Source organism: Desulfoluna spongiiphila (assembly GCF_900101345.1).
Taxonomy (GTDB): Bacteria; Desulfobacterota; Desulfobacteria; order Desulfobacterales; family Desulfolunaceae; genus Desulfoluna; species Desulfoluna spongiiphila.
In genome coordinates this window covers 1-57,334 of sequence record NZ_FMUX01000021.1, presented here as the reverse complement: position 1 = coordinate 57,334, position 57,334 = coordinate 1, and the positions used below count along the sequence as shown (strand labels likewise).

54 protein-coding genes (1 of these 54 cut by a window edge) are annotated in these 57,334 nt (G+C 56.7%); 24 read left to right on the top strand and 30 right to left on the bottom strand.

Going from position 1 to position 57,334, the window contains the following annotated elements; genetic code table 11:
* On the bottom strand, window positions 1-1,682 hold the 5' portion of the coding sequence (locus tag BLQ12_RS21900; RefSeq protein ID WP_092214140.1) for a [Fe-Fe] hydrogenase large subunit C-terminal domain-containing protein. It extends 256 nt beyond the left edge of the window; 1,682 of the gene's 1,938 nt are visible here — the first part of the coding sequence; the start codon lies at window positions 1,680-1,682; its stop codon lies off the left edge, out of view.
* Between the two features lie 251 nt (window positions 1,683-1,933).
* Here BLQ12_RS21900 and BLQ12_RS21895 point away from each other — a divergent pair, with 251 nt between their 5' ends.
* From BLQ12_RS21895 to BLQ12_RS21880, 4 genes are all read left to right on the top strand, one after another.
* On the top strand, window positions 1,934-2,791 hold the full coding sequence (locus BLQ12_RS21895; protein ID WP_092214138.1) for a rhomboid family intramembrane serine protease: 858 nt from the start codon (window positions 1,934-1,936) through the stop codon (window positions 2,789-2,791).
* A complete protein-coding gene (locus BLQ12_RS21890; RefSeq protein ID WP_092214137.1) occupies window positions 2,788-3,615 on the top strand; it encodes an endonuclease/exonuclease/phosphatase family protein in 828 nt (275 codons plus the stop codon). The genes BLQ12_RS21895 and BLQ12_RS21890 overlap by 4 nt, the downstream gene beginning before the upstream one ends.
* A 106-nt stretch (window positions 3,616-3,721) precedes the next feature.
* On the top strand, window positions 3,722-4,270 hold the full coding sequence (locus BLQ12_RS21885; protein ID WP_175470001.1) for a YceD family protein: 549 nt from the start codon (window positions 3,722-3,724) through the stop codon (window positions 4,268-4,270).
* A 3-nt stretch (window positions 4,271-4,273) separates the two neighbouring features.
* Entirely contained in the window at window positions 4,274-4,846 is a 573-nt protein-coding gene (locus BLQ12_RS21880) for a hypothetical protein (RefSeq protein WP_092214134.1), read from the top strand.
* Window positions 4,847-4,930: 84 nt separating this feature from the next.
* On the opposite strand, the gene BLQ12_RS21875 is transcribed toward BLQ12_RS21880, so the two are convergent.
* The 4 genes from BLQ12_RS21875 to BLQ12_RS21860 all read right to left on the bottom strand — a co-directional run bounded on the left by BLQ12_RS21875 (window position 4,931) and on the right by BLQ12_RS21860 (window position 6,843).
* Window positions 4,931-5,833 (bottom strand): TIGR01777 family oxidoreductase, encoded by a 903-nt coding sequence (locus BLQ12_RS21875; RefSeq protein ID WP_092214133.1) that lies wholly within the window; start codon window positions 5,831-5,833, stop codon window positions 4,931-4,933.
* 194 nt (window positions 5,834-6,027) lie between these two features.
* Window positions 6,028-6,222, bottom strand: a complete 195-nt coding sequence (locus BLQ12_RS21870; protein WP_092214131.1) for a ferredoxin — start codon at window positions 6,220-6,222, stop codon at window positions 6,028-6,030.
* A 194-nt stretch (window positions 6,223-6,416) separates the two neighbouring features.
* Window positions 6,417-6,617: a hypothetical protein gene (locus tag BLQ12_RS21865; RefSeq protein WP_092214128.1), complete on the bottom strand. Its 201-nt coding sequence runs from the start codon at window positions 6,615-6,617 to the stop codon at window positions 6,417-6,419.
* Entirely contained in the window at window positions 6,610-6,843 is a 234-nt protein-coding gene (locus BLQ12_RS21860) for a hypothetical protein (protein ID WP_092214125.1), read from the bottom strand. Before BLQ12_RS21860 ends, BLQ12_RS21865 begins: the two co-directional genes overlap by 8 nt.
* Before the next feature lie 566 nt (window positions 6,844-7,409).
* Here BLQ12_RS21860 and BLQ12_RS21855 point away from each other — a divergent pair.
* Together BLQ12_RS21855 and BLQ12_RS21850 are read left to right on the top strand one after the other, a co-directional pair.
* Complete coding sequence (locus tag BLQ12_RS21855; protein WP_175469999.1) at window positions 7,410-8,855, top strand: aspartate aminotransferase family protein; 1,446 nt, start codon at window positions 7,410-7,412, stop codon at window positions 8,853-8,855.
* Window positions 8,856-8,858: 3 nt separating this feature from the next.
* A complete protein-coding gene (locus tag BLQ12_RS21850; protein WP_092214120.1) occupies window positions 8,859-10,100 on the top strand; it encodes a class-III pyridoxal-phosphate-dependent aminotransferase in 1,242 nt (413 codons plus the stop codon).
* A gap of 7 nt (window positions 10,101-10,107) precedes the next feature.
* Here BLQ12_RS21850 and lgt read toward each other — a convergent pair whose 3' ends face one another.
* From lgt to radA, 5 genes are all read right to left on the bottom strand, one after another.
* Window positions 10,108-10,899: a prolipoprotein diacylglyceryl transferase gene (gene lgt, locus BLQ12_RS21845; RefSeq protein ID WP_092214254.1), complete on the bottom strand. Its 792-nt coding sequence runs from the start codon at window positions 10,897-10,899 to the stop codon at window positions 10,108-10,110.
* Window positions 10,900-11,189: 290 nt separating this feature from the next.
* Window positions 11,190-11,519, bottom strand: coding sequence for a YebG family protein (locus BLQ12_RS21840; RefSeq protein WP_092214118.1), 330 nt, complete (start codon window positions 11,517-11,519; stop codon window positions 11,190-11,192).
* A 241-nt stretch (window positions 11,520-11,760) separates the two neighbouring features.
* Window positions 11,761-12,495: a YebC/PmpR family DNA-binding transcriptional regulator gene (locus BLQ12_RS21835; protein ID WP_092214116.1), complete on the bottom strand. Its 735-nt coding sequence runs from the start codon at window positions 12,493-12,495 to the stop codon at window positions 11,761-11,763.
* 129 nt (window positions 12,496-12,624) lie between these two features.
* On the bottom strand, window positions 12,625-13,251 hold the full coding sequence (locus tag BLQ12_RS21830) for an RlmE family RNA methyltransferase (protein WP_092214113.1): 627 nt from the start codon (window positions 13,249-13,251) through the stop codon (window positions 12,625-12,627).
* A gap of 270 nt (window positions 13,252-13,521) precedes the next feature.
* Complete coding sequence (gene radA, locus BLQ12_RS21825; RefSeq protein ID WP_092214111.1) at window positions 13,522-14,892, bottom strand: DNA repair protein RadA; 1,371 nt, start codon at window positions 14,890-14,892, stop codon at window positions 13,522-13,524.
* Window positions 14,893-14,968: 76 nt separating this feature from the next.
* Here radA and BLQ12_RS21820 point away from each other — a divergent pair, with 76 nt between their 5' ends.
* The 3 genes from BLQ12_RS21820 to BLQ12_RS21810 are packed head-to-tail and all read left to right on the top strand — an operon-like array spanning window position 14,969 to window position 16,906.
* Window positions 14,969-15,787 carry a histidinol-phosphatase gene (locus BLQ12_RS21820; RefSeq protein ID WP_092214109.1) on the top strand — a complete coding sequence of 273 codons (819 nt, stop codon included), beginning with the start codon at window positions 14,969-14,971 and terminating at the stop codon, window positions 15,785-15,787.
* Entirely contained in the window at window positions 15,784-16,659 is an 876-nt protein-coding gene (locus BLQ12_RS21815) for a lytic murein transglycosylase (RefSeq protein WP_092214106.1), read from the top strand. Before BLQ12_RS21820 ends, BLQ12_RS21815 begins: the two co-directional genes overlap by 4 nt.
* A 28-nt stretch (window positions 16,660-16,687) precedes the next feature.
* Window positions 16,688-16,906 (top strand): PLDc N-terminal domain-containing protein, encoded by a 219-nt coding sequence (locus BLQ12_RS21810; protein WP_092214103.1) that lies wholly within the window; start codon window positions 16,688-16,690, stop codon window positions 16,904-16,906.
* A 239-nt stretch (window positions 16,907-17,145) separates the two neighbouring features.
* Here BLQ12_RS21810 and BLQ12_RS21805 read toward each other — a convergent pair whose 3' ends face one another.
* The 5 genes from BLQ12_RS21805 to yedF form a co-directional block, all read right to left on the bottom strand.
* Complete coding sequence (locus BLQ12_RS21805; protein WP_092214101.1) at window positions 17,146-18,414, bottom strand: radical SAM protein; 1,269 nt, start codon at window positions 18,412-18,414, stop codon at window positions 17,146-17,148.
* A gap of 154 nt (window positions 18,415-18,568) precedes the next feature.
* A complete protein-coding gene (locus BLQ12_RS21800; protein ID WP_092214098.1) occupies window positions 18,569-18,817 on the bottom strand; it encodes an FmdB family zinc ribbon protein in 249 nt (82 codons plus the stop codon).
* Window positions 18,818-18,941: 124 nt separating this feature from the next.
* Window positions 18,942-20,648, bottom strand: a complete 1,707-nt coding sequence (recN, locus tag BLQ12_RS21795) for a DNA repair protein RecN (RefSeq protein WP_092214096.1) — start codon at window positions 20,646-20,648, stop codon at window positions 18,942-18,944.
* Between the two features lie 191 nt (window positions 20,649-20,839).
* A complete protein-coding gene (locus BLQ12_RS21790) occupies window positions 20,840-21,193 on the bottom strand; it encodes an Hpt domain-containing protein (RefSeq protein WP_092214094.1) in 354 nt (117 codons plus the stop codon).
* Window positions 21,194-21,397: 204 nt separating this feature from the next.
* Window positions 21,398-21,991 (bottom strand): sulfurtransferase-like selenium metabolism protein YedF, encoded by a 594-nt coding sequence (yedF, locus tag BLQ12_RS21785; protein WP_092214093.1) that lies wholly within the window; start codon window positions 21,989-21,991, stop codon window positions 21,398-21,400.
* Window positions 21,992-22,440: 449 nt separating this feature from the next.
* Here yedF and BLQ12_RS21780 point away from each other — a divergent pair, with 449 nt between their 5' ends.
* Both BLQ12_RS21780 and BLQ12_RS21775 read left to right on the top strand, forming a co-directional pair.
* Window positions 22,441-23,379 carry a tetratricopeptide repeat protein gene (locus BLQ12_RS21780; RefSeq protein WP_092214091.1) on the top strand — a complete coding sequence of 313 codons (939 nt, stop codon included), beginning with the start codon at window positions 22,441-22,443 and terminating at the stop codon, window positions 23,377-23,379.
* 46 nt (window positions 23,380-23,425) lie between these two features.
* On the top strand, window positions 23,426-24,604 hold the full coding sequence (locus BLQ12_RS21775; protein ID WP_092214089.1) for a TraB/GumN family protein: 1,179 nt from the start codon (window positions 23,426-23,428) through the stop codon (window positions 24,602-24,604).
* A gap of 702 nt (window positions 24,605-25,306) precedes the next feature.
* Here the strand turns inward: BLQ12_RS21775 and purN are convergent.
* Entirely contained in the window at window positions 25,307-26,062 is a 756-nt protein-coding gene (purN, locus tag BLQ12_RS21770) for a phosphoribosylglycinamide formyltransferase (RefSeq protein ID WP_254782095.1), read from the bottom strand.
* 199 nt (window positions 26,063-26,261) lie between these two features.
* Between purN and BLQ12_RS21765 the strand changes: the two genes are divergently transcribed.
* From BLQ12_RS21765 to parC, 7 genes are all read left to right on the top strand, one after another.
* On the top strand, window positions 26,262-27,473 hold the full coding sequence (locus tag BLQ12_RS21765) for an EAL and HDOD domain-containing protein (RefSeq protein ID WP_092214085.1): 1,212 nt from the start codon (window positions 26,262-26,264) through the stop codon (window positions 27,471-27,473).
* Window positions 27,474-27,845: 372 nt separating this feature from the next.
* Entirely contained in the window at window positions 27,846-28,172 is a 327-nt protein-coding gene (gene trxA / locus BLQ12_RS21760; protein ID WP_092214083.1) for a thioredoxin, read from the top strand.
* A 192-nt stretch (window positions 28,173-28,364) separates the two neighbouring features.
* Entirely contained in the window at window positions 28,365-29,285 is a 921-nt protein-coding gene (gene trxB / locus BLQ12_RS21755) for a thioredoxin-disulfide reductase (protein WP_092214081.1), read from the top strand.
* Between the two features lie 3 nt (window positions 29,286-29,288).
* Window positions 29,289-29,957, top strand: coding sequence for an outer membrane protein assembly factor BamD (locus BLQ12_RS21750; protein ID WP_092214079.1), 669 nt, complete (start codon window positions 29,289-29,291; stop codon window positions 29,955-29,957).
* Window positions 29,958-30,235: 278 nt separating this feature from the next.
* Entirely contained in the window at window positions 30,236-30,430 is a 195-nt protein-coding gene (gene rpmB / locus BLQ12_RS21745; RefSeq protein ID WP_092214253.1) for a 50S ribosomal protein L28, read from the top strand.
* Between the two features lie 516 nt (window positions 30,431-30,946).
* A complete protein-coding gene (gene parE / locus BLQ12_RS21740) occupies window positions 30,947-32,860 on the top strand; it encodes a DNA topoisomerase IV subunit B (protein ID WP_302846799.1) in 1,914 nt (637 codons plus the stop codon).
* 328 nt (window positions 32,861-33,188) lie between these two features.
* On the top strand, window positions 33,189-35,465 hold the full coding sequence (gene parC, locus BLQ12_RS21735) for a DNA topoisomerase IV subunit A (RefSeq protein WP_092214077.1): 2,277 nt from the start codon (window positions 33,189-33,191) through the stop codon (window positions 35,463-35,465).
* Between the two features lie 531 nt (window positions 35,466-35,996).
* Here the strand turns inward: parC and BLQ12_RS21730 are convergent.
* Entirely contained in the window at window positions 35,997-36,893 is an 897-nt protein-coding gene (locus tag BLQ12_RS21730; protein WP_092214074.1) for a DMT family transporter, read from the bottom strand.
* A gap of 429 nt (window positions 36,894-37,322) precedes the next feature.
* On the opposite strand from BLQ12_RS21730, the gene BLQ12_RS21725 reads away from it, so the two are divergent.
* From BLQ12_RS21725 to BLQ12_RS21715, 3 genes are all read left to right on the top strand, one after another.
* Window positions 37,323-39,530 carry a DUF4388 domain-containing protein gene (locus tag BLQ12_RS21725; protein WP_092214072.1) on the top strand — a complete coding sequence of 736 codons (2,208 nt, stop codon included), beginning with the start codon at window positions 37,323-37,325 and terminating at the stop codon, window positions 39,528-39,530.
* A 161-nt stretch (window positions 39,531-39,691) separates the two neighbouring features.
* Window positions 39,692-39,994: a DUF8180 domain-containing protein gene (locus tag BLQ12_RS21720; protein WP_092214069.1), complete on the top strand. Its 303-nt coding sequence runs from the start codon at window positions 39,692-39,694 to the stop codon at window positions 39,992-39,994.
* Entirely contained in the window at window positions 39,991-40,845 is an 855-nt protein-coding gene (locus BLQ12_RS21715) for a 50S ribosomal protein L11 methyltransferase (protein WP_092214068.1), read from the top strand. Before BLQ12_RS21720 ends, BLQ12_RS21715 begins: the two co-directional genes overlap by 4 nt.
* On the opposite strand, the gene BLQ12_RS21710 is transcribed toward BLQ12_RS21715, so the two are convergent.
* On the bottom strand, window positions 40,827-42,506 hold the full coding sequence (locus tag BLQ12_RS21710; RefSeq protein WP_092214066.1) for a PAS domain-containing sensor histidine kinase: 1,680 nt from the start codon (window positions 42,504-42,506) through the stop codon (window positions 40,827-40,829). The two genes, BLQ12_RS21715 and BLQ12_RS21710, sit on opposite strands and share 19 nt — an antisense overlap.
* A gap of 709 nt (window positions 42,507-43,215) precedes the next feature.
* Here BLQ12_RS21710 and BLQ12_RS21705 point away from each other — a divergent pair.
* The 3 genes from BLQ12_RS21705 to BLQ12_RS21695 all read left to right on the top strand — a co-directional run bounded on the left by BLQ12_RS21705 (window position 43,216) and on the right by BLQ12_RS21695 (window position 45,247).
* Entirely contained in the window at window positions 43,216-44,094 is an 879-nt protein-coding gene (locus tag BLQ12_RS21705) for a hypothetical protein (RefSeq protein ID WP_217640376.1), read from the top strand.
* 74 nt (window positions 44,095-44,168) lie between these two features.
* The gene (locus BLQ12_RS21700; RefSeq protein WP_092214064.1) at window positions 44,169-44,624 is read left to right on the top strand and encodes a MarR family winged helix-turn-helix transcriptional regulator; all 456 of its coding nucleotides are present in this window, start codon (window positions 44,169-44,171) and stop codon (window positions 44,622-44,624) included.
* Window positions 44,621-45,247 carry a type 1 glutamine amidotransferase family protein gene (locus BLQ12_RS21695; protein ID WP_092214062.1) on the top strand — a complete coding sequence of 209 codons (627 nt, stop codon included), beginning with the start codon at window positions 44,621-44,623 and terminating at the stop codon, window positions 45,245-45,247. The genes BLQ12_RS21700 and BLQ12_RS21695 overlap by 4 nt, the downstream gene beginning before the upstream one ends.
* Window positions 45,248-45,482: 235 nt before the next feature.
* On the opposite strand, the gene BLQ12_RS21690 is transcribed toward BLQ12_RS21695, so the two are convergent.
* The 12 genes from BLQ12_RS21690 to BLQ12_RS21635 form a co-directional block, all read right to left on the bottom strand.
* Window positions 45,483-46,421, bottom strand: coding sequence for a cyclase family protein (locus tag BLQ12_RS21690; RefSeq protein WP_092214061.1), 939 nt, complete (start codon window positions 46,419-46,421; stop codon window positions 45,483-45,485).
* 402 nt (window positions 46,422-46,823) lie between these two features.
* Complete coding sequence (locus tag BLQ12_RS21685; protein ID WP_092214059.1) at window positions 46,824-47,591, bottom strand: outer membrane protein; 768 nt, start codon at window positions 47,589-47,591, stop codon at window positions 46,824-46,826.
* Window positions 47,592-48,187: 596 nt separating this feature from the next.
* A complete protein-coding gene (locus BLQ12_RS21680) occupies window positions 48,188-48,742 on the bottom strand; it encodes a hypothetical protein (RefSeq protein ID WP_092214057.1) in 555 nt (184 codons plus the stop codon).
* Between the two features lie 290 nt (window positions 48,743-49,032).
* Window positions 49,033-49,563 carry a TonB C-terminal domain-containing protein gene (locus tag BLQ12_RS21675; RefSeq protein WP_175469998.1) on the bottom strand — a complete coding sequence of 177 codons (531 nt, stop codon included), beginning with the start codon at window positions 49,561-49,563 and terminating at the stop codon, window positions 49,033-49,035.
* A gap of 131 nt (window positions 49,564-49,694) precedes the next feature.
* Window positions 49,695-50,042 (bottom strand): response regulator, encoded by a 348-nt coding sequence (locus BLQ12_RS21670; protein ID WP_092214053.1) that lies wholly within the window; start codon window positions 50,040-50,042, stop codon window positions 49,695-49,697.
* Between the two features lie 428 nt (window positions 50,043-50,470).
* Window positions 50,471-50,791, bottom strand: coding sequence for a hypothetical protein (locus tag BLQ12_RS21665; RefSeq protein WP_092214051.1), 321 nt, complete (start codon window positions 50,789-50,791; stop codon window positions 50,471-50,473).
* Window positions 50,792-51,114: 323 nt separating this feature from the next.
* A complete protein-coding gene (locus BLQ12_RS21660; protein WP_139164066.1) occupies window positions 51,115-51,663 on the bottom strand; it encodes a hypothetical protein in 549 nt (182 codons plus the stop codon).
* Window positions 51,664-51,829: 166 nt separating this feature from the next.
* The gene (locus tag BLQ12_RS21655; protein ID WP_092214046.1) at window positions 51,830-52,177 is read right to left on the bottom strand and encodes a TIGR04076 family protein; all 348 of its coding nucleotides are present in this window, start codon (window positions 52,175-52,177) and stop codon (window positions 51,830-51,832) included.
* A 636-nt stretch (window positions 52,178-52,813) separates the two neighbouring features.
* Window positions 52,814-53,740: a transposase gene (locus BLQ12_RS21650; RefSeq protein ID WP_092214044.1), complete on the bottom strand. Its 927-nt coding sequence runs from the start codon at window positions 53,738-53,740 to the stop codon at window positions 52,814-52,816.
* 564 nt (window positions 53,741-54,304) lie between these two features.
* A complete protein-coding gene (locus BLQ12_RS21645) occupies window positions 54,305-55,249 on the bottom strand; it encodes a zinc ribbon domain-containing protein (RefSeq protein WP_092214042.1) in 945 nt (314 codons plus the stop codon).
* 90 nt (window positions 55,250-55,339) lie between these two features.
* Window positions 55,340-56,434, bottom strand: a complete 1,095-nt coding sequence (locus tag BLQ12_RS21640) for a hypothetical protein (RefSeq protein ID WP_092214040.1) — start codon at window positions 56,432-56,434, stop codon at window positions 55,340-55,342.
* Between the two features lie 30 nt (window positions 56,435-56,464).
* Window positions 56,465-57,334: HNH endonuclease (locus BLQ12_RS21635; RefSeq protein ID WP_217640375.1), on the bottom strand; the 870-nt coding region annotated here is incomplete at its 5' end.

Below are 57,334 nucleotides of genomic sequence, written 5' to 3'. Positions count from 1 at the left end.
AGGCCCTTGACCTCCATGGCCACCACGTCAAAGCCCTTGCCGGCCTCTCCGGCACGGGCGGCTTCGATCTTGGCGTTCAGGGCCAGCAGGGAGAGGTTGTCCACGGTGTCGTTGATAAACTGCAGGACGTCGGGGATCTCAAGGCTTGCGGCCTGCAGCCCGCTGAAGGCCTCCCCGGAGCCGTCGACGTTTCGAGACGCCTCCTCAGCCACGGCCTTGCTCTCCTGAACATCCCGCGAAATCTCGGCAATGCTGCTGTTGAGTTCATCGATATTTCCGGAGATCCTCTGCATGTTGCTTGACAAATCCCGGGTGGACTGATCGATGGAGGCGATCTCTTCGTCCTGCATGGCCCGGGCATTGATGCGGTCGATGAGCTTCCGGTTCTCGTCCATGATGTAGTGGGCGCAATTTTCCGCCTTGTTGATGCCGTTAAAGATGGCCACGGCCATGCTCTCGCAGGAGTTGTAGCCACACGCCGAGCAATTGTACAGGTCTGCCGCCGAGTGCTTGCCCATGTCGCCATAAACAGCAGACAGCTGGGTTTTCGAAGGGATCCGGATCTTGTTGTCAGCGCTGCGGTCGGTATACCTCCGGGTATACAGGCCGGGCTCCCAGTACTCGGCCAGGAGTTTCTCCAGGCTCCTTCTTGTCCGCGCCTCGGCTCGCGGCCCCGACTTTCGGTGGCCTGCCTGCATCTCCCGATTGCGCTTTTCGACCTCATGCTCCAGGCGGTCCGGGGACTGCTTCCGGTCCGGGGTCGCCGTGCCCCCGTTGCAGCCGTGTTCGCAGTTCAGGCAATCCACCAACCGCGGAGCCACCCCCTCTTTGACGCTTTGCTTTAAGGTCTTCAGGTACGGGTAGACCACGGAAGGCCCTTCGATCTTCCGGGCGTGGACGGCCGCTCCGCCTTCCCAGCGCTCCACCGTGCGAAGGAGGCCCCCGGGACTGGAAAAGAGCACGGCCCGCTCCGCAGGCGGGTTGGAAAAATCCACCGGCGTAAAATCTTCCAGGCGAATGCCTTCCCGCTCAAAATAATCAGAGAGCTCACTCATGGTGACGTTGTAGTCCCCCATGCCCACCTCCAGGTACTCGCGCTTTTTGGCAAGGCAGGGAGAGATCACGACAATTTTATGGTCTTTCCAGGCGGGGTAGAAGCGCTTGATCATCTTCATCACGTGAAGCATGGGGCTGTCCGCCGGTGCGAGGTGGGAAATCAGCTCCGGGGCATAAAGTTCGATGTAATTCACAATGGCGGGGCAGGGCTGGGCGATGACGCACGGGGGGTTCTTCTCCTTCATGTGCGCCAGGTAACTTTTGACGGTCAGCTCCGCCCCGAAGCTCACGTCAAACACCGCAGACACGCCCCGGGACGTAAGCCAGCCGTTTACATGGAGGTACCGCCCCGGAAAGGCGCACGCCACGGCAGGCGCCACCACGGCCACCATCTTTTCCCGGCCCAGGTCACGCAAAAAGGCGGGGGTATCATCCAAAACGGTTCGGGCGTTGTGCGTGCAGACTCGGACACACTCTCCGCAGCCGATGCACATGGAATGATCCACAACCACCCCGTCCCCGGAGGCATCGTTACAGAACTTCACCGGGCAGGAGGCAATGCAGACATAGCAGTTGACACATTTCTCCTGATCAACAGAGAGCACTTCAGCAAGGGATGATCCCATTTTTATAAACTCCTTAATTCAGCTTTTCAGGACAGACCCCTTTTATTCATTGAAGAATATCAGCAAAACCGCCGCCAAAGATTCAACAGAGCCCCCCGTGATCTTTACAGTGTATACCTTCATTAACGGCTGAATTCAGGCAGCTCTTGAGAACATTTTCCTTTTCTTGGAGACCGGAAGGTTACCGCCGGGCTCGTTCTGTGGTAAAAAAAAGCATCAACCCGTCCATTTACCCACACACGGAAAGACCCATGGAACCTCTGCTGACTCACCTGACACGCCAAAGGGCCCGGGACATCGGACTGCTCCTGACCACCGAAGGGATCGCCCACCGTATCGATGCCGAACAGGGGCGCCTGACCCTTCTCGTGGCCCCGGAGGATGCCCTGCGCTGCGAGGCCCTCATCGCCACCTACGACGCGGAGAACCGACCGCGCCCCGAACGGGCGTGGGCCCTGGCCCCTTCCTGGTCCGGGTTTTTCGCCGCCGGGGTGATCCTGGTCATCTTTCTCAAAACAGGCCCCCTCACCGGCTTTGAAGAACCGGTAAAGCTCTATGCGGCCTCCTCATCCCGGATCCTGTCCGGGGAATGGTACCGCACCCTCACCGCCCTGTTCCTCCATTCGGGGTGGCCCCACCTGCTGGGCAACATGGCGGGCCTGATCATTTTTTCCACCGGGGTGTTTCAGATCTGCGGAGACGGGGTGGGCTGGTTTCTCCTGCTGGCCGCAGCGGCCCTGGCCAACGCGGTGAACGCCATCTGGTTTGCCGGCATGGGGCACATCTCCTTCGGTGCCTCCACCCTGGTCTTTGCCTCTGCGGGCCTTCTGGCATCGGGCGGCACCCTCAAGCGCCTGCTTTCCGATGCCCCGCCCTGGCGGGCCCTGATGCCCTTCGGGGCGGGCCTGGCCATCCTCGCCTTTACCGGCGTGGGCCCGGGATCCGATGTGTCCGGTCACCTGCTGGGCTTCGGCTTCGGCTTAGGGGCCGGGGTGCTCCCCGGGCTGGTCCCTGAAAAACAGGGCCCCCTCCTTCAGGCGGGGGGCCTTGTCGCCTCGGCCCTGGCCTGCAGCCTCGCCTTCTATCTCGGCCAGGGGGGTGCGCTGTGATCAAACGGATGATCCCCCTTGTCACCATGCTCGTTTTGCTTTCCTCCTGCACCCTGCTTCAGGATATCCAGGAGGCGGCACCCTATCCCGACGGCCGGGCCGCGCTGGCCCCGAATTTTACGGTGATCACCTGGAACGTGGCCAAGGGAAACGAGAGCTCCGACGAAGAGGTGACCGAGGTGCTGAAAACCCTCAGCGACAGCCACACCTCCGCTGTCATCGCCTTGCAGGAAGCAACAGGAAAGATGCTCGACCTGCCCGGCCGGGGCGCCCACTTTGCCCGGAGTTTTCGCTGGTGGTGGGGCGATACCGACTCGGGGGTGGCCCTCATCGCCCCTGTGGCTCCCCTTACCGCCCGGCCCATCACGGTGAAAAAACGCGAGCTGGGATTTGCCACCCCCAAGATGGGGCTGGCGGCCGTCTACCCCCTGTCGGGAAACGACGGCACGCCGCACAGGATCCTGATGATCACCCTCCACGGCCTCAACTTTGAGATCTCCGCCCGGGGGCTTGCCGCCCAGATGGCAGCCATCCGCGAGGTGGTTTCGGCCTTCAGGGGACCGGCCGTGGTGTGCGGGGATTTCAACACCTGGAGCACCCGGCGCATTGCCGTGGTCACCGAGGCCCTCCCCGGCTTCACCGAGGCCCCCGTGCAGGGCGGTCGCCCCGGCACGTCACGGCTGGTGGCCCTCATCGGAGGCAACAGCAAGCTGGCCATCGACCGCATTTTTTACCGTGGTCTCCACCTTGAAGGCCCGGCAACGGCCGTGCCCACGACCCTGTCGGACCATGTGCCCGTCATGGCCCGGTTCACCCTGCCATGACATTTACAACAGGGCGGCTTTCTGCTCTAATGGGCCAGTGCACCGGCTGCCTTCAATGGGGCAGCCCTTCTCAACCATCAACAGCCTGCCACACATGGAGATCATCATGATCCTCAATATATCCGTTCTCTCTGACCATTGGAGCGAGTTCTCCGCCAGCGAGCCCGCCACCCGGTATCCCGTTCTTTCCGATCTGGAAAGCAAGGGGGACATTCGATTCACGAGCCCCCTTGCCATCGCCCTTTCGGCGCGCTCCTCAGGGGGCCAGGTGGAAGTCAAGGGCACTGTCTCCGTCACAGTGGAGCAACCCTGCGGTCGATGCCTGGAGCCCTTTATCGAGGCCCTGACCGCCGAGGTCGACCTGCGCTTCGAGGAAGAAGGCGTCCAGGCATACGAGACCATGGTCACAGACGAGGTGGAACTCACGGAAGAGGCCCTGACCCGGGAGACCTTCAGCGGAGATTCCATCGACCTCACCGCCAACATCCAGGATGAGGTAATCATGACCCTTCCCCAGAACCCGACCTGCAACACAGATTGCAAAGGGCTCTGCCGGGAGTGCGGAAAAAACCTCAACCAGGGAGCGTGCGGGTGCGATATCGCCACCGGGCACCCCGCCTTTGCAAAACTCAAAGTCCTGAAAGGGGGAAAGTAGCCCATGTCGCAACTCCAGGGTTTCTCCGACTACAAAAAAGAGCACTATGACTTCTCCTGCTTCAACGCCCTTGAGACCAGCGGGGAGCCCACACGGTTCCTCCTGCACGGCGGAAAATCCCTGACCGGGTCCATCACCCGCCAGACCCCCTACGACATCTACGTCGGGGGCGAAGAGGGCGAAACCCTGGTTCCCAAGGTGGAGGTCAAGTGCCACTTTCCGGCCTCTTCGGACGAGGTCCTCACCAAGCTCATAAAAATGGACAAAAAAGTCAAAACCCTGGAGCTGGGTCCCATCCACGCCCCGGCCCACCGTTACTTCATCAAAAACAAAACCCTTTACCCCCTCATCAAGGAGAGGCAGGTCATGATCCTCACCCTCCTGGAGGGAGAGGTGGTCAAAGGGCTTGTGGAGAATTTTTCACGCTATGATATTGAAATGCGGATGAAAGGCGGGGTGGCGATTACGGTCCTTCGCCATGCGGTCTACGACATGAGGGACAAAAAGGGGCGCTGCTACCTGAAGAGTTTTCAGAAACAGGCCAGGGACTGGCAGCGCAGCGAGCTGTTTGCCTGACCCCGAACGGCCGGGTGACAACAGTGACGTGTTGTTACAAATCGATGCTGTGGGAAATATCCGGGCTGAGACAACGTCCCCGGGTTATCCCTCCAGGATGTTTTTAAGGGCTCCTTCGAGGGAGGGGTAGGCAAAGGCAAAGCCCCACGAAGAGAGCTTTTCCGGGACCACGCGCTGGCTGGCGATGATCTCGTCCCCCAGCTCGCCCATGGCCATACGGAGGGCAAACAGAGGAACGGAAAAGGGGGCGGGTCGCCCCAGGGCCCCTGCCAGGGCCTTGGAAAAATCCCTGTTCCTCACCACATAGGGGGCACAAAAGTTCACCGGGCCCTCGGCGCTGTCCCGAGCCATCAAAAACAGAAGGGCGGCCACCAAGTCGTCCATGTGGATCCATGGAAACCACTGGTCTCCGCCGGCAAGGGGACCTCCCAGGCCAAGTTTGTACGGGGTCAGCATGGCATCCAGAGCGCCCCCGCCCATGCCGAGAACACCTCCGAACCGCATGATCACCACACGTCCGCCCTTTTTCGACGCGGTCAGGGCCTCTGCTTCCCATCGGCGGCTCACCTCGGCGAGGAACCCCTCACCACCGGCAGCGTCCTCTGCCAGCAGCGTATCCCCTCGGTTTCCGTAGTACCCCACGGCCGAAGCGCTGAAAAGGTCTGTCTTTCCACCCGGTGTCATGGCGCTCACCACGTGTTCGGTGGTCAGCAGGCGACTGTTCACGATCTGCTCTTTTTTCTCTTTGTTCCAGCGGGTGAAGATGCTGCGTCCGGCAAGATTGATCACGGCGTCACTGCGTGACACCTCCTCCTGCCAGGGCCCTGCGGCGGTGGTGTCACAGGCCAGGGCGAGGAACCTCTCCCGTCCCTGATGCGGAGAGTTGCCGCTGCGTCCGGTCACCGTCACCTCGTGCCCTTCATCCAGCAGGCGCCCGGCCACGGCCGTCCCTACAAACCCGGTCCCCCCTGTGATCAGAACCTTCATGCATCGCCTCCCGTGGGTTTCGTTGTGGTTAAAGACTCCCCGAAAAACAATCCGTCAGCACGCCGACAACAGGTGGGTGCCGCCCCCGGGAAACACCCCCACCGTAAAACCGGTGACGGTGCTTCCGAGGCACGGGCCCCCTTTCCGACCACTGGCCGGAGGGGAGCACCATGGCATACGCCGCCGTGGCGGCATCAACCTTCCCAGGTAATGCAATCGGCGGGGCAGGCATCCATGGCTTCTTCGATCAGGCCCACATCCCCTCCCTCGGGCTGGGCCACCAGCGCCTTACCGGCGTCGTCGTCAAATTCAAATACATCCGGGGCAATTTCCACACAGGCCTCGCATCCCATGCACTCCTCTTCATCAATCACGACTCGCTTTCCCATTCTCTCCTCCTGGTTGATAGTAAACAGCTGCTGATTTTAGATACCGGGAACCCAGACGCAGCACATCCCCCGTAAAACGGCGGCATGCCTGCCCGGAAAAGGGGCGTGACCGGTTCCCGAATCCTTTCCGGGACGGCCGCACCCCGCCTGGACAGGCGGGCATCGTTCCGAGTCCCCTGCCGGTTGAGATGCACTCACGCCAGGGTAACAGCCCACCCTGTTCGATAGCGTTTGCTGCATCGGGGACAGATAAGAATAACCTCAGCACGGGGTGCCTTGAGGACAGAAAACGACACATGGAAGCCGTCTTCATACCCGCAGGCGGGACACCGCCTGAGCTCTTTCTCCACGTGGATAAATTCCGGGACATCGGCCCCGGTGGGGTCGTCACTCATCGATCGGTGCCGGGTTGCAGACATCTTTTTCGCTGACGGCACTTCTTCCGCAATCGCTGCAGAAGAACTTGAACTCCAGCACCTGGGGCTTGCAGACGTGTTTTTCATTGGCCACCTGCTTGCCGCAATGCTCACAGGCATAGATCTGGCCCACTTCCGTGGGATCACAGAGGTGGCCCTTCTCCATGGTCACCTTGCCGCAGGTTTTGCATTCATAGGATGTCATGATCGGCTCCTTTCCCTTGCTCTGACGAGTCAGGGTGTCTGAAACATGGTATCAGACGATGGCGCCTTTTGCCCCGGGAAAGACCCCCATGGGACGGGGAACGCGGGCATGGCACAGATCGTCATGGGTTGCCGCATACACACCGTTTGAAGAAAAAAAACACAGAGCCACGCCATCCTATGTCGATTGCGATCGGTAAGATCGGAAAAAGTAGAATCAACTCCGTGGGATAACGTGTTTTTAGACTGTTTAAATCTGCACGAATCCCATGGAGATGTCAACACCGGGTTCCCCGGTCCGACACCGGCGCGTCCCTTTTCGGGGACACGAAAAAAATACGCAGCTTCTCCATATTATTCCGTGGCTTACCGATGATTCCCTTGACTATCGCACCCGAACTAGCAAATAGTATTGTGATATACGGGAGATGTACCCGGTGGACGCACCGCAGGGCAAGCGGCGCACGAGCTGAAAAACCACCCCCCACCGCCCCATCGTCCCCCCTTGGCCTGTTTGCAACACCCCGACCCCTGACGTTTATCCACGGCGATTCAGCTGGAGGTGACATGCACAAACGTTTCAAGGAGGCCCCCGCACCGGGGCCCGGTACCCCGGAGGTCCCGCCCTTAGAGCCCGGCGAAAAGCGGGCCATCGTCAAGCGATTTTCAACGCATCTCAACAAAGGCCAGATACGCTACCTCAGGGCCGGCCACCTGGACATCCTGGAACGCAGGAGACGTGCCCTGGGCTTCACAGACCCCGAGACCGGCCGTGCCATGATCGACTGCTTCACATCGGCCGGCTGCTTCAACGTGGGACGCGGCAACCCCGCCATCCGAAACGCCCTTGTCGAGGCCCTATCGAGCTGCGACATGGGAAGCTGCCACCTCCTCTCCGAGGCAAAAATCCGCTTTGCCAGGCAGCTGGTGTCCCGGGCCCCCGAGGGGCTCACCCACCTCTTTTTTGCCGCCGGGGGCGGGGAAGCCGTGGACTGCGCCCTGAAACTGGCCTTAGGCGCCACCGGCCGACCCGGGATCATCTCCACCTGGAAAGCCTACCACGGCCACACCGGCCTTGCCCTCTCGGCCAACGGCAAAGCCCACTACCGAAAGCACTTCGAGCCCCTCATGCCGGGTGTACGCTTTGCCCCCTTCAATGACCTCGACGCCATACGAAAGATGGCCGGGCCGGACACGGCCGCCGTCATCATCGAACCCGTGCAGGGCGAAGCGGGCATTCATGTGGCGGATCAGGCGTATATTCAAGGGCTCAGGGAGCTGTGCGACGAGCTGGGGATCTTCCTGATATTCGATGAGGTCCAGACGGGCTTCGGCCGGACCGGGGCTCTTTTTGCCGCGGAACACTACGGGGTGTCCCCCGATATCCTGGCCACGGCCAAATCCATGGGCGGGGGTCTCTTTCCCAACGGGGCCGTGCTCTACGCCATGCGAAAGGAGGTGACACGTTTCCTGGACGCCTGGCCGGCCTTTCACCTCTCCTACAGCGGAGGCAGCGACATCGGCTGCCGGGTCTCCATGGCCGTCCTGGAGGAGATCGACCGGCTCGGCCTCTGTGACAACGCCAGGGAAAGGGGGGATCAGTTCAGGCAGGCCTTGGAGGAGATCCGGGCGGAGAACCCCGGAATCATCCGGGAGGTGCGGGGCATCGGCCTCATGGTGGGCATCGAGTACCTCCATGAGTTCATGGGCCCCATGATGTCCAACGCCCTGGCTGAAGGCGGGGTCTTTGCCGCATACTCCGGCAACGCCCCCCAGGTCATGCGGTTCATGCTGCCCCTCACCGTGAGCCAGGAAGAGATCGAGCAGGTGGTGGACGTGATTCGCCAGGCCATCCGCACCATGAAGGCCCTGCTTCCCGTGGCCCTTCCCGCCGCAAAAATCCCGGGGGTCCTGCCCCTTCTCAACAGCGAAAAAATCCAGACCGTCACCTTCAACTGGTTGAGGAGCCTGGAGTCTGTCGCCCACCTCATGACCCGGAGAGGAAGGAGGTAACCCATGCCCATGCCCACCCCCACCAACGACGCACTTCCCTTCAACCCCGGCACCCTGAAGAGAATGAAGCGCCTGGGCCATGCCTTCCTTGAGAGCCGCCCCTGCGGAAGCTGGATGGAGGATCAGGAGGGCAGGCGCTACCTGGACGCCGCCACGGCAGGAGGGATCTGCAACCTGGGCAGGCGCCCGGAGGCCACTGTTGAGGCCCTTAAAGAGGCCGCCTTTGCCACGGATCAGGGCAACTTTCCCCTGATCTCTTCTGAAAAGGCGGAACTGGCCGAAGCCCTGGCGGGGTTTGCCCCCGAGGGTCTCTCCTGCGTGATGTTCAGCGTGGTGCGCGGCGAATCCGTTGATTTCTCCTGCAAGCTCGCCCGGGGCGCCACCCGGCGTTCGGAGCTGATCTCCCTGTCCGGATCCTGGTTCGGCCACACCGGCTTTGCCATGAGCCTGTCCGACCGTCGGGACAAGCACCTCTACGGCAGCCTTCTCCCTGAAACCCGCACCATTGAATGGGGTGACACGATTCTGGCCCAGGAGGCCGTCACCGATAAAACGGCGGCCCTCATCCTGGAGCCCGTCCAGGCCGAAAACCAGGGACGTACCGCCAGCCGGGCCTACCTGTCAGCCCTTCGGCGCATCACCCGGGAAAAGGGGGCCCTTCTCATCTTCGACGAAACCCAGTCGGGCTTCGGCCGCTGCGGGGCGCGCTTTGCCTGTGAGGAGGCGGGGGTCCTTCCGGACATCCTCATCACCGGTGAAGCCCTGGGCGCAGGGATTTTTCCCATCTGCGCCACCCTCTTTACCCGCAAACTCCACCGCTTCCTCAACGCCCATCCCCTCATCCACCTCTCCACCTTCGGCGGCTCGGACGTGGGGTGCCGGGTGGCCCTTGCCGCCCTTTCGGAATACGAGCGCGTTGCGCCCTGGGAAAACGCACGGGCCATGGGGGATCATCTCAAAAAAAGGCTGACTCTCCTGAAAGCGGATTTCCCGGACCTGCTCACCGGTGTGGACGGCATGGGCCTGCTGTTGTCCCTGGGCTTTCCCTCCCAGAGAAAAGCCGGGGCCTTCTGCCGGATGGCGGCAGGTCACGGCCTTTTCGTGGTCCCGGGGGCCGTGGCCTGCGAAAGCGTAACCCTGCGCCCGTCCCTTCTGCTCACCGAAGAGGAGGGGGATTATCTGCTGGATGCTGTGGAAAAATCTCTGAGGGAATTGAAGGAGGCCTCCTCACCGGAGGCCCCTTAGAGAACGCTTACGCTGAAGGGTTGGATGCGCCCAGCCTGCAGATGCCGGACACCAGGAGATAAAGGCCCGCAAGGACCATGGGAAGGCTCAGTACCTGGCCCATGGTGAGGGGAAACCCCGCAGCCCAGGGAGCCTGGCGGTTTTTTACGTTTTCAAGAAAGATCCGGCTCGAAAAAATCACCACGAGAAACACACCGGACAGGATGCCCCTGCCCCGGCTTGCACCGGTCCTGTCACACCCGTAGAGGATGCCGCAGGCCACAAGGCAGACAAGGGACTCGTAGAGCTGCACCGGGTGCCTCGGCAGCGAATCCACCCGGGCAAACACCACGGCCCAGGGCACATCCGTGGGGTGCCCCACAATCTCCGAGTTGAAAAAATTTCCCAGCCGAACAAGCGCCCCGCCAAAGGCCGCCGGGACGGTGAGGATATCCAGCAGCCCGAAGAAAGGCGCGCCTTCCCGTCGGGTAAAGAGCCACAGGGACAAAAGGAACCCCAGAAGCCCCCCGTGGCTTGCCAGCCCCCCTTTCCAGACCATGAGGATCTCCAGGGGATGGGCGGCAAAGTATCCCGGTTCATAAAAAAAGCAGTGGGCAAGGCGTGCCCCGAAAAGGGTTCCCACCATCAGGAAAAGCAGCAGCGCGTCGGTATTGACGGCGATCCCGGCCCGTCTGGTTCTGCGCTCCGTGTAAAAAAAGCCCGTAAGAAAGGCACCGGCAAACAAAAGGCCGTACCACCTCACCGTCAAAGGCCCCAGCGAGAAAAGCTCGGGGCGTATGTTCCACACCGGATGCGTCATGTATCTCCCTTCCCTTAAAAACAAAAAGGCCGGCTCCAGACAATGCAAGGAAGACCGGCCTTTTTCGGTAAAGGCCAAAGGCAGGTCCTTTACGGAAAACGCGTTGTTGCGACATAACGGGTCAGGTCAAAAACGCCTCCGGCGGCCCTGCCGGGGGCTAAACTTTTGAAAAGTTTAACAAACAGGTTTTAAAACCATATATTACGTTTTTGCCGACACATTCGTGGGCAGCTTTCAAGGTGGCACACCTTGCCGCCGGAGGCTGCTTTTTGGCGAACTGAGTGGCTGCGTTACGCCTTTTTTTTCGTCGCCCGGGGCGTTTTGGCAGATGCCGCCTTTTTCGCAGGCTTTTCCGGTGCCTCGACCGCGGGCTCCTCCGCCTTGGGGCGGGGGGAGGCTCCCTTGAGGATGGCCGATACCTGATCCCGGTTTTCAGCGAGGTACATGGAGAGGCCCTCCAGGGTCTCGTCTGAGAGTTCCAGGCCCGATGCCCCGATGAATCCGTTCAGATTCTCGGCGATATCGAGCATCTTGTCGTAGGCATCCGCCTCTTTTTTGGTGGTAAACGTCATCTTTTCGACCCCATCGCGAACCACAACATATTTTACGATGACTGCCATCTGTCTCCTCCGGGGGACATGGAAAGGGTGGTAGGGTTCATCGGTGGGACGCTTTGTTGCCAGGGCGGCAGCCCCGTGCGTCCCTGCGATATCCCTGCATCCGGGTCCCCAGCGTCTCGTCGGTTCGGGTCATGGAGGCGGGCAGGTCTGCCCGCCGTCCCTTTCCCGTCGTCGGCTCGTGAGCCTGAAAGGATCCCACGGCACATGCCAGAGGCCGTGCCATGTGGCCTTTCCCAGCCCCTTATGCCAGGTCGTCGGGAATGTCTGCGTTGGTGTGAACGTTCTGGACGTCGTCGCAATCGTCCAGCATGTCCATCATGCGGACCATCTTCTCGGCTTCCTTGCCTTCCAGGTCGCACATGTTCTGGGGAATCATGGTTACTTCGGACATGACCGTGGCGATGGAGGCGCCGTCGATGGCTTCCTTCACCTCGTTGAAGTCTTCGGGGGCGGTGATCACCTCGAAGCTCTCCCCTTCGTCCTTGACGTCCTCGGCGCCCGCTTCAATGGCGGTTTCCATGAGGGCCTCTTCGTCCACAGCGTCCTTGGACACCACGATGAGCCCCTTTTTGTCGAACATCCAGGAGACACAGCCGTTGGCACCGATGTTGCCTCCGCACTTGGTGAAGATGTGGCGGATCTCGGCGATGGCGCGGTTCTTGTTGTCGGTGAGGGACTCCACGATGACGGCAGCGCCGCCGGGGCCGTAGCCTTCGTAGACGATGTCCTCGTAGTTCACCCCTTCAAGTTCACCGGTGCCGCGCTTGATGGCACGTTCCAAGGTGTCCTTGGGCATGTTTTCAGCACGTGCCGCGGCAATGGCCGAACGCAGACGCGGGTTGGCGGAAGGGTCGCCTCCGCCCATACGAGCCGCCACGGTCACTTCCTTGATGAGCTTGGTAAAAATCTTGCCGCGCTTGGCGTCTTCACGGCCCTTCTTGTGCTTAATGTTGGCCCATTTACTATGTCCAGCCATAAATCCTCCTATTGTTCATGCCTACTGCCAGGCCATCGTCACTCGCGTGCCTGAGCCGCCTTACAGGCGGTATGCATTCAAAAATTTTTCTTTATCGCTCTATGTCAAAAGGGCATGCAGACGCCCTGTTCACTCTTTCATGCCGAGCCCGACGACGTAAATCTCTTTGCTCTGCTTGCGGCAGCTCTCGGGCTTGAAGATCTTCACCTGCCTGAAGCGCTCTTTGACGTGACTCACGTAGGCATCAAAGTCGCCCCCCTGGAAGATCTTGCAGACAAAATGTCCCCCGGGGTGAAGCCGCTCGGTGGCCACGGTCAGGGCCATCTCGCACAACTCCAGGGAACGCGCCGCGTCCACGTCCTTCATCCCGGTGGTGGCCGGAGCCATGTCGCTGATCACCACGGTAAACCCCGGGGAGAAAGCATCTTCCAGCTCCGGGGTCAGCGCCAGGATATCCCCCACAAGGGCTTCGGCGTGGGAAGGGAGTTTGATGGTCACCGGCTTCAAGTCGATGCCTACCACGCGCCCGCCGCCCCCCGCCAGCTCTGCGGCGTAGAGGAGCCAGGAACCCGGCGAGCATCCGAGATCCAGCACCTTAGCACCTTTTTTTATCAGAGTAAACTTGCGTTGTATTTCCTGAAGTTTATAGACACTTCGCGCCGGGTACTTCTCGTCCCTGGCCTTGCGGGTGTAATGATCTTCCCACTGTCCCTTCTTCTTGGGAGGCCTTGAAATTTTTGCTTTTTTTACTGCCATGGGGTCCTGCTTTCATTCATGTTCGTGGAGTGTAACTGTTCAGTTGCCTCCGGCGGGTCGCTTTTTGAAAAAAGCTCCGCAAAAACGTTCCTGTGACCTCCCCTTTTGTTGCTCAACCCCCACGGGGGCTGAGCAACAAAAGGGGAGACGAAGACAAGCGGCTGCCAAGCACGCTCAAACAAGCCAAATTCATAACCAAAACCTGTTCATCAAACTTTTTAAAAGTTTGGCCTCCGGAGGCAAAAACAAGCGGAGAGGGTTACCCTGCGTTTAGAATAATATCTCCATGGCCTGGGCCACGTGGCGGACACCGCTCACCTTGAGGCCGTCGATCTTTTTCAGGCGCTTGGCCCCGGACTCGGGCACGATGAAATGGGTGAAGCCCATCTTCCGGATCTCGGCGGCGCGCCCCTCAAGCTGGCTGATGCCCCGCACCTCGCCGGTGAGCCCCACCTCCCCCAACACAACGGCCCCTTCGGGCAGGGGGCGGTCCAGAAAGCTGGAGGCCGCGGCAGCCAGGATGGCCAAATCCACGGCAGGCTCGGTGATGCGCACCCCGCCTGCCACGTTCATAAAAATATCGAGACCGGCCAGGTTCATGCCGATCTTCTTTTCCATCACCGCCACCAACAAGGCCACGCGGTTGCTGTCCAGGCCCAGGACGGTCCGCCTGGGGGTGCCCAGGCCGGAACGGCTCACCAGCCCCTGGATCTCCACGAGGATGGGCCGGGTTCCCTCCATGCTGGCCGTCACCACCGAACCCGGAGCACTCTCCGGGCGCTCGGCAAGGAAGAGGGCCGAGGGGTTGGGCACCTGGGCCAGGCCCCCGCCCCGCATCTCGAACACGCCGATCTCGTTGGTGGAGCCGAAGCGGTTCTTCACGGCCCTGAGGACCCGGAAGATGTGGTTGGTGTCCCCTTCAAAGTAGAGGACCGTGTCCACCATGTGCTCCATGACCCGGGGGCCTGCAATGGCCCCGTCCTTGGTCACGTGGCCCACGAGGAAGATGGGAATCCCGCTTTTTTTGGCCGCCACCATGAGCTTCATGGTGGTCTCCCGCACCTGGCCCACGCTGCCCGGGGCCGAGGCGAGCTCGGCGTTGTACATGGTCTGGACCGAGTCGATGACCACCGCCGCCGGTTTCTGGGTCTCCAACAGAGAGAGGATAGCGTCCACATGGATCTCGGTGACCACCAGAAGGGAACCGGAAGAGACGCCCAGGCGCTGGCTCCGCAGATGGATCTGGCCCTTGGACTCCTCCCCGGAGACATATAGGACCCGGCGGCCGTTCTGTGCCAGCCCGTCCAGGGCCTGGAGCATCAGGGTGGACTTGCCGATGCCGGGATCACCTCCGATGAGGACAAGGGAACCCGCCACAATGCCGCCCCCCAGCACCCGGTCGAACTCAGGGATACCCGAGGGCATGCGGGGCTCTTCCAGGGTCTCAATGGCAAGGATGCTTTCGGGCTCCGGGGCCGCCACCCGTGTGGCTGACGGCGCGGCCTGGAACCGATCCCCTTCGGTCACCACCTCTTCCACAAGGGTGTCCCATCCTCCGCACTCCGGGCAGCGCCCCATCCACTTGGGCGTCTGATACCCGCACGACTGGCAGCTGTAGAGGCTTTTTCTTCTCTTTTTCACGGTGTCAATTCATCCCGGCTTCTGGTAAGATGGCTGGCCTGTGAAGGCCGTGGAATAATTATAGTTGGTAAAGGCAATGATTGACTACCACATCCATACATTGTTGTGCAACCACGCCGTCGGCGGGATCCGAAGCTACGTGGAGTCAGCCGTCCGGGCCGGTTTGAGCGAGATCTGCTTTCTCGAACATTTCACCCTGGATCACGCCAGCACCGCACACGCCATGGCCCCTGAAGAGGTGCCCTTCTACGTCTATGCCGTCCAGGAAATGAAGCGGGCCTACAGGGACCGCATCACCATCCGCACCGGCCTGGAAGTGGACTTCTGCCCCGAAGCCGTCCCGGCCCTGACAGAAATTATCCATCGCTTTGAATTCGACCTCATCGGCTGCTCCGTCCATTTTGTGGACGGCATCAACATCGCCAGCCGCCGCCACGCAGCCGCCATCCCCGACAAAGACTTCGACGCCGTGTGCAGGCGCTATGTGCAGCGGATCCGCGAGATGGTGGAGATCCCCTTCTTCGACGTGGTCTGCCACCTGGACGTCATCAAGAAAAGCGGCCGCGCCCTGCCCGCCGATGTGGAAACAGGGCTCATGGAGGTCATCGACCGCATGGCCGAACAGGACCTCGCCCTGGAGGTGAACACCGGGGGCCTGGCCCATCCGGTAAAGGCCTGTTACCCGTCCGAGGCCCTCATTGCCCATGCCGTCAAGCGAGGCCTGGCCCTCACCACGGGATCCGATGCCCACAAAGCCCACGCCGTGGGCGCCGGCATCGCCACCACTTCAGCCACCCTGCAGAAGCTGGGCGCCACCCACCTGGCCCGATTCAACCGCCGACGACGTACCCTCGTTCCCATCGTCCCTCAGCCAACCCCACAGGAGTCCCAATGACCCACCGCCTGTTCGTTACGTTTTTCCTGGCCCTGATGCTCTTCGGGCTGCTGCCGTCCTCCGGTTATGCCGTCACCAAGAGCCCCGACCCGTTTAAATCTGTACGAGCACGCCTGGTCAAAGACGGATTCCCCGAAGAGAAGGTGGACATCTATTTTCAGGAAGGGCTGCGCCTCTTTGCCGTCAAAGGGGTCTCCGGCTACTTCATGCACAACGAGAGCAAGCTCAACTACGGGCGGTTCCTCACCAAGAGCTCCCTTGCCACGGGCCGGGCCTACCTGAAACGCCACAAAGCCTCCCTGGATGCCGCCGAAGCAGCTTACGGGGTGGACAAAGAGATCATCACCGCCGTCCTCATGGTGGAGACAGCCCTGGGCAATTACATCGGCAACCGACGGGTCTTCGAGATCCTGGCCACCCTGGCCTCCCTCTCCGACGACCACGCCAAGGCCCACCTCTGGAAAAATGTGCCCAAAAAGAGGCGCATCAGCCGAAAACGCTTTGAGAAAAAGACAAAGGACAAGGCCCAGTGGGCCTACCGCGAGCTGAAAGCCCTTTTGACCTACAGCGATCAGGTGGGCAAAGACCCCAGACACTTTATCGGCTCCTATGCAGGGGCCATGGGCATCCCCCAGTTCATGCCGAGCCGCATCCTCCAGTTGGGGGTGGACGGAAACAACGACGGCGTCGTCGATCTCTACACCCATGAAGACGCCATCGCCAGCGTGGCCAACTACCTGCGCCACTTCGGCTGGAAACCCGGCATCAAACGTGAAAAAGCCATCAAGGTGCTCATGCGCTACAATCACAGCATCTACTATGCAAACACGCTCCACGACATCATGGACGCATTAAAAAAACCAACCCCATAAACATCACCGCCCAAGGAATGTACACCCCATGAACGGACTGACCAGCTCCACCCTCGGCACCTGGATCGTCATCGGCTTTGTCTTCTTCGCCCTCACCATGCTCGCCTTTGTGGATGTGGCCAGAAAAGATTTCGGCACCACCGGCAAAAAGGCCCTCTGGGCCGTCGTCGCCCTCATCCCCTTTGTGGGATGGTTCATCTACCTTGTCCTCGGGATGAGAAGGGGCTCCGTGACCAAAACGGAGTAACAAAAAAACCTGCCTCCGGCGGCGAGGTGAGCCACCTCGAAAGCTTATTGCCATTGCGCTTTGCCCTTCGTTCCTCAGGGCAAAGCGCAATGGCCTCCGGCTCGGGCGAAGCCCGTCAGCGAATGTGATCGGCCTGAGGAACGAAGGCCGGGAGCATTCGTGAACCTGGGGTCCAGGGGATTTATCCCCTGGTGGCCGCCGGAGGCTGCTTTTCCACCGACATTAGCCATAAAAGGCCGCTATAAACGTTGAAGCAGATAGAGGAACACTGAGCCCCGACCCATGCGTTTCAGGGCGATGAGTTCGTTGAGGGTCGTGCGCCGGTCTGCGTGGCCTTTCAGGGGGGAGAGGTAAAGGGGGGCGTCGAGGGCGTCCCGGGAGGCAACGAACCGTGCCAGGGACTCGTGGTGGGACTCGGGCAGCCCGGAGCCGGTGACCATATTAAGGGAGACCGACACCCCGCTGCATCTGCGGTTCACCTCATCGGCGCGGGCCACGGCCTCGGTCACCAGGGGCAAGGGAGTGGGCCTGCCTAAATAGCCCAGGGTGGGCTCATCCAGGGACTCCACCCCGGTGTTGATCTGTACGTGAAAGGGCAGGCGGTCAAGGGCCTGCCACTGGGCGTCGGACACCCCCACAAGGGCATCGGGGCTCCCGAAGAGAAAGAGGCCCGGGGCATCTGCCATCCTTCGTTTCCCCTCAAACAGGGGTATGCAGGCTTCGGCGGCCCGAATCACTTCCCCTGCCCCTGCGGCAAGGGCGTCATGCTCTCCCAAAAACACCCCGCCCATGTCGGCAAGGTCCCCTTTGAAAAAATCGGCCAGGAATTGGGCCCCGGCAACCACCTGTTCTCTGCCCTCCACGGCAAAGGTATCCCGGGATTTTACCCCGCAGAAACGGCAGTGGTAGAGGCAGCCCCGTGCCAGGCGCAGGGGCAGGATATCGTAATCCACATGGCGACAGTCCGGGGGCAGCACCGTAAGGGGCCCGTGGGTCAGCCCGTGGAAACGGGCCGCCAGGCCGTCAAGGACATCCCGACTGTTCTTCCGGGCCACGCGTCCCCAAAAGGCCGCCACTTCGGGCGGTGCCTTATCAGCCTCCTCACCTGCCCGGTCCGTCAACGCATCCAGGGCCTGAAGGGCGTCTTCCAGGGTCTCTTCCGGGTAGGCCTTTTCACCGATCACCCCGTTGCTGGGGTACGGAAACACCGGGATGTAATGCTCTCCGATGGCTGAAAACGCTCCGTTGTACCCCCCGGAGGAGTAGTAGACCCAGTCTCCGCCCGCCGTGCGCTTGAACCAGTCGGCGTGGTTGTGCCAGGTCCCCGGGCGTCCCTGGATAAAACGGATCACCCCTTCCGGGCTGAACTGGAACAGGTACGAGGGCGTTCGGATCTCGTGGTACAGCCCATACCTCACCGGCCAGCTCGCCTTGAGGTACCGCACCGCCCCCACAAGCCCCATCCGCACCGTGATCCCGTCCCGTGAATACACCTGCGAGCTCCCCATACCCAGCCTTTCCCTGTCCCCTGTTATGGCCTATGACCTGTTTTTCTATGACCTGTTTACCTGCTTTTTCCATCCCCCAAACCAAAACACCCCATGGCCGTTACCGGCATCATGGGGCGCTTCACATCTGTACTCAAAAACGGGAAAACCGGCGTTATTCCTGGCCTCCGAGGGTGTAGGTCGTACAGGAGCCGCTGGAACACTGCCGTTTCTGAACACCGGCCTGGTTGGCCGGGTTGCCGCCTGAGGCCGCGCCCATCTTGAAATTGCTGGTGCTGATCACCCGCTCAAAGCTCTGGGAACCGCACTTGGGGCACTTCAACTCTTCTTGGTCCTTGCTGCCCATAACGAGCAGTTCAAAGAACTCTTCACACTTGCTGCACTTAAATTCGTAAATGGGCATACATTCCCCGCCTTTTCATCGTCTCACCGCGGCAGCGCCGCAGATTGTATCAAAAACAACCCCGCATAAAACGGGTTCAAATCTTCCGTCAGTTCCGTACATTATGGGCACTTTTTGCCTCTTGTCAAGAGCAGGAGAGCATCTCGCGTGCGTGGTCCAGCGTGGCACGGGTCACTTCGACGCCGCCCAGCATGCGGGCCATTTCATCCACACGGCCCTCCTCGGAGAGGGGGGTGATGGAGGTGCAGGTACGCCCGTCCACCACCTGCTTTTCAATGCGGTAGTGGTGATGGCCGAACTTGGCGATCTGGGGCAGGTGGGTAATGCACAGGACCTGGTGGTGGCCTGCGATCTCCTTGATCTTCATGCCCACCACCTCGGCCACCCCGCCGCCGATGCCGGAGTCCACCTCATCAAAGACCACCGTGCCCACGGCGTCCCCTTCGGCCAGGATGGTCTTCACGGCAAGCACCACCCGGGAGAGTTCCCCGCCCGAGGCGATCTTGGCCAGGGGTTTTTCCGCCTCCCCCACGTTGGGGGCGATCATGAAGACAGCCCGGTCCATGCCGGTCTCTCCCATGCGGATCCCTGCGGGTCCTTCGGCGGTGCCGCCGGACTCCGCCCCCAGGGGGGCCACGGCCACGTGGAACCTGGCCCGGGGCATCTCCAGGTTTTTCAACTCCTTTTCCACCAGGGTGGAGAGCTTCGCGGCCGCCTTCTGCCGCTTCTCGGAGAGGGTCAGGCACAGGGCATGCAGGGCTTCACGGGCCTCGGCGATGGCCGCCTCCAGCCCTTCCATCTCCACTTCCAGGTTCTCCAGGGAGGCCAGCTCGGCGTCGATGGCCTGCTGCCGGTCCAGGAGCTCCGAGAGATCGGCGGAGGCGCCCACGTACTTTCGCTTAAGCTTGTTGATGAAATCGAGTCGTTCTTCGGCGGCATCCAGGGCCCGCTCATCCACGGTGATGCCGTCGCGGTACTGCTGAAGGTTCCGGGAGAGGTCCTCCACCCGGTAGCAGAGCTCTTCGGCTTCCGTCAGCAAAGGCGACATGCCGCCGTCGGCACCGGCCCCTTTCTCCAGCTCTTTTTTAAGCTGGGTAACCCGCTCGTAGACCGCCCCTTCCGCCGTGTAGAGGGTCGCCACCCCGTCCCCTGCGGTACGCAAAAGGGATTCGGCGTTTCTTAAGCGCACGCGCTCCGATTCGAGAAAGGCATCTTCCCCCGGCTCCAGGGCTGCGGCGTCCAGCTCCTCTTTCTGAAACCGCAACAGCTCTTCCTGCTCTTTCTGGCGCTGTTTCAGGGCCTCTTTTTTCCGAAGGGTTTCAAGCAGGGGCGCCAGGGCGTGGAAAGCCCGGGCCACTTTGTCGCGCATGGGCATGAGCCCTGCAAAGCGATCCAGGAAGAGAAGGTGAAGTTCCTCTTTTAAAAGGGCCTGGTGGGCATGCTGGCCGGAGATGCTGGCCAGGTTTTCCGTGAGTTCGGCCAGAAGCTGCATGGTGGCAAGGCGGCCATTGATATAGACCCGGTGGCGATCCGTTGCGGAGATGACCCGCCGCACGAGGAGGCCTTCGGCGGGATCGTGTCCCATGGCCGAAAGTTTCTCGGCCGTGTCGCTGCCCTCTGGAACGGCAAAAAGCCCCTCCACTTCGGCTGCGGCCTCTCCGGTACGCACAAGGGACGCAGAAGCCCGCCCACCGAGAAGAAGATTCAAAGCGTTGATAATGATCGATTTCCCCGCACCGGTTTCCCCGCTGAGGACGGTCAGTCCTTCGCCGAAGGAGATGGAGAGATCATCAATGATCGCAAAATGTCGAATGGAAAGATCTGTGAGCATGGGCGATGCCTTCCCCCCGGAATTGACGTGATGTCCACAATACACAGCTGCTCGCCCAAGGCATGGGGCGCCGGTATGTTATGTCACAGCATCCCGTCTTTGTAAAGCAGGCCCCGGGAAGGCGCCGCCGAGCCAAAGGGTAAAAAAAGCAGAAAGCCGCAGTGGAGATAACCGGCTGAAACATCCGGTCATCACGCCATGAAGCCTTTGAGAAAGGCCCACATCTTGCCGCACTCCAGCTCCAGGTCCGCCAGTTTCGACTCAAGTTCCATGAGCTTGCGGCCCCGGCCCGACTTCTCCAGTTCAAAGGCCGCTGCGGCGGCGGGTCTGGCCGCAAGGTAGGTGAGGCTCCCTTTCAGGGCATGGGCCGCCCTCTCCAGGGACTCGCCGTCCCCCTTTGCCGAAGCGTCTCGGATGGCCCCGATCATCTCTTCATAGTCACGGGAAAAATCAACCAGGCACTCCCGGATCAACGCCCGGTCGCCGCCCATAATGTCCATGAGCTCGTCTACATCGATGGGAGCCTCGTCGTGGGTGCGTTTCATGGATGATGGGTTCCTTCGTATAAAGGGGGCGGCCCCGGCCGGAGCCAACCCGTTGAAACGTCAGACATACATCCTGTTGCCTTATGGGGTCTTCCTGGCAAAAAAGTATACCGAAGCCTTTTCCCGGGGTCAAAACAAATCATGGGCGCGGCAGGGGCCGCACCCATGAAAAAGGAATCGCACTGACGCCGCATCACCGGGTCATTACATGTTGATCACCTTGTCCGCCACCTGGAGACTGGTGACGATGTCGAGCATGTTGGTGGTAACCCCGGCCCCCTTGTCGCCCATGAGGCCGAAGTGTTCCAGGCAGGTGCCGCAGACCAGGAGGCTCACGCCGCTTTTTTCAAGGGCTGAAAGCTCGGCCAGGGTCTCGGTGTCCCGGCAGACCAGCTTAACCCCCTCGTTGACGAGCATGATCCGCCAGAGGCTGTCCCCCATCTCCGGCAGGGTCTTCAAAAAGTTAAGCATGAGCTTGGAGCCCAGGACCAGGTCCCCGGTTCCGATGGTGTCGTGGGTGATCATCACCAGAACAGACCCCTGGGCACCCACGGCTTCAGGTGCCACAGGCGCGCCCCCGGCCTCGGTGCGGTGGCCGGACACCGTAAACAGGTCCCCGCTTCCGTCCAGGGCCGTGGTAAATCCCTGGCCCTCAAGGAACCGGGTCACGTTCTCGGCGGCGGCTCGGTTGTCCACCAGCACGTCGAGTTCAAGGCAATCGGCGGCCTCTTCAAGGTACGCCTTCGTACGGATCACGGGCTGGGGGCATGCCAGCCCTTTAAAATCGAGTTTTTCCATGATATTCCTTCAATCGGTTATCCGAAAAGAGTCCAGGCTATGTGTTGCGGGCCCACACCGGGGCCTCGGTTCATCCTGTCGTTTCCCTTACCGGGCGGGGACATACGCCGCAGCCCGTTCGTTTTGAATAATCTCCGGCACACCGGGCCCTGTCCAATTGTTTCTATCGATACAAATCCGCTTTTCCATAGACACTCTCCCTGGCGAGCCCTCCGGAGTTTTTTGGTGACATGGGCAAAGTGATGGGTGTATATATGATGGCCTTGTATTGCAAGGTGTTGGAGCCCGAAGAAGTACAGCATAATGGACTCTGCAGCAAGCCAAACACATGATTTTGTAGAGCGTTGCCCTGGGAAGCCGTTTATACGACCCCATGGTCGCCCCACTCAACGACCCGTGATGTACCACAAAAATCACAGCCTCAGTTCATGCTGCTCCCAGGAGGTGCAATGCCCATGAGACCCCTTGCGCTGTTCGTATCGATTGCGATCCTCGCCGGATGTTCCGCCTGCGCCACCGGCGGCAAGGCCCCTGCGCCCACCAACCCGTTTCACACCAAGGGCGTCCGCGCCCTGGCCGGAGGCGACCGACTCGCCGTCCAGGGGTGTTCCCAGAAGGCGATGGAGAGTTACTTCAAGGCCGTGGAGCACTTCACCCTGGCCGACGATCAGGACGCCCTGGCAGCCTGCTTCAACAACATCGGCAACGTCTACCTGGAAAACGGGCAGGCTGGAGAGGCCCTGGTCTTCTACGAGCAGGCATTATGGATCTACGAAAGCAGAGAGGACACCCGGAGCGAAGTCCGGGTACTGACGAACATGGCCGCCGCCCACCTGATGAGCAGGTCTTCGGTTCTGGCGGAGAGCCGGCTTGACCAGGCGGACAGCAGCGCCCTTGAGGTGGGATTCTCCTGGCCCCAGACACAGGTTGTCCGGGCCAACCTCATGCGGGAAACCGGGAACGCCCAGGGGGCACTGGCCGCGCTTCAGGCCCTTGCCCAAAAGAAACAAAGCCCGGGTCCCGCCTTCGACGCCTCCCTGAACGTGGCCCTCGGCAAGAGCCACCTTTATCTGGGACGTTTTGATGAGGCCTTTTCTGCATTCTCCAACGCCCTGAAGGTGGACCAGGAGCGGGGCGCCCTGCTCCGCATGGCCGGAGACCTTCGGGAAATGGGCCGCTGCCTGGCACTCATGGAGCAACCCAAGGACGCGGCCTGGCATCTTCAACGGGCCCTGGGCATTGCCCTGCTCCTGGGCGACGAAACCGAACAGGAGGTCACCGAGACCATGTTGACAGACCTTCCCGGGGAGATCGGCTCCACGCCCGTCCCCGATTACTTTTTGGAGCGGTGGGCCCAAGGCGACAGCAGCACATCGCCCTGCGATTGACCCGCACCCCCACTGACATGTGAACCACAAGGGATACCTTAGTATAATGGAATCAACGGAAAAAAACTCAGAGATGGTCAAGCGCCTGACGCGCGACGGCAAAGAGTACCTCATCATCGGCACCGCCCACGTCTCGCGGGAGAGCGCCGAGCTTGTGGAGCGCGTCATCGAGGAAGAGACCCCGGACACCGTCTGCGTGGAGCTCTGCCAGGCGCGCTACCAGTCCATGACCGATCCGGACACCTGGCGCAACATGGACATCATCAAGGTGATCCGGGAAAAGAAATCCTTCCTGCTCCTGGCCAACCTGCTTTTGGCTTCGTTCCAGAAGAAAGTGGCGGAAAAATTCGACATCAGGCCCGGCGAGGAGATGATCCGCGCCGTGGCCAAGGCCGACGAAGTCAACGCCGAGTTGGTCCTTGCCGACCGGAATGTCCAGACCACCCTGTCCCGGGCCTGGCACTCCATGGGCTTTTTCAAGAAGGTCTCCCTGCTGTTTCAGATGCTCCTCTCCGTGGGCAGCGCCGACGACATCGAGGAAGAGGAGATCGAAAAGCTCAAAAACCAGGACATGCTCGAAAGCGTTCTGGAAGACGTGGGCAAGTCCCACCCGGCCTTAAGGGAGATCCTCATCGACGAAAGGGACCGCTACCTGGCCCACAACATCCGCCATGCGGCAGGTGACAAGGTCGTGGCCGTGGTGGGGGCCGGGCACCTCCCCGGAATCCTGCGCTACTTCGACAACACCATCGACATCTCGGAACTCGACGAGGTCCCCCCGCCGGGAAAGACCGGTAAGGCCCTGAAGTGGGGCCTGCCCCTTCTGGTCACCGCCCTTATCATCTACGGGTTTTCCAGCGGCGGCGCCGAAGCCGGTGCCGGCATGATGGGCTGGTGGATCGCCGCCAACGGTATCCTGGCAGGCATCGGGGCCATCATCGCCTTCGGCCACCCCGCCACCGTTGCCTCGGCCGTCCTCGCCGCTCCCCTGACCTCCCTGAACCCCATGGTAGCCGCAGGCTGGGTCTCCGGCCTCGTGGAAGCCTTTGTGCGCAAGCCCAAGGTCATGGACTTCGAGAGCCTGGGAGACGACATCCTCTCCGTCAAAGGCTTCTGGCGAAACAAAGTCACCCGGGTCCTCCTCGTGGTGGTCTTCACCAACCTCGGCAGCACCATCGGCACAGCCGTGGCCCTGCCCATGATGGCCCGGATCCTGCACGGATAAAAGCAGCAAAAAAAGCAAGCCTCCGGCGGCGAGGTGTGCCACCTCGAAAGCAGGCTGCCCTTGCGCTTCGCCCTTCGTTCCTCAGGGCAAATCGCAAGGGCATTTGTTGCGGATTACGACCGGAATCTTGCGTCCGCATTGGCGCAACGCATCATGGTGCCTCCGGCCTTGATCATCGTTAAGGCCACCTTCCCGTTTATCGCACCACCCGCATCGTGAAGCCCGGCAGTATCCCATAACCAACATGGGTTCCCGCCTTCGCGGGAAAGACGGTACAAAGTGTGATGCACTTCGCACCTCCTCGTCTTCCCCGGCTGCCCGGGAAAAGGGGCCGGTTGTACCGTTTTGCTGTCCGGCTCTTGCCACCTTTCGTATCGTCAAGAGACCGGGGACCCATGCCCGGAATTACATGGTCCGCCTGTAGTATGGTGACCAAAGGTAATTCGCGGTTTTTATGGTCCTGGCCGAAACGATGACTAAGGCCGTGCCTCCCTCCCTCAAGCTCCCCCGAAAAACAAAAAACCGGGCCATGGATAATGTAACGTCCATGGCCCGGTTTATACGTCCTGAGAACACAGGCAAGACTCGCCCGTACTGACACCGATCACGTAAAAACAACGTCCCCGGCCTTTTCAAAATGTGTCACAACGCCGATACAACCTTGACCGCTGATGACGAGCGCCCTGAGGCTTTCGAGGTGGCTCACCTCGCCGCCGGAGGCAAAATCTCCACCACGCGGGTGCCCTGGCGTTCCACGACATTGAGGCGATCTTCGGCATAGAGGCCGATGCAGTCGGGAAAGAGGCGCCACTCTTCGGCAAGCCCTTTTTTCTTGACGGCATCCAGGTCGTCGGACGATTCGATGGGAAAGCAGCTCTGGCCGATGATGGGGCCGGAGTCCTCGCCGTAGTCCACGAAATGGACGGTGCAGCCGCCTACCTTGCAGCCATAGCGGAAGGTGTCCCCGTAGCCGTCGGTACCGGGAAAGGCCGGGAGAAGGGCCGGATGGATATTCATGATGCGGGGACGGTTTGAATCGGTGTTGAGGGCATCGATAAAGTAGGGCGTCAGGACCCGCATGAACCCGGCCAGCACCAGGAGATCAATTTTATACGGTGCCAGCGCGGCCAGGAGGGCGGCTTCGGCCAGGGCACGTTTTTCGAGAAAGGCTTTCAGGATATCGGGGTCGGAGCCTTTCATCAGGCTCTGCCTGGAAGCCACGGTCTCCAGGGAGAAGTCCTCCGGCAGGGCAGCCCCCTCTTTCCAGCGGGCAAAAAAGGCGCTGTAATCGGTAACAAAGGTGGGAATTCCCGCCTTTTCCGCTCGTTCCAGACCCTTTGCATCGGGGTTGTCCGAGCCCACGCAGGCAATCTCCACATCCAGGGCGCCAACGGCCACGGCATCCATAATCGCCTGGAGGTTGGACCCTCCCCCGGAAACAAGCACACCGATTTTCATCTTAGAATTCCCTTTCATCCGACTCCTTTACGAATTTATCGCGTCCACCCGTGGCAAAACGCTTCTCTCAAGGGGTGATCGACTCTTTTTCTTTTGACCGCCCCCCGTCGTTTCCATATACTTCGACTCTTGCACCGCCAACAGGACCGACACCAGGGCTCGGCCGGCATCAACGGCAAACCGGGAGTAATAGTAAGAGATGGATACCCATATTGCACGGCAACCGATCTTCGATACACACACGCAGGTCTACGGTTATGAGCTTCTTTTTCGAAACGGCAGGCACAACGCCATGCCCGAGGAGATGGACGGGGACAGGGCCACGTCTCAGCTCCTCTCCAGCAGCTTCTTTACCATAGGCATCGACACCTTAACAAACGGAAAGTACGCCTTTATAAACTTCACGGAAAAACTGATAAACACCGGAATCCCCAGCCTTTTCCCCTGGAAACAGACCGTCATCGAAGTTCTGGAGACCGTGCCCGCCACCGCCGAGGTGATCCGGGCCCTGACCGTTGCCCGCGCCAAGGGCTACACCGTGGCCCTGGATGATTTTGTACTGGACGCCGCTTCCAGCCCCTTTCTCGATGTGGCGGACATCATCAAGGTGGACCTCCTTGACACCCCGGCCCACAAGGTGGAAGCCCTGGCGCATTCCGCCCGGGAAAAGGGGATCACCCTCCTGGCAGAAAAGGTGGAGTCCAAAGAGGTCTTCACCTGGGCCTCTGAGCTGGGCTTTACCTTGTTTCAGGGCTACTTCTTCTGCCGCCCGGAGATCATCTCGGGAAAAGAGATCCCGGCGGACAGCCTCACCCTGCTGCGGCTGGTGGCCGAGATCAACCGGACCGACGTGGATGTGGAGGCTGTGGAGCGCCTCGTGGTCACGGATGTGGCCATCGTCTTCAAGCTCCTCTCCCACTTGAACAGTGCGTGGTACGGGCTCAAGGCCCCTGTCTCCTCCCTCAGGGAGGCCTTGCGGATGCTGGGCCTGGATGAGGTGAGGCGCCTGGTGGGCCTCATCGCCATGGGCAACATCTCCGCCGGCGTCCCGACAGAGCTGCTGCGCGTCTCCGCCGTCCGGGGGCGCCTGTGCGAGCTTGCCGTGGGCCGTTCCAGCCTTCGCACCGACCCCACGGAGCTCTTCACCCTAGGAATTTTCTCCCTCATCGACACCATTTTGCACCGCCCCATGGAAGAGGTCCTGAGCCGCCTGCCCCTCTCCCCGGCCACGGTGGCGGCCCTCACCAGGGGCACCGGGCCCCAGGCCCCGTTCCTTCGGTTTGCCAAGGCCTTTGAGCAGGGACAATGGGACGAAATGGCCCGGGAGGCCCGCACCGTGGACCTTCCGGAACGCCACATCGGAAAAATCATCACCGACACCCTCTCCTGGAACCAGGGCCTGCCCGTGTAGGTGACCGCCGGATCGCAAAGGGGGGCATCCGCCACAAGCCCCCGGCGCAACAGGGCTTTCCCATTGCCCCCAAAGAAGGTATACTCAAAAAAATCCATGGCACCCATCAAAAAGCTGAGCCCTTGACAACACCGCCGGCACCCCGCCCGGCCCATCCGCCCCACCCGCTGCCCCGGCTCATCCCCATCTACCGGGGATGCCACCGTTTTTTTGCGCCGCAAGGCCACGCCACGGGCACGCCCCGCAACCCGGAGCATTCACAGGCCCGGGATTCCCAAGGGGGGCCACTTGACAAGCCTGCGAAGCGTAAATATATTTCAACGCAAAGAAAATCATCGAAAAACAACCCATATCAAGTAAAGGAAAACGATCATGGCTGAAGGTATCCTCAATATTACAGATGACACGTTTGAAACTGAAGTGATGAGCGCCGACCTTCCCGTTGTTGTGGACTTCTGGGCCCCCTGGTGCGGCCCCTGTCGAGCCATCGGTCCCATCATCGAAGAGCTCTCCGGCACGTACGACGGCAAGGTAAAATTCGTAAAATGCAACGTGGACGACAACCCCCTCTCCCCCAGCCGCTATGAAGTGCGCGCCATCCCCACCCTGCTCTTCGTCAAGGGGGGTGAGATTGTGGACACCATCACCGGCATGACCGCCAAGGCCAAGCTGGAAGAGACCATCGGCAAACTTCTCTAAGACTTACCCGATGACCGCGCGACACTTCACCGGCACGGCGTCCCGGCGCGGGGCGTAAGCCACTTTTTTTTTTGCGCAGGCATCTTACGGACGGAGCACGTCCCGACGGAACAGCAGCCCGCTTTTCCCGCCACCCGGCGGAAAAAGCGGGCTGCACCGTCACCGGCGCCCCGTCGATTCTGGATGGAATACATGGCAGAGACCAACTACGACCTGATCATCATCGGCGGCGGACCCGCCGGACTCACCGCAGGCATGTACGCATCCCGCGCACGCCTCAACACCGTCCTGGTGGAAAAAGTAGCCACGGGCGGCCAGGTTCTCATCACCGACTGGATTGAAAACTATCCCGGCTTCCCCGAGGGCATCAGCGGCCCCGACCTCTCCGACAAGATGCTGGAGCAGGCCCGCCAGTTCGACCTCCACTTCGAATACGGCGAAGTGGAAAAGGTGGAACTCAAAGGTGAGATGAAGTCTGTTACCATCGGGGACAAGGTCCTCACGGCAAAGACCATCATCATCACCACCGGCGCTTCCCCCCGCACCCTCCACGTGGGCGAAGATAAATTCCACGGCAAGGGCGTCTCCTACTGCGGAACCTGCGACGGCCCCTTCTTCAAGGAAAAAACCGTTGTGGCCGTAGGCGGGGGCGACACCGCTGTCCAGGAGAGCCTCTACCTCACCAAATTTGCCAAAAAGGTCTACCTCGTTCACCGACGTGACCAGCTCCGGGCAGCCAAGATCCTTCAGGAACGGGCCCTGGCCAATGAGAAGATCGAAATGGTCTGGGATTCCGTGGTCACCGGCATGGAAGGATTCTTCGGCCTCGAAGGCGTCACCGTCAAAAACGTGAAGACCGAGGAAGAGACCAAGATCGCCGCAGACGGCTGCTTTATCTGGATCGGGATCCTTCCCAACACCGACTTTCTGGGCACCGACCTGGAGATGGATGAGTGGAACTTCATCAAAACCGACGCCAACATGGCCACCAACATTCCCGGTGTCTATGCCGCCGGCGACGTCCGCAGCACCCCCTTGCGCCAAATCGCAACGGCAGTGGGCGACAGCGCCATTGCCGCCACCTCGGCTGAACACTATCTGGAAGGGCACTGATCCATGAAGCGTTTGATCTCCCTGGCCCTCATCGCCTTGACAGCGCTGACCCTTGTCTCCTGCGGTCCCAAGAACAAGGAAGAGAAACTGGCCCCCGAGCTGGCTGAAGATGCCAGGGTCCAGTTTGAAAAAGAGCGCTACGATGAAGCCATCAAGATTTACACCAAGCTCAGGGACTGGTATCCCTTCGACAAGCTTGCCATTGAGGCGGAGTACAACATCGCCGAAGCCCACTTCAACATGGAAGCTTACGACGAGGCCGCCCTTGCCTACGAGGAGTTTGAAAAGCTCCATCCCCGGCATGAGTCCATCGACTACATCATCAACCAGCAGGCCCTTTGTTATTTCAACCGGCTGGACACGGTGGACAGGGATCAGGCCCAGGCCATCAAGGCCATCTCCATCTTTACGCGGCTGATCAGGCAGTACCCCGACAGCGCCTATGTGGAAAAGGCAAAAGAGAAGCGGGAACTCTGCTTGAAAAGCCTGGCCGGTCACGAGATGTACGTCGGTCGTTTTTATCTTAAAAACAAAAAGTACGAGAGCGCCCTGCACCGGTTCCAGACGGTGATAGACGCTTACGCCGGTCTCGGGTTTGACGAAGAAGCCCAGGAGCTGGCCGCCCGATCCCGGGAAAAACTGGCCGAAGAGAAGGCCGAAGGCGCTGAATAAGCCGCCGTCTTCTTTTCACCAGTCCCCCATAGCCATGCAGGAAGAAAAAAGGGCAGGCGCCAGAGCGCCGGCCCTTCTTCCTGTTTGATTCGAAGCGATAAAAAGGCTTTACACGGCCTGACTTTTGTTTTATACAGACTCGTTATTTTTTTACGTCACCTGACGCCTTGACGGGTTCGTAAAAAAGAGCCGGTAAACCACTTGTGTCTTGCCGAATGGATATCCGGCCCTACCGGCCGTTTTACAAAGCCATCAACGTGAAAAAAGGAGTGTGCAACATGTCCAAGATGTGTGAAATATGTGGTAAAAAACCCATGGTTGGCAACAACGTAAGCCACGCCCACAATGTCAACAAGCGCCGTTTCAATCCCAACCTTCAGAGCGTTCGTGCCATGAAAAACGGCGCCGTGAAGAAGATGACCGTCTGCACCAACTGCATCAAGTCCGGCAACGTGATCAAAGCCGCCAAGTAGTTTTCTGGCACGGCTTGCATGATCGGTTCGTAACGCGCCCGGTTGATGTGCTCCGTCACAGCGCGGAGGTGTTGCCGCACGGGTAGTTTCACCTTGCAGACCCCGGAACACAAGCAGACACCGCCCGGTTACGCTCCCCATCATCATCCCACGTACCGCCGCAGAAGACCTCAGGCTCTCTTGACGCCCATCGGCACCTGTTCGAGAGAGCCTGCAGTGTTTTCCGCCCAAGAGCCCGCACCACCCAACCCGTCGTTATGTTTCACGATAGGTACCTGCCCGCACCATCCCCACAAAAAAATTGCGAAAACTTCAAAAAAGGTTATGATACCGAAACCGGAGCGCCCCAGGCGGCCATCCCCTGTGCTGCCTTCGTTATGAGGCCTGCCTCACGAGGGTCCCCACTCCGGCATCGATAAACCCCACGGCACATGCGGCGTGCGCCGCCCTTGCCGGATTTATCCCTTGAGTCAAAAAACCATGAATCGGATTTTCTAGGAGCGTTGTTTCACCGCTATGGACATGGATGTAAAACGATATGATGCGGATGCCATTGAGGTCCTGAAGGGCCTCGACCCCGTCAGGCGTCGACCGGGCATGTACACTGACACCGATCGCCCCAACCACCTGGCCCAGGAGGCCATCGACAACAGCGTGGACGAGGCCATCGCCGGCTACGCCGACAAGGTCTCGGTGGTGCTCTTCGATGACGGCTCCCTGGAAGTGAGCGACAACGGCCGCGGCATGCCCGTGGACATCCACCCCGAAGAGGGAATCACCGGTGTGGAGCTCATCATGACCCGCCTCCATGCCGGTGCCAAGTTTTCCGGCAAGAACTACACCTTTTCCGGGGGCCTCCACGGCGTCGGGGTTTCGGTGGTCAACGCCCTGTGCACCCGGGTGGAAGTCGAAATCCGGCGGGAGGGCAAAAAATACGCCATCGCCTTTGAGCACGGCAATACCGTTGAGCCCCTGACCCAGGTGGGCGAGGTGGGCCGACGGAACACGGGCACCACCGTCCGCTTCTGGCCCGATGCCAGCTACTTTGACTCGCCCAAATTCTCCGTCCGACGGCTGATCCACATTTTAAAGGCCAAGGCGGTCCTGTGCAAAGGGCTCACCGTCTGCTTCCGGGACATCCCCGGAGGAGAAAAACACCAGTGGCACTACGAAGACGGCCTTTCCGCCTACTTGACGGAGAGCCTGGGCGACGTGGAGCAGGTCCCCTCGCCCCCCTTTGCCGGGGAACTCGAAGGGGACAGCGAAGCGGCCTCCTGGGCCGTCACCTGGCTCCCCGACGGCGGCGGTGTAATCTCCGAGAGCTACGTAAACCTCATCCCCACGGCCCAGGGCGGCACCCATGTCAACGGCCTGAGAAGCGGTCTTCTGGCCGCCCTGCGCGAGTTCTGCGAGATCCACAAGCTGCTCCCCCGGGGGGTGCGCCTGGCCCCTGAAGACATCTGGGAGAACTGTGCCTACGTCCTCTCCGTGAAGATGGCGGATCCCCAGTTCTCGGGCCAGACCAAAGAACGCCTCTCCTCGCGGCAGGTCGCCGCCTATGTCTCCGGCATTGCCAAGGACGCCTTCAGCCTCTGGCTCAACCAGAACACGGCCGAAGGGGAGTTCCTGGCCGAACTGGCCCTTGCCAGGGCCCAGAAGCGCATGAAGGCGGGCAAAAAGGTGGCGCGCAAGAAGATCACCCAGGGCCCGGCCCTTCCCGGCAAGCTGGCCGACTGCGTGGAGACGGACATCAAGCGGACGGAGCTCTTCCTGGTGGAGGGGGACTCGGCAGGCGGTTCGGCCAAACAGGCCCGGGACCGCCAGACCCAGGCCATCATGCCCCTGCGCGGAAAGATCTTGAACACCTGGGAGGTGGAAGCCGAAATGGTCCTGAACTCCAAGGAGATCCACGACATTGCCGTGGCCCTGGGCGTGGACCCCGGCTCCGACGACCTCAAGCAGCTTCGCTACGGCAAGGTGTGCATCCTGGCCGATGCGGACTCCGACGGCCTGCATATCGCCACCCTGCTCTGCGCCCTGTTCCTCAAGCACTTCCGCCCCCTGGTGGAAGAGGGCCATGTCTATGTGGCCATGCCGCCCCTCTTCCGCATCGACATCGGCAAAGAGGTGCACTACGCCCTGGACGAATCGGAAAAGCAGGGCATCCTGGACCGCATCGCCAAGGAGAAAAAACGCGGCACGGTCAACGTGGTCCGATTCAAGGGCCTGGGGGAGATGAACCCCCTGCAGCTCCGGGAGACAACCATGGCCGAAGACACCCGGCGGCTGCTCCAGCTCACCACCGGAGACGAGGACGACGCCCCGGACGCCCTGTTCGACATGCTCCTTGCCAAAAAACGGGCCGGAGACCGGCGCAGCTGGCTGGAGACCAAAGGCGACCTCGCCGAGGCCAACACCCTGGTGGTATAGCTTACAGCCATACCTCCGGCGGCCCTGCCGGGGGCTAAACTTTTGAAAAGTTTAACAGACAGCGCTTAAGCGCCATATTTTAAGTTTTCCCCGACACAAATACGGATGTGATCGAGGGGTAAAGCGCATTCGTCACCAGCGTTCAAGGTGGCACACCTTGCCGCCGGAGGCTTTTTTTAGATCTGAATAGTTCCCCCGAGGGGACAGGGGTTACCGACATACTTTTTGTGGTTTGTCACACCGGAAGCAACCAGGGCTGTGAAACCACCTCAACGACGAACCTGGGGCGCAGGGGATGTATCCCTGCCCGCCGGAGGCATTTTTTGGAATGAAACACGAAACGCATTTCACCGAAGAGGGTGGCGAGCAGCAGCCCATCAAGCACTTTGCCGAGGACGCGTACCTGGAGTACTCCATGTACGTCATCCTCGACCGCGCCCTGCCCCATATCGGAGACGGGCTCAAGCCGGTCCAGCGCCGCATTGTCTACGCCATGAGCGAGCTGGGCCTCAAGGCCACGGCCAAATACAAGAAATCGGCCCGTACCGTGGGCGACGTGCTGGGCAAGTTCCATCCCCACGGGGACTCGGCCTGCTACGAGGCCATGGTGCTCATGGCCCAGGACTTCTCCTACCGCTACCCCCTGGTGGACGGCCAGGGCAACTGGGGAGCCCCTGACGACCCCAAATCCTTTGCCGCCATGCGATACACCGAATCCCGCCTCTCCCCTTACGCCCAGGTGCTCCTGGATGAAGTGGGCCAGGGCACGGTGAGCTGGATCCCCAACTTCGACGGCACCCTGGATGAACCCGCCGTGCTTCCGGCCCGGCTGCCCAACCTCCTGCTCAACGGCACCACGGGCATTGCCGTGGGCATGTCCACGGACATCCCCCCCCACAACCTCCGGGAAGTGGCCGATGCCTGCATACACCTCCTGGACCACCCCGACGCCGACACCCGGGATCTCCTGGACCACGTCAAGGGTCCCGACTTCCCCACCGAGGCCGAGATCATCACCCCGGCAGACGACCTGCGCAAGCTCTATGTCACGGGCCACGGCTCCGTAAAAATGCGGGCCGTCTGGTCCCAGGAAAACGGAGACCTTGTCATCACGGCCCTGCCCTACCAGGTCTCCGGGGCCAAGGTCATCGAGCAGGTCGCCGCCCAGATGCAGGCCAAAAAGCTCCCCATGGTGGGGGACCTGCGGGACGAATCCGACCACGAAGCCCCCACCCGCATCGTGGTGGTGCCCCGGTCCAACCGCATCGACAAAGAGGCCCTCATGGACCACCTCTTTGCCACCACGGACTTAGAGCGCAACTACCGGGTCAACATGAACGTCATCGGCACCTCGGGCAAACCCCAGGTGAAAGGGCTTGTCCAGCTCCTCTCCGAGTGGCTGGAGTTCCGAAAAGAAACGGTGACCCGCCGCCTCACCCACCGCCTGGAGAAGGTGAGAAGGCGCCTGCACATCTTAGACGGCCTGCTGGTGGCCTTCCTCAACATCGATGAGGTCATCGCCATCATCCGCAGCGAGGACAAGCCCAAACCGGCCCTCATGGACCGATTCGGCCTCACCGAGCAACAGGCCGAGGCCATCCTTGAGCTGCGCCTGCGCCACCTGGCCAAGCTCGAAGAGATGAAGATCCGCGGGGAGCAGGAAGAGCTTGCCAAGGAGCGAGACGCCCTTGAAAAGGTTCTGGGCTCCAGCAAGCGCCTCATCAAGCTCATCCAGAAAGAGATCAAGGCCGACGCCAAAACCTACGGCGACGACCGCCGCTCCCCCGTGGTGGAACGCCAGGAAGCCCAGGCCCTCTCCGAAAAGGACCTCATGCCCACGGAACCCGTGACCCTGATCCTCTCCAAGAACGGATGGATCCGCTCGGCCAAGGGCCACGACGTGGACCTCTCCCGCATCAAATACAAAGCCGGGGACGAGCTCCTCTGCGCCGCCGAAGGCAAGAGCTCCCAGTTCGCCGCCTTCATCGACTCCACGGGCCGGAGCTACAGCCTGGAGTCCCATACCCTGCCCTCGGCACGGAGCCACGGAGAGCCCCTGACCGGCCGGTTTACCCCGCCCTCAGGGGCCACCTTCCATCACATGCTCATCGGCAGGCGCAAGGACAATTTTCTCCTGGCCTCGAACGCGGGCTACGGGTTCATCGCCACGTTTTCCGACCTGCTAAGCAAAAACCGCGCGGGCAAAGCGCTCCTCACCCTGCCCGCAGGGGCCCTTCCCATCCCGCCCCTTTCCGTCCCCGAGCTGGACGAAACCCTGCTGGCCGCCATCACCAGCGAAGGGCGCATGATCATCTTCCCCTTGCGGGACCTGCCCATGCTCCCCAAAGGCAAGGGCAACAAGATCATCAACATCCCCTCGGCCAAGGCCAAGGCAGGGGAAGAGCTCCTCATCCGCCTGTTCACCCTGCAGAAAGAGAGCAGCATCGTCATCTACGCCGGCAAGCGCCACCTCACCCTCAAACCGGGCAACGTGGCCGAATACATCAGCTCCAGGGGCCTGCGGGGCAAAAAGCTCCCCCGTGGCTACCAGAAGGTGGACCGCGTGGAGGTCAAGGAACCGGAACAACCCATGCTCATAGGGTAAGAACGACGCAAAAAAGCGGACAAAAGCGCTGCCTCCGGCGGCGAGGTGAGCCACCTCGAAAGCAGGTTGCGAATGCGCTTTCCCCTTCGTTCCTCAGGGAAAATCACATTCGCCTATGGTTCAGATTAAACTGAATCTGTTTTTTTAACCTGTTAATCAAACTTTTCAAACGTTTGGCCCCCGGCAGGGCCGCCGGAGGCATCTTTAACGTGGCTGCCTCCGGCGGCAAGATGAGCCACCTTGAAAGCTGGATGCCGCTGCGCTTTAACCCTCGTTCCTCGGGTCAAACCACAGCGGTATATTATTTAGAATCGTGGTTTTATTTTATGCGTAGCTTCGCAAAGGCCTGCCGCACAGGAGTGCGGTACCCCAGCCCCCTCCAACCAAAAAACGCCCTGCCGACACACCGGCAGGGCGTTTCTATTTCCCTGTTATCTGTTCCCCTTAGCCATTCCCCCTTCACCCCTCCCCCAAACAAAAAATGCCCCGCCGACACCGACAGAGCATTTCTATTCCCTATTACCTAATTCCCTAATTCACCCTTTGCCTTTTACCCTTCCCCACCTTCCACGTCTCCGACACCACCATCCCGAACAGAATGAGAGCCGCCCCCCAGAACTCCATGCGCCCCATGGCTTCCCCTGCCAGGGCCCAGGCAAACATAGCGGCAAAGACCGGTTCCAGACAGAAGATCAGGGCGGTATCCGACGGTGAGACCCACTTCTGGACCGTGGTCTGGATGAGGAAGGGAAGGACGGTGGCCAGAAACGAGCACAAGAGAAGGGCCACGGCGATCTCCGGTTTCCAGGAGAACAGGGGCTGCCCCTTGGCAAGGGCCGTTGCCCCGAAGATCACGCCGATGGTTCCAAGCTGGACCACGGCCAGCCAGTAGCTGTCGCACCGCCCGGCATAGCGGCCGGTGTAGAGGATGTGCAGGGCAAAAAACAATGAGCAGCTCAGGGCGTAGAGATCCCCCCGGTTCACGTGGCCAATGCCCTCCCCGCCCAGGAGCCCGCACATCAGGTAGATCCCTCCCACGGCCAGGACCGCGCCCACGGCCTTGGGGGCTTCCAGCCGGCGCTTGAACAGGGGAACGGCAAGGATGGGCACCCATACCACGTTGAGGCCCGTCAAAAATGCGGTGTTGGATGCGGTGGTATCGATAAGCGCCACGGTCTGCAGGCCGTAGCCTGCCACCACAAGGCCCCCCAGGAGCATCCCGCGCCCCAGGGTGTAGGGAGTCAGCGGGGCCTTGGCCAGGGGCCGGGCCAGAAACAAAAGGCCAAAGGCCAGCAGGAACCGCTGAGCCAGAAAAAAGGAGACCGACACATCATCCAGGGCCCCCTTGATCACAGTAAAGGTCATCCCCCAGAAGAAGGCCACCAGGACCAGCCCGCCGATGCCCACAAGACGTTTGTTGCCGTTCATTCATCACTCCCGCAATTCAAGCAGCTGTAATCACAGGGCCCGCCGATGTCGGGTGCCCCTGGGGCCAGCCTGCCGCCCCGAAGGCGGCCCGTAAAACACTCCTGCGCCTCTGCCACACACCATGGAAAAGGCGCAAAAGAAAAGAGTCTACACCATCTTTGCCCATGGCCGGTAACCTATTTTCACCATGGCGTCAATCCTGGGGGACAGATTGACACCAACATGCCGATCTGATAGTTTATTTCCTAGTATATCAACCCGCAGATCCTGCCGGTCAGCCCAGGATTTCGAGCCCATGATACACCGGGACGAATTCACGCCAGAATTCCTGCATCGTAACCCACCGGGATACCGCTGCAAAACCGGATATTTTTTCAATCACCCCGAGCCACAAGGGGATTCACGCGTCATAAGGTGGTAACCGAATCGATGAAGATTGAAGTTGGAGGCCAGATACAGGGAATTTCCCTCAGCTCGTTTTTGCAGATTGTCCAGATGGACAAGACGTCCTGCACGCTGAAAATCTATGCCAATGATGACGTCGGCTACCTCTGGCTCAGCGACGGCAACCTCGTGGCCGCGGAATCCGGTGACCTCCACGGCCTTGATGCCGTCTACGAGATCATCTGCTGGAACGACACCGTCATCGTCATCGACAACGCCCCGGCTCCGGCCCACAACATCACCACCCCCCTTCTCACCATCCTCATGGAGGGGCTCAAGCTGCGTGACGACAGAGCGGCCAAAGCCGCCGCCGAAGGCCCCTCCCCGGCAGCTGCCCCACGCAAAAAAACCACGGTGGACGACCAGATCGCCATGCAGTTTGTCATGGAGGAGAAGCCCGACCTCACCGAATCCCCGGCAGAGATCCCTCCCCTGCCTGATCTCCCCACCACCCCGGACACGGCACCGCCTGCCATGTCGGTGTCCACACCGCTGCCTTCCGCCATCGACCTTGATCTCGATGACGCGGACCGGGACGAGGAACTCAACGGCGAAAACGACGGGGCATGGATCTACGAGTACGAAGACGAGGACACCGCTGAGCCCTCCAGCCCCATCCGCACGATCCTTATCGTCTTTCTTCTCTTTCTCGTCATCTCCGGCGGTGCCTTCGGTGGCTATATCTGGTACCGCGCCCATGCCCTGGAAACAGAGTTCAACACCCTCATCACCGACCTCTCCGCCATGAAAAAGTTCCGGCAGCAGAAAACACTGCTGGAAACCTATCTGGACAGCCATGTGATCAATCGATTTACCCTCCAGGTCACCGAGCACCTCAACGAAGCCAACGACCTCATCGAGCTGACCCACCGCATCGATGCCCTCCCACGTAACGGGGAGTTTATCGGCACCTCCGTGGGCCTGTTGAAAAGCCACCTGAAGGAGAACCGGGGCACCCCCTTTGCCACGGCCATTGGCGTCAAGATAAAAAGCCTCCCCGCCCAACTGGACGACCTGGACTACAAGAAACTCCGCCGGGCCGAAGGCCAGAGCACCCAGGCTCGCCTGGGCCTCTACCGGGCCTACCTCAGCGACCACCCCCACGGCAAACACACCCGACAGGTCACCAACCTCGTGGCATCGGTGAGCGATGAGTACTACCTGATGCTCAAAAGCAAGGCCCCGTCCTGCTACAAAACAGAGAACTGGGAACCGTGCATCTCCCTTGCCGACACCTTTACGGCCGAATTTCCCGAGGACAGCCGCTTCAACGAGGTGTGGCTGATGCGCGGAGAGATGATCGACCTGGTCCAGTTCAAAGGGATGCGGGAGCAAGCCGCAGGCCTCTCCTTTGCCGATGCCCGGACCATGTACATCACCTACCTCCAGAACACCCCCCACAGCACCCTGACCTCGGAGGTCAGAAAAGAGATCGCCTCCCTCACCCAAAAAGCCGAGCAACAGGGGCAGTGGAACGAGGTCCGCACCGTTGCGGACGACCCCAAAAAGCCCATCAACATCCGCATCCAGGAAGTGTCCCTTTACATGGAACGCTACCCGGACGGAGCCTTTATCAAAGATGCACGGGCCTTGAAGCAATCCCTTGAATCCCAGCGGGGCCGCCTCTTGGAAGAAGAGAAGGCCTCCCGCCAGGTCCTTTTGGCCCGGCAGGCCGAAGCCCGACGGATCGAAGAGGAGAGAAATCGCCTCCTGGCCCGGCAGCAGGCGGAAACCGAAGCCAAGCGCAGGCAGGAGATCGCCGCCCGCATCCGCGCCCGGGAAGCCGAGATCCGCACCCTTCTCAAGGGCAAGGGGGACCGCTTCGTGGACCACAGAAACAGCACCTTCACGGACTCCCAGTCCGGCCTCACCTGGATGATCCTGGACTCCAAAAACTTAGGGTTTGCCTGCATGCCCTTTGCTTCGGCCAAGTCCTGGGTGGAAGCCCTCACCACGGGCGGGTTCACCGACTGGCGTATTCCGTCCCCCAACGAGCTGGCCCTGCTTTACAACGGCAAGCCCTATTACCCCACCAGCGGTGCCTCGTGGTACTGGACATCCGAGCTGGAAACAGGCGCCTGGGGTACCAGCACCGAAGCCTTTACCTTCAACCCCAACAACAAAGAGACCTACACCAGAGAATCCCACCCCCTGTCCGGCTGCGGCTTTGTCCACGCCGTGCGGACCCCTTAACGCTTTTGTTTGACACCCTCCTTTAAGTGTGAAAAAGTTTTTGCCCAAGGGCCTTGTCCCTGCGCCCCTTTTCCCCGGTCAAGCCGGGCGAAACCACGGGGAGTTCCCACCGAACGGTCTGTTATGCGAAGCCGCCATTTATAAAAAACCAGGAGGGTTGCATGCCACACGATCACGATCATCATCACGACCACCACCACAGCCACGATCACAGCCACAGCCATGACCACGACCATCATAACGACTCCGCCCCCCTTTCCCTGAAAGAGCAGCTGACGACCCTGCTCGGCCACTGGGTCGACCACAACGAAGCCCACAAGGGCAACTACCTCACATGGGCCGAACGGGCCCGGGGAGGAGGCTACGATGGCGTATCCGATCTGCTTAAAGAGATTGTAGGGCTCACCGAAAGCGTCACCGAGAGACTCAAGAAGGCCCAAAAGGAGATCGACACCGCCCCATGACGCCTCCTGTTTTTGACACAACAAAAGCGCACCCGAAGGCCTCGGATGCGCTTTTTATCTATTACATCGAAGGGGTGATCCATCCGGCTACGCCCGTGGATCATCCCGACTTTCTCGGCAACTGGGTTGAGGATGCCTCCACCTTTCTCTTTTTCGGAAGCCCCGCCGACGAGGTGGTAAAATACCTTATCCAAAAGGCTCCCCACCTCACCCTCATCGACCGCTACGACATGACCTACGACCAGTGGCAGGGGGGAGACGCCGAGCCCTTTACCGCAGGGCCCCTTACCATCCGGCCCTTTCGAAAAGGCTCACCGCCTGCGGGAAGGCCCGGCCCCGACGAGATCTTCCTCGACGCCGGGGTGGTCTTCGGCAACGGAGCCCATCCCACCACCAGCTGCTGCCTCTCCCTTCTGGCCGACATGGGCCCGGCCCTCTCCGGCAAAACCGTCCAGGACCTGGGCACAGGAACCGGCCTTCTGGCCCTGGGCGCGGCGCGCCTGGGTGCAAAAAGAATCCTGGCCGTGGACCTGAATCACCTAGCCGTGCGCACCACCCATGAAAACGCCTGCATCAATGGACTCTCCGGCCACATCCTGTCCATCCAGGGACGCGCCGAGGAGATAGTCCACGCACCGGCGGATCTCGTGGTGGCCAACATCCACTACGACATCATGAAGCACCTGGTTGTCTCGGAAGGGTTTCTCTCGAAAAACGAGGCGATCCTCTCAGGCCTGTTGACCACCGAGGCAGGGAAGATCGAAACGCAGCTAGTCTCGCAGGGATTCCGGGTGGCCGCACACCATGCTGAAGACGGTATCTGGCACACCTTTCATGTAAAAAGAGGATAATACTGGTCGTTGCTGTCGGCCATCTCATCGAGCTGTTCGGCGGGAATTTCAAAAAAGAGGCGGGTGCCCTCCCCCGGGGCGGACTCGATGCGGGCGCGGCCCTTGATCAGCCGCACTCTGTTCTCCATGCCCCTCAGCCCCATGCGCTTCTCCCTCAACCCCTCCTCCTTGCGTTTTGCAACGTCAAACCCTCTGCCGTCGTCATCGATGCGAAGGATCACATGGGGATGAGCCGCCACCAGCCGGATGATCACCCCCTTGGCCCGGGCGTGCTTTCGCACGTTGTTCAGGGCTTCCTGGATGATTCGCTGGATATGGTGCTGGTGCTCTTTTTCCAGGGGCACGTTGTGCATCCCGGCCGTGTAAAAATCCACACAAATGCCGAACCGCTCGCTGAACTCATCGCAGTAGTTGTAGATGGCGTCCACCAGTCTCATCTTGCCCGTGGTGGGGGGCTGAAGTTCATAGGCCATTTCACGGACGGTGTTGATGGAATTCTGGAGGACCCCGGAAAATCCGCCCACGGTCTTTTCAAACTCTTCCGGTGACTTCCGCGCGGCATCCACCAGGGTGTCGCAGCTTATCTTCAAGGTTGCAAGCTCCTGGGCCACGTTGTCATGCAGGTCATAGGCAATGCGCTGCCGCTCGCCCTCCTGGGCAAGGACCAGCTCCCCGGTGAGGGTCCGGATGCTCTGCTCTGCGTCCTTCAGCGGGGTGATGTCATGGGAGTAGAAGGCCACCTGCTCCACCACGCCCCGGATGTCGAACACAGGGTAGATCACGTTGGACAGGACCAGGCCGTTGTTGTCGTCTTCAAAGCGAACCGGGTGCCCGCCCCTGACCACCGACGTCACCTGATTGCGCCGAAACTGGGACAGGGAAGGGGAAAAAAAATCATAGAAGCTTTTTCCCTTGGCGTGGCTCTGGCTGATCTTCAACCGCCGTGCAAAAGAGCTGTTAATGGCCAGGATCTTGCCTTCGGTATCCATGAGCACCGCCGAATCCGTGGTGGCGTTGAGAAGGGCCGAGGCAAGGGCCTCCCGCTTTTTCAGCTCCATGGTCAGCTCCACCTGGCGCATGGAGCTGATGAAGAGCCCCTCCACGGTGCGTAAAAACCGCGAGATCAGCTCCTCGGGCCACAGGTACTCCTCCCCGGGCCCTCCAAAGAGAAAAATCCCCCCTTCCTTGCCGTCCCGGCTGTTGAGATAGAGCCCCACCAGAGCCCGAAACCCATGGCTCAGCAGGAACTGCCGCTGCTCAAAGTCCAGGTCGGCCATGTCCTCCTTCCGGCTCAGGATAATCAGTTTCTGGTCGCGCATGGGGGGAAGAAAAATAGAAAATGCCTGGGGCGAGATGGGTTCAAAACTCCCCTCGGGGTCTTCCTCGGAGATCCATTCAAAAAACAGGGCGCACTCCTCCTGGCCCCGTGGCACCATAAAGGCAATGCCACGCTTGGCCCCTGCAAACCGGGCCACCCGTTTCAGAGCCTTTTCGATGACGTCTCCGGTCCACTCTCCCGTCACGTTCATAAAATCGGAAGAGACCGCGGCAAGCATCCGATCCAGTGCCCTTCGGTCCTTAAGCTCCTCCTGGAGCTTGTCATGATGAGCAATGATGTCGGCCAGGGCCTGGCCTGTCGGCAATTGAATCACTTCCGTCATGATTTCCTCCAACTCGTGTCGATGTCAGGGGGCCATCGGAAGGGGAAGGTACAACACTCCCATCAGCCGTAAAAACGGAAACCGGCGAACCGGCAAAAACGAAATGTCATCTGGAAAGACTCGATTCGAGGAGACAATATGAAACACACCTGAGGTTCTTGTGATGCACACAGACATAGTACATAATCATCACCATGTCAACACGCCATCGACTGGTTAACCAATTTAACATCCTGATTCAAATGAAGAATCGCCATTCGATTACGGATTAAAGCCTCTTCGGCGGGTTTCAGGGAAATACGTGACGAGCAATTCACCACCATACCACGCCGGAATTTAACCTTCTGAAAAGGTTAATGATGGAGACCATGCCATCAAAATCAAAGTTAGAATATTCATGAGAACTCGGGCTGAGAATCAACCCACGGGCATGATGCCCCGCAATCACCTTGTCCAGCGCAGCCGTCGAATAGGCGTTCTCACGCCCTGAACAATCTGATATAATTTCAGAAATATACCCACCACTTTTATCATAGCCCCCACTCTGGCAGTCCCGAGAAACAAATCTATCCGCCGGGCATCCACCCAACAACCCGCTTTATGCTCCCAGCCCAAGGAGGGTACACCATGGTCCACCCTACCATCGGTCTTTGGTTCTTGCCCTTTGCCTAAAACATCATGAAAAAAGAATGAACCGGAGGAAAATGCAATGACCATCAAAATTGCACAACGCAAGTCCGGTGGAGCCGCAAGGCGTTTCCTGCTCCCCACAGCAAGGACAATCTTCCTTGCATGCATCCTGATGGGTGTCCAACTCCAGGCAGCCATGGCGGAGTCAGAGGAACAGGGCCAGGCCGAGGCGTCCGATGCCAGCGCAGAGGCACAGGCCAACAACCCTCTGGCCAATATGAAGGCTTTCAACCTCCAGAACTATTACATCGGAAAGTTGACCGAGTCCGACGAAGACGCCAACCAGTTTGTTGTCCGTTATGCGCAGCCCATCAGTATCGGGGACACCTCCTGGCTGATGCGGGCCTCGCTGCCGATCAACACCTTTCCGACACCGCCCAATGGAAGCAAAGAGACCGGTCTGGGGGATTTCAATATTTTTGCAGCCTATCTGTTCGACACCGGAAACCCCGGGATCAGCGTGGGCCTGGGGCCTCAACTCACCATTCCCACGGCAACAGACGATGACCTGGGCTCCGAGCAATGGTCGGCCGGGCTGGCGCAGGTCACCTTTGTGGCCACCTCCCCTGTGTTCCAGTACGGTTACCTGCTGACCTGGCAGGCCAGCTTTGCCGGTGAGGACGACCGGGATGACGTCAACATCGCTGTGATGCAGCCCTTTGCGTTCTTCCAGCTGGGGCACGGAATCTACCTGCGGGCGGCGCCCCTGTGGGTCTACAACTTTGAAAAAGACTACTATTCTGTACCTATGGGCGTCGGCATCGGGAAGGTCATCAAAAAAGGGACCACCGTCTACAACTTCTTTGTCGAACCGCAATATTCCGTGGCCGACGACGGCCCTGGCCAGCCCAAGTGGCAAATTTTCTTTGCCCTGAACATGCAGTTTCTGGGCGGATAAATCGCCCATGGGCGCCCCTACTTGACAACACAGTGTCAATATGACACCTTGTTGTCAAAAAAAAGAGGGGTCGCATGCAACACACAAAAAACGGACGAACACTCACAGATCTTATTTTAGAGATATTTCGGGTCAACGGGGCCATCATCAATACCGGAAATGACCTCATCAAGGACCTCGGCTTAACAAGTGCGCGATGGCAGGTATTGGGCGCATTGACAGAAGGGCCCGCAACCGTTTCTGACATTGCAAGGCACATGGGGCTGTCTCGCCAGAACGTGCAACGCATAGCCAATCAATTGATCAAAGACGGTTTTATCGAGACGAAAACCAACCCGGCCCACCGCCGCGCAAAGCTGTGCTCGCTCTCCCCATCCGGCAAAGAGGCCATGAACGAGATAACAAAAAGGCAAATGGCCTGGGCCAATGAATTTTCAAAAAACATGAATCTTGAAAAGCTAACAACGGCAGTATCGGAAGTGAAACATATCCGAGAAAATTTAACGAAATCTCATGAGGTGATTGAGTGACTGGCCCTAAAACCATTTACCTGTTTCTTTTTGACACCCTTTCAGATTGGGAAATAGGGTATGTCACCACCGGATTAAACAATCCCATGATGCAAATAACCCCTGGCGCGTATCAGCTGAAAACCTTCAGCACCGATGGCCGCCCTGTCCGTTCGGCTGGCGGGCTCCAGATCACACCGGACCTCGGCATGGACGAGATAACGCTTTGGGATGCGGAGATGTTGATACTTCCCGGAGGGGCGAGCTGGGAGGAAGGCGCCCATCAGGACGTGGCTGAGCTGGCGAAGAGATTCCATGAAAACCACCTGAAGGTGGCGGCCATCTGCGGTGCAACGTACGGCCTCGCACACATCGGGTTGCTTGATTCCATCCGGCATACAAGCAACGCCAAAGCGTACCTCGAAGCGTCCAATTACAAGGGCGGCAGCCAGTACGTCGAAGCCCTGGCTGTTCACGACAAGAATGTGATTACGGCTTCGGGAACGGCACCCCTGGAATTTACCAGGGAGATATTCCAAGCGCTACATCTATACAAAGGCGACGTACTGAGGGCCTGGTACGACCTGTTTAAAACCAGTGCACCAGAAGCGTTTCCTGCCCTTATGAACGCATTGGAAGCATAAAGACATCTGCATCAACAGGGCTGTCTCCTCCCCTGATAAACCAACGGGAGGCGGCACCCCACCACGCCGCTTTAAAGCCCCCCCTCAGCCACAATCCCGAAACTCTTCACGTCATGGTCCGGGACAGGTCTTCCGGTTGGAGGACAGAGCACCAGGCGTGTCCATCGTTTCCTGTAAAAGCGTCTCCACCTCCAAAATGCCTTTAACAAAAAGGCCTCCACTTTCATGCCGCTTGCTATGGCGTTGGACGCATGACACCGCTCTTATCCCGCTTTAACGGGTGGGCCTGGACAGGAAGCGGGGCGCCGGGAACCTCCGTTACCGAAACGCCATGGGGCCATTGCTTTGGAGCAACGGCAATGTAACGCGCGTAGCCACCTGTGCCCCCCTTTGGCTTTGCAAACCCGATAATGATCAGTGCGCCTGCCTCCGGTACTTTATCGAGGTTGGCCACCCCTTCTGCCTGGGCAAAATGGTTGTGCATCAGCCAGTACTCCCCTTCAAGGGTCGGCGTTGTATCCGTGTCCAGGGGCTCATGGCCGTGAAACAGGATGTGCCGTTCCAGGTGAAGAAACTTCAGTGCCTCAAGGCCGACCCCGGGGAAGGGTTTTTTGTTGAACCGCTCGGTATCCGACCACTGCTTGTGCCAGTCTGAACGGACCATCACCACAGCCCCTTCCGGGATGCGCCCATACGTCTTTTCCCAGGCTTTGATGTCCTCAACTTGAAGATGGTAGCCCTCGTCTTTTCCTACTTTGTCATGGATATCTATGACCACCAGGGGGCGAATAGCATAGGTTGCCGGGATGTCGCTGATGGTTGCGCCGAGTTTGTCCCAGTGGGCCGGTGGATCAAGCTGGGTTCCGTACTGATCCGTCGTCAACTCATAGGCCGTGGCCACGAAACCGTGCTTGTCATAGGTGAATTCCTGCCCGGCCGCCACATACCCTTCGATGCCTTTGCCCGCCCTGGCCGGTTTGAATGCTGCATTGGCAAACCCCGGCCATACGGGCTGCGCAGGTTCAAAGGCATGGGTGAGATCAATGTACTTGGCATTTTTAAACACATCAGAGTAGACACCCCAAAGCCCCGGAGCTGCCCCACCGGCAGACGCAGGAAGACCGACAGACAGCACGACACATGCAACCATCACCATACAGGCCAGCTTTTTCATGATGCTTACCCTTTCAAAGTTAATGGATATGGAAGGTATACGCCCCCTGGTCGGAATAATTGCTCCCCACCACAGATTGTTCACGATCATCCCCGACAAACCCAATGCATGCCTTTCACTGGCAAGGTGGGCAAAGCGCCAAGTGTAGCCATCTTTCCCATCAGGACTCCCCCAGTCGTTTCAACAGCAGATCCCCTCGAAGGACATACCCCGGGTACCTCACAAATCGAGTGCACAGCTATTCAAGACATCAGGGCTGCAGATGATGTGGTTTAGCTCAACGTCCTGATTACGAAGAAGACGGGTGCACCTGACTCGGCCGAAGGGTGAAAAAACTGAGCAATAAACGGTACATTACCGTTTATTGCATTGGCCGAACCGTTTTCTGATGAAATATCCGGGTTAGAACCGCTTCACAAGGCCAAGGCGGAAGGAATCCGCTTGAAAGTCTACTTTATGATTGAAGCCATCAAGGGTATTGGTCGCAAGCCTGCTCGACACATCAAAAATATCGTCAAACTTGTAGTAAGCATATTCCGCCTTAACCCCCCAACCATCAGAAATTTGGTATTCATAGCCAGCACCGACTGTCCACCCCCAAGACGTTTCACTTTCATCAAGCCGAGTCTGTTCAACTGGGTCTTTGAAAGAAAATTCATATGAAAACTTGGAAAGTGCTACGCCACCCATCACATAAAACAGGGAATTCTTATACGCGTACCCGACTCGGGGTGCGAGGCTCATCATCCAGTCGGTTTCAAACGTTGAAGAAAGAGAAAAGGGATCTCCATTGGTGTCGTATATATCGCTGAATGACTCCTCTTCAGAAAATGATGAATACATAATAGTTGCTTCCAACCCAAGCACGACAGAATTTATCTGATAATCCCCACCAAAAAAAAGACTTCCAGACATATTTTGCCCATCAATCTCTTGCGAGGCTGCCGGATCGAGTTGAGCTGCATCGCGGATCGGCGTGAAATATGAATCCGCGATTGTGACCACAGAAGGATTCGCCTCTCCGCTAAGGGCACCAATCGAGGCCCCTGCATAGAACCCTGTCCAATCAGAATCAGCCAGAGCGCACGTGGCTGTAAGGCAATACAGTATCAAGATAAAAGAAAGAGACTTTGTCATGCGAAAAGCAGGCGATGAGAATTGATTCTTCATTATCCCTCCTTGTGGATAGTCCTTAAAAGTCTAATTTACTCGATTTCAAATCGTCTCACTTGAGTTGGAACGGACACCACCCCTCCCATTTCGGGGAGAGGCCCCTATGGATTCTACTGAACCAGCGAGAAAGGGAATAGATTCACCCCCGAAAATCCATAGTGGGATTAACTGTACGAGGACCCCATGCACGCTTGGCGGAGCCTACCCCATATCTAATGGGATTATAAGTATCATAGCATAATCATGGCGAAGTGCCTGTAAAGAAAGGTTCCAAAGAAAAGAAGAAAAGGGGTAAAAGCTGGCTCCTCAGACATAATCCGATTCTTAGGGCTGTTGAAAACAGTTAAGCAGCACCAGCCCCCAAATAGCAATCTCAAATCAACTGCGCGACAGAGCAAAAGGGTACGCAGATGGGTTTTCAGATCTTTTCTGAGTAGTTTTACAGGGTGTGCTTCAAAAATTCTGAGGACGATGAGGACTCAACGCGTCCCTTAAGAGCAGAAAATGTACATTTCAGTAGGGTCGCTAAAAGTAGTGAGGGAACTGCCGCAATACACAGGCGCTCCCTCACCAGAAATTCATTAATACGAAGCTTATGACTTGGCGATAATCCAAGTTTTAAAAGAACTATGTGACACGACTTTGCTGATCAAATTTTGCACTGCCGGCATAAACGCTTGGGCTGTCTGATTACAACCAGTTTCTCCATACCAGCTTGGTGTGAATGCATATGATTCAGAGACAGTAAAAGCTGATCCGTTACTAAATGAAATTGTGAGTTTTAACGTCCAAAGGCCATTCATTGAGTCGAAATTAATATCATCAAGATTACCTTTAATAACGACAGAAGAAGAGGCTGAGTATGCATCTGACATCTTGAGTTCATCTATCAATGCATCACGAATGTAGGCTTCAAACGTCTCCCCATCCGGTGTCTTGATCGGGCCAACAGCACGACACATAATATTATTTACGCTCGGTTTACTTGAAGTAAAATCACCTACGGCAACATGATGATATGGTTGAGACTGAATTGTACTTTTAATAATTTCAATATTGTCAACCGACATAGCGTAACGCTGTCCTGAATACGTAGAACAACCAAAAAGAAAAAACATCGAAAACACAGTTAAAATACCTCTTTTCATGATACCCCTTAATTCAAATATTCTTTTAAGTAATAAACTAACAAAGTCTTATTACACGATCATACTTCCAGTTGCAACACCAGTACAATAAACAAACCTTAAAGGATACTTTTTTAGACCCTTATTAAGACATCCTGATGCATCGCAGACAAAATTCATCGAGTTAGAAAAAAACGTCATATCTAAATTCGACACCGATGATTAAAAACACCACAGCTATCAGTACAGAACCCCTATCACCTCATAACCCCAGAGACGCATAGAGCTCTAATATTCATACTATCAACACGTTACCCGCCATCATCAAATTCAATAACGAATTTTTTAAAACCCTTTTCGCTAAAGCAATCATTCGAAACACCATCAATTTGATTGAAAGGTGAAAGCTCCTCAATACATCTCACTGCACTTTGATCAAATTTATCAGATCCACTACGCTTGGTTATTTTCAAATGACTGACTTTAGACATTGAATCAACTTCAAATGATATAATTGTTTTGAGATCAAGGCTTGTATCACCTGAAAAATGCCAATTCTCCCTTAAAGCCGTATCCAAAAGAGTTAAGCAGCTAATGGCAGCATCATTTTTAGTGTTTGGCACTGCTTGCTGCGTGACACAACCTACAAGTATTATAAGAATAATAGATGTGACTGACGTTAGGACAAAAAACCCATTATTCGCACATAAAATTCGTGTAATATTTTTTTCCATTACCAAAAACAAGGGCCTGTCCCCTTTGTTTCCTTTGTTTTCTGCAGGCCGTTTAAGGGCCTGAGGTAGGTCCAAAAGTAAGATGGACAAAGCGCCAAGGGCGCCCATCTTTGCTCCGAGCCCCCCAGGCAGATGTCTCAAAAGATGCATCTATTCAAAAGACTTGCTCTGCCATGTCATTCATTTGCGGATCCGCTGGCACAGCGTTGTGGAGAAATGCAACGCAACCCATCCCCATCTTAACCAATCACCCCAAAGGCACCGGCGGTAAAAGGAGCGACAAGATGCACGTATGCCCCGGCCTTAGTTGTTTCAACCATGTGCTCTTTATCTGCCGGTTCGAACACTATCAAAACGGGCAGGTTCTTTAAGTCTGGGACCTTACGAACCTCTTTGAAAAATTCGAGTCCATTCATAATCGGCATATTCCACGTTGTAGCAACGAAATCATATGCCTCCTCTTTCAGCATGGATAAAGCGGTATGCCCATCATCGGCTTCAAATGTATTTGTAAAGCCATTATCTCGCAACAAGTCCTTGATAAATCGTCTCTTTGTAAAGTAATCATTCACAATGAGAATCTTCATATCCTTGTCCAAAACAATCCTCCCAGTAAATTTTCAAACTGTCCGGCCATACCTCCGACGGGGAACATGTAAACAAAATTCCGAAAACGTTTTACGTTGCCCACTTGTGCCGCTCGGCGGGCCTGGCCGGCACAAGGGAGCATGATGGTTAGAAGCCTGGTTCCAGAGGGTAACTCAGGTTAGCCCGGATATTTCACGAGTCGAGTGCCCCCATATTCAAGGCATCAGAGCTGCAGATGTAGTGTTTTACCTCAAGGCTCTGATAACGCAGAAGATGGGTGCACTCGGCTCGCCCGAAGGGTGAGAAAATCAAACAGCAAACGCTGATTTACATTTTGCAGTTTCAAAATAGTTGACATTTGTATTGCAGCCATCCGAAATCATGTCATTTTCCTTTTGAATGGCTGTTTTTACATGAAAGATCAGGTTTAGTTGGGCCGTGCCTTGTTTGCGGCCTGCTTTAACGTATCCATTGCCACATTCATTGCTTTTTGAACGGCTGATTTAGGAGCGATTTCCAAAGAGAGCATTTCCGCCTCAAGTATCGATTTTTCTCTTTGCAGCTCAACATCAAACTCTTCTTCAGTAATGTCACCACAGCTGTATGCTGCCGCCAACTCAGAAAGAGACTCCCTGTTCATATTAAGTACGCTTAATATCTCACCCCCCAGGGAACCCACTTCGCCTTGAAGAGCATTGTCAGCAGCAGCTGCCATTTCCTTGAACACGTTACCCATATCCAAATTCATAACACCTTTCCTTATTATTCCTGTCATTATGGAAATCCCATCCACAAGCCCCACGAATTCGGTGTCCCCGGGGCTATGAAATAGAATGACGGTTGCAGTGGCAGGTCATCAGACTGCAAGCATGAATGGTGGCCTCATAGCCCGGAGATTGGCCTCACCGCATTCATTCACTCGTTACCTGTGGTCTTCCCTGGACGTAATCTGCAAGGGGCTGGCTGGGTGTGCGGTTGTAAAAGGACAACAGGAGGGGAAATAAAACACACTCAAATCAAAGGATTTGAAATGTTTTGTCGAAGCTGTAAGCCTGAGACCTTGTCTCTCTATCAATCATGCCACGTTTCTGTTAGCAGCTTTTCCAGCCTTGAATAACTACCCTCAGTATGTGCAATGGCATTATTGATCTGATCCCAGTTTATAAGCCTGTTCTGTCTTTTATCAGGTCGACTTGCTGCCAGTTCAAGAATCCCATTGGCTTTCTTAACGCTTTCTTTGAATTTTCGTTGGTATGTGCGCCATTCAGAGATATATTCCGCCGACTTTTTAGGGAACGGTATCATCTTCTCGAATTTCAGCGGCAATCCCACCTGCAGCATGATGAGTTTATTGGTTTTAACAATCCTTCCATTTTCATATGAAAATTTTGCACTTACCCATATCTCTTTTTGATATTTTTGAGCTGCCAACAAATACGTTGTGTAATGACCTATTTGTGCCTCTGTGAGAGACTGATTCAGAATTTCCCAAAACTCGTCATGCGTTTCCCTGGTAAGAGAACCATCAAGGGTAGTTGTCTTATAAAATATTTCTTTCAGCTGAGGCGGATAATCTATAGCTTCTGATTTAGCTTGAGGCAAAAAGACGAATAGTGCCAAACACAAGAATACTTTCCTAAACAACTTTTCATGTCTCCATTACACATACATAAATAGGGGCCAGAACAACTCATGTAATTAATTGAGCCTGTCCCCCGCGCCCTGCTTCTGGCAAGAAGTTATATACTTGATCTTATCCACAAGCTGAACACAACAAAAATTTAAACTAACTGAAAAACTTTCCCTTAAAAAAATTCTCATGTCCAAGTTTCTTTGCAGTCATCCTAAACATAACGCAACCGTCCGGGCATACAATGTCTTTGTTATATTTGCCACTCCCACCGATATTCTCTAAATTCCCACCACTTCTGACCGCCTCCATGGCTGGAAACATCATCATCATTACTTTGGAGCAGATACCCTGACCATCCTTATTTACTGGACAGCCATATGTGCAGCTGTACTTATCTCCAATTTCCTCACCGTTTCGGCAATATCCCTCTGTTTGATCACCTCGAAGAAACCCTGTCACCTCAATTTCCCATTCATATTCTTCATCATACCATTTTTTCATAATCAACCTCCAAGCTATTGTTTGTAAACCTGAAAACTTATTCCATTTGATGTACCCTGAGATGAAATTTAAAACCGCGCAGACTAATGAGGTCAGGCTTACTCACTTAGCACAAACCTGTTTTCTAAGTTTTTTTTTGCATTTCTACTTTTGCCAAACACTGTCTCAGCAAACCGTATCCTTGTAAAACGCCGCTTTTACGTATAAGGTTTCTGCCTGTTTTTCAGACACAATCAACCATCATTCAACACACCGTCACTGTCTCGGCTTTGACACTGATGTGATGATCCTCAAAGGTATAACTCACGAAATGATTCGCCCAGCTATCAAAACAGTACTTCCACTCTTCGGCATCCTCCTGGCCACTGCGATAGTGGTTGCCGACCCCAACGATCAAATCCTTCACAACACACCGGAAAAGGCCCTGCAGTGGGCTCCTTGTTCCCATCAGGATGTTTCAGGGTCCCCCCGAGCGTACTACACAGGAGAATCGGGCCAGCGCCTGTTGAATCCCGCCACAACGCAGGCGTTTCCCACCACCCGTCAGGCCGTGTGGAAAAATCCGCCTCTGAGAAGCGATTATCCGAACTAAGGCCCATCCCGAATGAACGCCTGCACGTCCCTCAATGCTTACGCTCAAGCCTCGGTCAGTCGCTTTAGAGAATACATCCCTTCAATTCCATTGACACGCTGCGGGATCTTTTCCCGCGTCGTCTGGAACCGGTCTTTAAACGTTTCGTAGCGGGTTTCGACAAATGCCCTGGACCCAATAATCCCCGAATCCGTAAAATACCGGGACCTGTATCGAAGGCGTCTGACGCGATTCATCTCGAACCCTCGCACCGTCTCTTCATCCAGAACCCTTTTGGATATCCGCGCCTTTCCCCTCTTCTCGATGGCTCCGGCATGATAGAGATACTCCCTGTAGGTCCTGATCTGCGTTGAGTCATCGTCAACACCGAAGTCAGGAGTCCCCAGGTCCGACGAGAGAAAGCCATCCTTATTGCCGGTCTGTATATGATATCCAATGGAGCACCAGCGATAGTCCTCCGGCCGTTTGACGATACCGGCCCTCACCGCATTCAGATCGATGTAGGCAAGACAGTGGATCAAGGTTTTTCCCTGCTCAACAATCACGCTCTTAAAGCGCTCTCCCCAGAGAGTCCCTTTTCGCTTTTTGCGTTTATTAAAAAAGCAGGAGAACCGCTGCTTGATGTCCTTCACATAGGCAGAAAGGCTGCAAAACCGCTCCCGATATTCCTTCAACCGCCCTTCGGGAAACACCGCCTCTTCACCATAAAGGACCTGAAACCGCCGACGCACCTCGTCATCGGAAATCATGTCGCAAGAACTCACCTCAACCAGCAGGTGAAAGTGATTTCCCATGATGGCAAACCCCAGGACATCCACACAATAAACCGATGAAAATGTCTGAATGATGCGAACCAGCTCGTCCTTTTCAACCTTGCCGAACGGAAGGCCGTCCAACGCGGTGCGGCTGATCACATGATAAGCGGCCTTTTGGCCTGGATCCGTCACGACCATACGGGGAACTCGCGGCATAGCACCCTCCTTCCCGGTCTTACAGAATTTGATGTGGCTTTGATTTTGATGAGTCGATTTTGATATGATTACGGAGTGATATTGATTTGGAGAACTATCTCACAGATGGGTATGAGAGGTCCAGCATAAAAAGCCTGTCCCCTGTTTACTTTGCAAATCGCCTCATGGATAGCCTAACACATAAAAATTATATACAATTAAATTTAGTCAAATTTACATACCTATCCCCTTTCGTCTTTTATAGTCTTATGAGATAAACCCGGGTGGACATTCCTATACATTTTTCCATTTTATGCTAAATAATTAAAAATTTCAGGCCCAAACCCTTATTCTTTGTCAAATGAATCACCACCATGAGTTTTATGAACAAATATTCCACGGTAATTTGACATCCATCCAACAATGAAAAATACGATTATTCGTCATAGCATTACTCAAATAAAATGGTTACATTATTAATTCAATATAAGAGGTATAGAGCCTGTCACCCTTGTCCCTCGTTGATGACACACGAACGAAGCGAGGGGACTGAGCGGTCCTTTAAATCGACTTGTTAGAAACGATTTAGGATTTTCCTAAAAAATAGAACAAAATCAGAAGACCAATAACCCACCAGATGATTTTACTTTTTTTCTTTGGTTTTGTTATTTTGGTTCTTTTCTTTTCTTTAGTAGAAGTAATTTCATTCAAATCGTTGGAATCTTCTTCAAGATGCCATGTTGGTCTGTAGCTTCCAATTACATACCCATTTATTTTTTGAATTATTGGCTTAATACCAACAGCAATATCTTGGTATTCACCTTTTACTTTTTCATATGATGTTCGGTAATCCCATTTTGGGTCTTTTTTTGGGTTTATGCTGTCTGGAAGTTTTTCTAACGTTTCAAAAACAGATTGCCTGTTTAGGACAGGGCATAGACCGTAATCATTGATCGCAATTTCAAGATCATGTTTGATTCTATTTTTGTCAAAATGCCACTTTCCAGAATTATCGAATTTGCCATAATCAAGCCAGCCACCACCCCATTGGCTTATTGGCATATTGAGCTTTTTACACCCCCAAATATTAGCTTCATAATCTCTTTCTCCAAAGCAATATTGGTCAGGTTTATAGGCTTTTTGTCTGTTACGATAGCAGCCCACCCCATGATATGTGAGATCCTTCTTTGAGGCTGGTTGCCCAGCAATGAGCATTTGAGAGGATTTCCAAGAGCCAACCAAATCATAGAGATTAATAAGTAAATCAACCTCTGTTATAGGTAATGAAATTTTGTATTTAGTTTGTTTACCTTCTCCCGAAACAACATACGAAGGAAGATTTTTACAAATTTGAATGGCTTTATCAAAATTTGAAGATGAACTTTGCCCAAATGTTATTTCAACATTTGCAGTATGATCTTGTTGAATAGGTGACATAACTCGATCTGCTTCTGTCACAGGATCACCACATTGAGAACAAAATTTTGCTCCTTCGTTAATTCCTGCACCGCATTTGTCACAGACTAACATTTCATCTCCTTAAACGTACGTATATTGATTAAGTTTCTAACGCCGCAAATAATCAACGCTAACGGAACGCCAGCGAGTTTACCGTTCAGGTTAATTTGTATTGTTAGGCCTTTTTTTCTTTTTACGAAGACTTGACTCAAGCTGCGGAACTCCAAAAGTAAAGGTTTCGTCATCTATCTTAAAATGAGTTGGAGACATAGGCTCCTGCATACCAGATGAAACATCAAGCTCACCTGTTATCATTTGAGTCATCATTCTATTTATAGTACTCCAAAACGTATCTCGTAATTTTACTATATCTAAGCTACTTGGTTCGTGAGGATGAAAACCATAATTAACAACTGTATCGAATCCATTTGTCATCGTCCACGAGCTTATAACGATAACATCAGAAATTGAACTAGTGTCCTTCTTGGCATATCTTTCTGCCATTGATACAAGCAATTCATGAGGTATTGTCAAATACCCCGTATTTAGAAGAATCACACCACCAGTATAATTTTCTTCTCCAAGTCTTTTTATTGTTGATTTAACTTGTTTTGATGCAGCCTTAATTCTTTTCTGAACAGGGATACCAACCACGTTCCAATACTCTTGAAAGTCACTTTCGTTGAGCTGATATGGGTCAATCTGCTGTGCTGGGCCACTAGATAAATTGCTATCAAAGATTTGGGAAATCTTTTCTTGGCGAGTCGAAACCTCAAGACCTTCTTGTTCAAACTGCTTAAGCTCTAGGATGTAAGTTCCTAATACATAATCAGCGTTCTTTTCTTTAAAGTTACCTGCTTCCTCACGAGTAACACGATGCCCACCGCTGTCGATGATTAGTGAATCTATAAAGTCCTCATTTAGCTTTGGCCCAGTACCCCATACTTCACTTCCTTTTTGGGTCATAGCTAAATCATCAAGACGTTCATGCCAGTATACCCCTCTATTTCCGGCCTCTACATAGGCATTTAGAACAACTCCACCTTCTTCCCTTACTCGTTCTTCAATGAGGATATCCTTAAGTTCATACGACTCGGGAGCCCATTTACGTTTCTCCAACTCAAGCAAAGATTTTTGCTCCGCTGAATAAGGATCGGACGCAGAAATAAGAAGGACCAGCGTTGCTTTTTGCCACTCGTGAAATTGTGGGTGAGTTGATGCGGGATAACCCCGAATTATAAAACGATATATATCCATAGCCCTCTCCTAAATGGCCTAACGTTCGCTTCAGCCGAGCGAGAAACGAGCTTCGGCTGGAAGCGAATTGTTATGTACTATTTTCTTTAGCTCATCAATTGATAAAGGCAAATTTCCACGATGAATCATTGCGTGGCAATTAGGGCATACCGGGCGAAGATCAGCTATTGGATCTACTTCATACTGCTTTTCTAATTGAGCAACAGGAAGCAAGTGGTGAACATGGATAAATCCCTCTCCCAACTTCCCATACACTTCACTAAAATTTATTCCGCATACCGAGCACGATGTTCCATAATGTTCAATACATTGGGATCGTGCCTTGTGATTTCGTTCATAAGCATTGACAAATACTTTTTTCTTCTGACCCTCCAATAACAGTTCTGGTTTATCGACCTCATCAGGATATATCTTTCCGTCTATTTGAAGAAATGTCTTGTGCGATTTTATAACACCTCTTATCGAATTCAAGTTACCACGGCCTAAACCCTCATAATATTCAACGTGAGCAGTAGCAGCTTGTAATGCATTTCTTAACGCACCTAAACCATAATCTTTAAAAATATTTGTTAAGTAGTAATCTGTTGCATCGGTATTAAAAGTACGTGTATACTTTTCACCTTCCATCATTTTCTTGAAGCCTTGAATGTAGTCATTAGCTGATCCACGATTCATTCCGCAATCGTTTTTGAGATAATCTAAGGCTCTGCTATGCGCCATTCTCCCTGCATATACTTCCTTTGCAGTTGTATAGGCTGAATGTGTCATTTCCTTCGTAATTTTCATATCATACATTCTTTCATACAGTCGTGGTAGGAATACCGGTTGCCCAATACCCCCCACACAGATCCGGACGTGAAGTTTTCCCTCATCCGGCTCCTCGGTTGTACTCGCTTTCGC

Bases quoted from the DNA above. Each gene is read 5' to 3' on its own strand.
- BLQ12_RS21655 (WP_092214046.1), bottom strand. From the start codon at position 52,177: ATGAAAAAATGGTATGATGAAGAATATGAATGGGAAATTGAGGTGACA.
- BLQ12_RS21870 (WP_092214131.1), bottom strand. From the start codon at position 6,222: ATGGGAAAGCGAGTCGTGATTGATGAAGAGGAGTGCATGGGATGCGAG.
- BLQ12_RS21650 (WP_092214044.1), bottom strand. From the start codon at position 53,740: ATGCCGCGAGTTCCCCGTATGGTCGTGACGGATCCAGGCCAAAAGGCC.
- BLQ12_RS21685 (WP_092214059.1), bottom strand. From the start codon at position 47,591: ATGAAGAATCAATTCTCATCGCCTGCTTTTCGCATGACAAAGTCTCTT.
- BLQ12_RS21720 (WP_092214069.1), top strand. From the start codon at position 39,692: ATGCCACACGATCACGATCATCATCACGACCACCACCACAGCCACGAT.
- BLQ12_RS21895 (WP_092214138.1), top strand. From the start codon at position 1,934: ATGGAACCTCTGCTGACTCACCTGACACGCCAAAGGGCCCGGGACATC.
- parE (WP_302846799.1), top strand. From the start codon at position 30,947: ATGGACATGGATGTAAAACGATATGATGCGGATGCCATTGAGGTCCTG.
- BLQ12_RS21820 (WP_092214109.1), top strand. From the start codon at position 14,969: ATGATTGACTACCACATCCATACATTGTTGTGCAACCACGCCGTCGGC.
- BLQ12_RS21670 (WP_092214053.1), bottom strand. From the start codon at position 50,042: ATGAAGATTCTCATTGTGAATGATTACTTTACAAAGAGACGATTTATC.
- BLQ12_RS21855 (WP_175469999.1), top strand. From the start codon at position 7,410: ATGCACAAACGTTTCAAGGAGGCCCCCGCACCGGGGCCCGGTACCCCG.
- BLQ12_RS21835 (WP_092214116.1), bottom strand. From the start codon at position 12,495: ATGGCTGGACATAGTAAATGGGCCAACATTAAGCACAAGAAGGGCCGT.
- BLQ12_RS21710 (WP_092214066.1), bottom strand. From the start codon at position 42,506: ATGACGGAAGTGATTCAATTGCCGACAGGCCAGGCCCTGGCCGACATC.
- BLQ12_RS21815 (WP_092214106.1), top strand. From the start codon at position 15,784: ATGACCCACCGCCTGTTCGTTACGTTTTTCCTGGCCCTGATGCTCTTC.
- BLQ12_RS21850 (WP_092214120.1), top strand. From the start codon at position 8,859: ATGCCCATGCCCACCCCCACCAACGACGCACTTCCCTTCAACCCCGGC.
- BLQ12_RS21675 (WP_175469998.1), bottom strand. From the start codon at position 49,563: ATGGGCGCCCTTGGCGCTTTGTCCATCTTACTTTTGGACCTACCTCAG.
- BLQ12_RS21680 (WP_092214057.1), bottom strand. From the start codon at position 48,742: ATGAAAAGAGGTATTTTAACTGTGTTTTCGATGTTTTTTCTTTTTGGT.
- BLQ12_RS21880 (WP_092214134.1), top strand. From the start codon at position 4,274: ATGTCGCAACTCCAGGGTTTCTCCGACTACAAAAAAGAGCACTATGAC.
- BLQ12_RS21790 (WP_092214094.1), bottom strand. From the start codon at position 21,193: ATGAAACGCACCCACGACGAGGCTCCCATCGATGTAGACGAGCTCATG.
- trxB (WP_092214081.1), top strand. From the start codon at position 28,365: ATGGCAGAGACCAACTACGACCTGATCATCATCGGCGGCGGACCCGCC.
- BLQ12_RS21700 (WP_092214064.1), top strand. From the start codon at position 44,169: ATGCAACACACAAAAAACGGACGAACACTCACAGATCTTATTTTAGAG.
- BLQ12_RS21665 (WP_092214051.1), bottom strand. From the start codon at position 50,791: ATGAATTTGGATATGGGTAACGTGTTCAAGGAAATGGCAGCTGCTGCT.
- BLQ12_RS21805 (WP_092214101.1), bottom strand. From the start codon at position 18,414: ATGGGGAGCTCGCAGGTGTATTCACGGGACGGGATCACGGTGCGGATG.
- BLQ12_RS21765 (WP_092214085.1), top strand. From the start codon at position 26,262: ATGGATACCCATATTGCACGGCAACCGATCTTCGATACACACACGCAG.
- BLQ12_RS21865 (WP_092214128.1), bottom strand. From the start codon at position 6,617: ATGAGTGACGACCCCACCGGGGCCGATGTCCCGGAATTTATCCACGTG.
- purN (WP_254782095.1), bottom strand. From the start codon at position 26,062: ATGAAAATCGGTGTGCTTGTTTCCGGGGGAGGGTCCAACCTCCAGGCG.
- BLQ12_RS21750 (WP_092214079.1), top strand. From the start codon at position 29,289: ATGAAGCGTTTGATCTCCCTGGCCCTCATCGCCTTGACAGCGCTGACC.
- BLQ12_RS21730 (WP_092214074.1), bottom strand. From the start codon at position 36,893: ATGAACGGCAACAAACGTCTTGTGGGCATCGGCGGGCTGGTCCTGGTG.
- BLQ12_RS21690 (WP_092214061.1), bottom strand. From the start codon at position 46,421: ATGAAAAAGCTGGCCTGTATGGTGATGGTTGCATGTGTCGTGCTGTCT.
- BLQ12_RS21810 (WP_092214103.1), top strand. From the start codon at position 16,688: ATGAACGGACTGACCAGCTCCACCCTCGGCACCTGGATCGTCATCGGC.
- recN (WP_092214096.1), bottom strand. From the start codon at position 20,648: ATGCTCACAGATCTTTCCATTCGACATTTTGCGATCATTGATGATCTC.
- BLQ12_RS21860 (WP_092214125.1), bottom strand. From the start codon at position 6,843: ATGACATCCTATGAATGCAAAACCTGCGGCAAGGTGACCATGGAGAAG.
- BLQ12_RS21725 (WP_092214072.1), top strand. From the start codon at position 37,323: ATGAAGATTGAAGTTGGAGGCCAGATACAGGGAATTTCCCTCAGCTCG.
- parC (WP_092214077.1), top strand. From the start codon at position 33,189: ATGAAACACGAAACGCATTTCACCGAAGAGGGTGGCGAGCAGCAGCCC.
- BLQ12_RS21715 (WP_092214068.1), top strand. From the start codon at position 39,991: ATGACGCCTCCTGTTTTTGACACAACAAAAGCGCACCCGAAGGCCTCG.
- yedF (WP_092214093.1), bottom strand. From the start codon at position 21,991: ATGGAAAAACTCGATTTTAAAGGGCTGGCATGCCCCCAGCCCGTGATC.
- BLQ12_RS21875 (WP_092214133.1), bottom strand. From the start codon at position 5,833: ATGAAGGTTCTGATCACAGGGGGGACCGGGTTTGTAGGGACGGCCGTG.
- BLQ12_RS21645 (WP_092214042.1), bottom strand. From the start codon at position 55,249: ATGTTAGTCTGTGACAAATGCGGTGCAGGAATTAACGAAGGAGCAAAA.
- BLQ12_RS21800 (WP_092214098.1), bottom strand. From the start codon at position 18,817: ATGCCCATTTACGAATTTAAGTGCAGCAAGTGTGAAGAGTTCTTTGAA.
- rpmB (WP_092214253.1), top strand. From the start codon at position 30,236: ATGTCCAAGATGTGTGAAATATGTGGTAAAAAACCCATGGTTGGCAAC.
- BLQ12_RS21885 (WP_175470001.1), top strand. From the start codon at position 3,722: ATGATCCTCAATATATCCGTTCTCTCTGACCATTGGAGCGAGTTCTCC.
- BLQ12_RS21830 (WP_092214113.1), bottom strand. From the start codon at position 13,251: ATGGCAGTAAAAAAAGCAAAAATTTCAAGGCCTCCCAAGAAGAAGGGA.
- BLQ12_RS21780 (WP_092214091.1), top strand. From the start codon at position 22,441: ATGCCCATGAGACCCCTTGCGCTGTTCGTATCGATTGCGATCCTCGCC.
- BLQ12_RS21775 (WP_092214089.1), top strand. From the start codon at position 23,426: ATGGAATCAACGGAAAAAAACTCAGAGATGGTCAAGCGCCTGACGCGC.
- trxA (WP_092214083.1), top strand. From the start codon at position 27,846: ATGGCTGAAGGTATCCTCAATATTACAGATGACACGTTTGAAACTGAA.
- BLQ12_RS21640 (WP_092214040.1), bottom strand. From the start codon at position 56,434: ATGGATATATATCGTTTTATAATTCGGGGTTATCCCGCATCAACTCAC.
- lgt (WP_092214254.1), bottom strand. From the start codon at position 10,899: ATGACGCATCCGGTGTGGAACATACGCCCCGAGCTTTTCTCGCTGGGG.
- BLQ12_RS21840 (WP_092214118.1), bottom strand. From the start codon at position 11,519: ATGGCAGTCATCGTAAAATATGTTGTGGTTCGCGATGGGGTCGAAAAG.
- BLQ12_RS21705 (WP_217640376.1), top strand. From the start codon at position 43,216: ATGACCATCAAAATTGCACAACGCAAGTCCGGTGGAGCCGCAAGGCGT.